This window comes from Arsukibacterium sp. (genome assembly GCF_018402695.1).
In the GTDB taxonomy this organism is placed as follows: domain Bacteria; phylum Pseudomonadota; class Gammaproteobacteria; order Enterobacterales; family Alteromonadaceae; genus Alishewanella.
Genome location: NZ_JAGYIM010000024.1, coordinates 57,672 through 115,342 on the forward strand (window position 1 = coordinate 57,672; position 57,671 = coordinate 115,342).

Below are 57,671 nucleotides of genomic sequence, written 5' to 3' on the forward strand. Positions count from 1 at the left end.
CAACAGGCTGAAATCAGGTTGGGTTTCTAATTTTGGCGGGTGGCGCCGGCGACTGAAGTCCTCAGCCAGGGTTGGGGCAATAGCAAAACGTTGCAGTACCTGCTGTATTTCGTCGGTGGTCGCATCATTCAGATTAAGCCAGACTCTGGCATCTGCACTAAGCTGGGACGGTAATCTGGCAAAAGTGATTTGCTGCCAGCTATTGGTTTCCGGTTCAAAATAATTGAGTAAAATCATATTGCTGTTCCAAGCTGGGCCTAATGACTACAGCATACCCAGCTTGGCGCCGTTTTGCGAAAAAATTGTGGCAGACAGTGCCGTTAAAAGAAATCGGTTAGCAGGCACCTCAGATTAATTTTGAGTGCCAAATTTCTGATGCTCGCCAAGGTCGGGTTTTTCTCCTTTAACCTTAGCCGTCATGGTTTTAATACTTTTCATCATTTTACTGCTGTCACTGTCCCAGTGTTCGCCTTTCTGAATTTTAATTTCCAGCATACCGACATTAGGGGCGTCTTTTCCTTCGGGAAACCAGGCGGCAACAAACGAATTCCAGTATTTTTCTACTAGCTTTTTATCATTGATCGCCCTGCCAACCCCGGTCAGTGAAACATAAGTCTGGTTGTCAGGGTCGGCAAAGCTCAGGCACACATCATGGTCTTTCTCGATTTCCAGTACTTTTTCAGACTCCAAATCAGTATAAAACCACAAGGTGCCATCGTATTCATCCTGCACCAATACCATAGGACGGGAGCGCAGTTCACTACCATGCAGCGTGGTTAACATACCGGTTTTAATGTTTTTAATCAGATTCCAGATTTTTTGCTTATGTTCAGGGCTCGACATTGTTCCTCCTGTAAAATCAGTCAGGCCTTGTTGGCCAGTTTGGCTTTCCTAAACCCTAGCACAAATATACTGACTTGGTGGTTTCTCAGCCTGGCGAGCTGCATAAACAAAGCATGAAACTATGCATGAGATAATGAAAAAGCCGGACATAGTGCCCGGCTTAGTGGTTAACCTGAAGATTAAGGTTTAGCGGCTGCGATATACTCGTCTACCAGCTGCTCCAGCACATCCAGTGGCACGGCGCCGTTACGCAGCACCACGTCATGGAAGTCGCGGATATCAAACTGCTCTCCCAGCGCGGTCTGGGCTTTTTCACGCAGTTCCAGCATTTTTATCATGCCAACTTTGTAAGCAGTCGCCTGGCCTGGCAGCACGATATAGCGTTCAATAGCCTTGGTGGCATCGGTAGCTGAATTAGGGGTATTTTCTACCAGATAATCGATAGCTTGTTCGCGGGTCCACTTTTTAGCGTGAATACCGGTATCTACCACCAGGCGACAGGCGCGCCACAGCTCCATTGCCAGCCGGCCAAAGTCGGAGTAGGGGTCCTGGTACAGGCCAATTTCTTTAGGTAGTACTTCACTGTACAAGCCCCAACCCTCAATGTAAGCGGTATAACCACCAAAGCGGCGGAACTTGGGCATGTCTTCCAGTTCCTGGGCAATAGCAAGCTGCATATGGTGGCCGGGAATGCCCTCGTGATAGGCCAGCGCTTCTAATTGATAGGTTGGCATGTCCTGCATTTGATACAGGTTGGCGTAGTAGACGCCAGGGCGACTGCCATCCATAGAGGGTCGTTGATAGAATGCTTTGCCGGCACTTTTCTCCCGGAAGGGCTCAACGGCTTTAACAATCATGTCGGCCTGAGGCTTCACCCGGAACAGCTCATCCAGCCGGCCTTTCATATCGTCAATAACCCGGGTAGCTTCCGCCAGATAGTCGGCACGGCCTTCATCACTGTCGGGGTAATAAAACTGTGAGTCTTCCCGCATAAACACAAAGAACTCTGCTAAGCTGCCATCAAACTCAACCTGTTGCATAATAGCGCGCATTTCATCATGAATGCGGGCCACTTCGTCCAGCCCAAGCTGATGAATTTTCTCAGCAGTTAAGTCGGTGGTGGTGATCCTCTCCAGCCGGTGCTGATAAAAGGCAGCACCGTCGTCAAAACGCCAGACGCCATCATCAGTGGTGGCCTGCTGCTGCAAATTCTGCAAATAGCTAATCAGGCTTTGGTAAGCCGGGCCGACACTGGTTAGCAGCGCAACGCTGGCTTCGTCTACCAGTAATTTCTCGTCAACCTCGTCCAGCTCAAGTGCTTGTACTTTCTTTTTAAAATCGGCCAACAGGGTGCTGTCATCACCGGGGTTAAAAGGTGCGCCACTAATTACATTCTGGCTGCTGCTAATAACGTGTTCAAATACAAATTCAGGAATGATAATGTTTTTTTCAGCGCGTTTTGTCAGTTGCTGTTGTAATTGACTGAACAATAGCGGCACATTATTTAAACGGCTGATGTAGGCTTTGGCATCGCTGACATCCTCTACTTTATGCTGATTGATCAGTAGTGACGGCACCAGCGAATGAATGCCGTACATCTGGTTTACCGGATAGCTGTATAAGCGCCATTTGCTATCTTCCAGACTGTTTTGCAGATCCTGGCGCATTAGTTGAAAACTGAGAGCCGTGTTAGGGTCCAGCTGACTTTGGTCGATTGCGCTTAGCATATCAAGGTGATTACGGGTCATGGTCAGTTCTGCATCATAGGCTGCATCACTTAAGTCCTGCCATTTGTCATAGTCGTCTTTTATACCCAGCCGGGTTTGCAGCACCGGATCAATACGGACCCGCTCCATATAAATTTGCTCAAACAACTGATTTGCCTGCTCATTAACGTCAAGCTGAACTGCCGCAGTTTGCTCACCGGTCAGCCCTGGCTGAGTAGTTTTCGGACCGCAGCCACCCGCTAATGCCAGGCTGATAGCCAGGGGGATTAAGGCGAGAGTGCGAAAAGTTGTCTTTTTCATAGTAGGTCCTGTATTGTCATTATTAGCCGTTGCCAGATGTTACTAATTTATGCCCGCCGGCTAAACTGTTAAAGCTAAACTAATCGATAAAAAGCGTAAGCAAGTCGTTCAGATAACGGGCACCGTTGTCAGTTATTTGCCAGTGTTGTCCCGTATCCAACAGCAGTTGCCGTGCTACTGCAGCGTTAATTGCGGGTGTTATCGCACTTACCGGCAAACCGGTGTATGCAGTAAAGTCCGCATGCGGGCAGGGTTCCAGTAAACGAAACCGGTTCATAAAAAATTCAAAGGGTCTGTCTTCTGCTGGCACCTGCTCTTTGCTGTCAAGATAACCGCGACCGATATCCATATAGCCTTTCGGGTGTTTAATTTTAACCGTGCGCAAAATGGTATTGCGGGTTGGCAAGGTTATTTTGCCATGGGCGCCGCAGCCAATCCCCAGGTAATCGCCGTAACGCCAGTAATTAAGATTGTGCCGGCATTGATGGCCGGCTTTGGCATAGGCTGAAATTTCATACTGCTGATAACCGTGTTGTTGCAACAGTGCCAGGCCCTGCTGCTGAATGTCCCACAATGTATCATCAGCGGGTAATACCGGCGGACGCGAGGCAAAAGCTGTGTTGGGCTCTATGGTTAGCTGATACCAGGATAAATGCGGTGGTGCCAGTTCGATAGCCTGGCGTAAATCAGCCAGGGCGCCGTTAATATCCTGCCCGGGCAAGCCGTGCATTAAATCGAGGTTATAGCTGGCGAGGGGCAGCTTGCTGGCCAGTTCAGCGGCCCGGATAGCTTCGGCACAATCGTGAATACGGCCCAGTGCTTTTAATTGCGCCGTCTGAAAGCTCTGTACGCCAATAGAAAAACGGGTTACCCCTGCGCTGACATAACCGGCAAACCGCTCTGCCTCAACCGTGCCCGGGTTGGCTTCCATGGTAACTTCGATATCCTCAGTGCAGTTTAAGCGCTGCTTAACTCCCTCGAGAATGCAGCTGATACCGGCTGCGGAAAACACACTGGGCGTGCCGCCGCCAATAAAGATGCTGCTGACCGGACGCTGGCCTGCCAGCGGCAGATCCTGGTCCAGATCGGCCAGCAAATGGGCAATATATTCCTGCTCGGGTATACCTTGTTTCACCGCATGTGAATTAAAATCGCAGTACGGGCACTTTTGGATACACCAGGGAATATGAATGTAAAGCGATAGCGGTGGTAATTGCAGGCTCACTTAACCTGCCTGCCGGGGTTGGAGAAGTGTTATCAGCTGGCGCAATGCCTGACCCCGGTGGCTGAGTGCAGCTTTCTGCGCTTTGCTTAGCTCGGCAGCACTGACTAAGTGGCCTGCCGGAATAAATACCGGGTCGTAACCAAAGCCACCATCACCCCGCACGGCCTCGCTTATTTTACCCTGCCAGATCCCGTGGCAGATCAGAGGAGTAGGGTCACTGGCATGGCGCAGATACACTAATACACAGTGAAACTGGGCACTACGCTCTGTTGCCGCTATGCCGTGCATCTCGTGTAATAATTTGCTGATATTATTGCTATCAGTTGCGGCTTCACCACTGTAGCGCGCCGAGTAAATGCCGGGCTCACCGCCGAGTGCGTCGACCGCCAGGCCCGAATCATCGGCGATGGCAGGTAAGCCCGTTACCAAGGCGGCGTGGCGGGCTTTAATAATAGCGTTTTCAATAAATGTCAGGCCGGTTTCATCCGCGTCTGACACCCCCAGCTCCTGCTGCGGCACGATTTGAAACTGATAAGGCGCCAGCAAATCACTAAGCTCCGCTATTTTGCCTTTGTTGGAGCTGGCGAGAACAAGTTTTTGCATTACGTCCGGACTTATAATTAAATGTAGGGTTGCTAATCAACAAAAAAAGTATGGCTGAATGTCAGCTGCTGTTGCTGATTACCCTGGCTTATATCGATAGTAAAATTATACAGCTGTTCGTTCTGATAAGGTACCGTGGCCAGATAATAAACGGCATCGCCTTCTTCAACCTGATTAAACGCTAATTTGCGCTGGCGGCCAAATAAGTCTTTTGCGATACCGTTAATGACTACCCGTTGTGCTTGCTGACTGGCGCTGTCCAGAACTGAGATATTGATCACACCATTAAACTTACTGCGTTGGATCTCATTTTCAACTGCTATTTCCGGCGTTAAAAAAGTGGCCGGGAAAGCAATATAATGCACATCCCAGTTTCCCAGTTTCTTCATCTGCTCTGCACAAAGTTGAAAGCTTGCCAGTAACATAATTAAACTGAATAGTAGTGCTGCATAGCCTGACGTTTTCATAACATTACTCCTGTCGCATGGCTGAGTTGCTTAACCGGATGGCGTTACAGACCGCGGAAAAGATCGCTTAGTAACAGATTTATAAACTGAACAGCAATAATCAGTACCAATACCGACAAATCCAGGCCGCCAAGTGGCGGAATAATCCGCCGTACCGGCCGCAACAACGGTTCAGTCAGCTGATGCATCACCAGTTCTATCGGGTTATGGCCCTGGCTGAACCAGCTTAGCAACGCTCTGATTATTAAAATCCAGAACAGCAGGTTCAGGGTTTCTTTTAATAACACCAGCAAGCCACTGATGAAGGTTGCCGGTATCTGAATGCTGCCAACAAGCACCAGCTGTAATACGATAAGTTTAGCTACCGCTACCAGATATGCCAGCACGACGGTGGCGGTATCCAATTTGCCGATGCTTGGGATCAACCGGCGCAGCGGCAAGACCGCCGGATTGGTAACTTTGACAATAAACTGGCTGAAAGGATTATAAAAATCCGCTCTGGCCAGTTGCAGCCATACCCGCAAAATAACCACCATCAGTAGTAAGTTAAAAGCAGTATTAATGATAAACAGCATAGCCTGCATTGTGGGCTCTCCGGCAACTTAAAGTTGTTGTGCCATTTCTTCAGCACGTTTAATAGCGGCATACATGGCGTCGGCAACCATTTTTTCCAAGCCCTGTTCGGCAAAGGTGGTCACCGCTTCATGGGTAGTACCGCCTTTAGAGGTGACGTTGGCCCGCAATTGCGCAAAGCTTTCCTCGCTTTGTAACGCCATCGTCGCCGCCCCAAGAGCTGTTTTAGCGACCATTGCTTTGGCCTGCTCTGGCGCAAACCCGAGTTTCTCAGCGACCTGTTGCATCGACTGCATAAAAAAGAAAAAGTAAGCCGGTGAACTGCCGGTAACCGCAATAATGTGGTTGATTTGCGCTTCCTGTTCCAGCCAAACGTTCATACCGGTGCCACTGAACATATGATCAACAAAGGCGCGCTCATAGTTAGAACAGCGGCTGGGAAACAGCCCGGTAACCCCCTGGCCGACTAGCGAAGGGGTGTTAGGCATGGCTCGGACTAATCTTACCTGCCCCAGCCATTGCTCATAGCGCTTAACTTCAATACCCGCGGCTATGGTTACAAACAGTTTCTCCTGAATTTCAGGCGCACTTTGCAGCAGTTTTTCACACAAATCCTGCATCATCTGCGGTTTTACCGCCAACACAATAATGTCGGCTTTGGTTACGGCTTCAATGTTATCCAGGGTGGTGTTGATACCATAGTCAGCGGCCAATGCCGTTAGCTTTGGCTGGCTACGGTTTGCGGCAATAATATTTGCTGCCGGATAGCCGGCACTGACCATGGCGGCAATAACGCAGCGTGCCATATTACCTGCGCCAATAAAGGCAACGGTGTTGTCATTCATTTCTTTCATAAGTCCTTGCGCCAAAAATTGCGGTGCCTAATCTTATCATAGTTGCACCATATTGCAGAGCCAGCGGCCAGTCATCTGACATACCCATTGATAGTTCGGTTGCGCCAGGGTGTTGTTGTTGCAGGTTTTTTGACAACTGTTGCATTGCGGCAAAGGCCCGCTCACTGTCGCCAGGGGCCGGTATGGCCATCAGTCCGCGCAACTGCAGTTGGGGTAAATTTGCTATTGCCGCTGCCAATGCTGGCAGCTCAGCGGCACTGACACCAGCTTTACTGGCTTCGTTGCTGATATTAATTTGCAGTAAAACCTGCAGTGGCCCCATGGCTTGCGGGCGCTGCGTGGCTAAACGCTCGGCTATTTTCAGGCGGTCGATACTGTGTACCCAACTGGCATGCTCGGCGACTAACCGGGTTTTATTTGATTGCAATGGCCCGATAAAGTGCCACTCCAGATCTGGCAGGGCAGTGAGTTGTTCAGCTTTACTCAGCAGTTCCTGCGGGTAGTTCTCGCCAAACTGGCGCTGACCTGCCTGATAGGCGGCAGTAATGGCGCTGGCCGGTTTGGTTTTACTGACGGCGATAAGCTGCACGCTTTGTGGATCGCGCTGCAGCTGGCGGCAATTTTCTGCGATGTTGTGATAGGCGGCGCTCAGTTGTTCTGCTATGTTATTCATATTTGTTGGCAAGTTGGAGTAGATATTGTCATGGATATTACCGAATTATTAGCCTTTAGTGTCGAACATAAAGCATCAGATTTACACCTTTCTGCTGGTGTGCCACCGCTTATCCGGGTGGATGGCGACGTTCGTAAACTTAATATACCGCCGCTGACGCATAAAGAAGTACATGCGCTGGTGTACGAGATTATGACTGATAAACAACGTAAAGAGTACGAAGAGAAACTCGAATCAGATTTTTCATTTGAAGTGCCTAATCTGGCCCGTTTCCGGGTTAATGCTTTTGTGCAGAACCGCGGCGCTTCAGCGGTATTCCGGACCATCCCCAGTGAAGTACTAACCTTAGATGATTTGGGCGCGCCGGATATTTTCAAGACCATTTCTGAAAACCCACGTGGCCTGGTGCTGGTAACCGGCCCAACCGGCTCGGGTAAAAGTACCACCCTGGCAGCAATGGTTGACTACATTAATACCATGCGCCATGACCATATTTTAACCATTGAAGACCCGATAGAATTTGTGCACAACAACAAACTATGTCTGGTAAATCAGCGGGAAGTGCATCGCGATACCCATAGTTTCAGTAATGCGCTGCGCTCTGCTTTGCGGGAAGATCCTGACGTTATTCTGGTAGGTGAATTACGGGATCTGGAAACTATCCGGCTGGCGATGACAGCTGCCGAAACCGGTCACCTGGTATTTGGCACCTTGCACACTACCTCCGCCCCAAAAACCATTGACCGGATTATCGACGTATTCCCCGGTGAAGAAAAAGATATGGTGCGCTCAATGTTGTCAGAGTCACTGCGGGCCGTTATTTCTCAAACCTTGTTGAAAAAAATTGGCGGTGGCCGGATAGCTGCCCATGAAATTATGGTTGGGGTGCCGGCTATCCGGAATTTAATTCGGGAAGACAAAATTGCCCAGATGTATTCTGTCATTCAGACCGGCGCCGCTCATGGTATGCAAACCATGGATCAGTGCCTGCTTAATCTGGTAAACCGTGGTTTAATTTCGCAAAAAGATGCACAAACCAAAGCCCAGGATAAAAACACCTTTGGCGCTATGGGTCGGATTTAAAGCCGTATCCTGGACATGACATAGTGGAATTGACGGAATGGAACTGACAGATTTTTTAACAAAAATGGTAAAAATGGGTGCCTCCGATATGTTTGTGACGGCCGGCATGCCGGTGGCTGCAAAGATAAATGGTGAAATGACGCCGATAGACGATACGCCTTTAACCGATGCGGCGTCGCTGGAGCTGGTGCTGGATGCGATGAATGAAAAGCAGCAGCACGAGTTTAACCACAGCAAAGAATGCAACTTTGCTATTGCCAACGATGCCGGCCGTTTCCGGATTTCGGCATTCTGGCAACGCGATCAGGCAGGCATGGTGGTGCGGCGCATTGTGACCACTATCCCCAATGCTGATGAGCTGGGGCTGCCGCCTATTTTAAAAGACATTATTATGTCTAAGCGGGGGCTGGTATTGTTTGTTGGTGGTACCGGTACCGGTAAATCAACGTCTCTGGCAGCCTTATTGGGTTACCGGAACAGAAACTCCAAAGGTCACATTCTTACTATTGAAGACCCGATTGAATTTGTGCACGAGCACCAGAAAAGCCTGGTAACCCAGCGCGAAGTCGGTATCGATACCGAATCATTTGAGGCCGCACTGAAAAGCTCATTGCGTCAGGCGCCTGATGTTATCCTGATCGGGGAAATCCGTAGTCAGGACACCATGGAATATGCCTTGTCGTTTGCGGAAACCGGCCATTTATGTATTGCCACCTTGCACGCCAACAACGCTAACCAGGCCATTGACCGGATCATGCATTTAGTCCCAAAAGAAATGCATGCTAAGTTACGTTTTGATTTATCGCTTAACTTACGGGCGATAGTGGCCCAGCAACTTATTCCAACTGCCGATGGCCAGGGCAGGACTGCGGCGATAGAAGTCTTGCTGAATTCGCCATTGGTTGCTGATTTAATTGCCCGGGGTGAAGTAGGTGAAATTAAAGCCGTGATGAGTAAATCGCGCGAGCTTGGCATGCAGACCTTTGATCAGGCACTGTATGATATGTATCAACGTGGTGATATCAGCTACGCCGACGCCATTCACCATGCTGACTCGCCAAATGATTTACGTCTGATGATCAAACTACGTAACAATGAAACCAAAGGTGCTGGTTTTCTGTCCGGCGTAACACTGGAAGGCTTTGAAAATAAGGACGATAAATAATAGTAGTAAAATACAAGCAGGCCGGAGAGGTCAGGCGGCCTGCTGATAGCGTTTTCGTAAAATCATTACCCGCTTAATATAGGCCTGCGTTTCAGCAAAGGGAGGCACCCCCTGATGTCGCCTGACATTCCCTGGCCCGGCATTATAAGCTGCCAGGCTAAGCGTTAAATCACCATTATATTGCTTCAGTAAGCTTGCCAGATACTTACTGCCACCCTGAATATTTTGCTCGGGTGACAAGGGATCGTTAATGCCAAGCATGGCCGCTGTCTGTGGCATTAACTGCATTAAACCAATAGCACCGCGTTTTGACAACGCTGAGGCCTGAAAGGCTGACTCGGCATGGATTACGGCCCGGATCAATGCTGGTTCAAGTTGCTGCTCGATTGCCACCCGATTAATGATCCGGTTATAAGGCCGGACAAACAGTGGCGTTTTATGCCAGTTAATACTGGAATTAGGATCGCAGGCAAAGCAATCAAAATACAGTTGCTGGTAGGGGCGGTTAACCGGTTTTCTGTCAGAAAACAGCACCGTGCCATCAGGTTGCTCCGATTTAAATACAGCAATACTGCTGGCCAGGGCAGGTTTTACCGCAGCAGCGGGTTGAGGCTGCGGCCGGGATTGCAGAGGATCGGGGCTTAGCTTTAACTGGCGCTTGGGTTCTTGCACGCTGTCTGTTGCTTGCTGCGTAGCGCTGAGCAGCAACGGGCACAGTATTACCGATAACCAGCAAAACGTTGCAGCTAAACGTAACAATTGCTTTTATCCATCTCAGACGCCACCTGCTGTTAGCTTGCCACTAAAACACTATACGGGTCAAATTTCAAGCCGGGCAAACCGCCAACAGTAAGTCTAGCTGGTTCTATCCTTTTTTAATTGTCTGCCCAGAAACATTAACAGTAATGCTACGGTCAGCAATACCATCGGCAAACTGATGCTGCGCCACAGGCTGACGTTAAGCTCCGGCAGCCAGAAAGCAGCGGCAACCACCGCTTTATCCGCCAGTTGTGCGGCGTAATAACTTATTGCAACAAATGACAAGCCTTCCACTACCTGTTGCAATTTCAGCTGCTGACGGGCCTTTTTATCCATGGACACCAGCAATTGCTGATTTTGTTGCTCGAGCTTTAGGTTTATCCTTGTACGCAGCAGCTCGGTTGAGCGGCCAAGCCGGGCACTGAGTGCTGTCTGACGGGTCTGGACTGATTCGCTAGTGCGAAAGGCCGGCGTCAGCCGGCGCTCGGTAAAATCCTGCAGCGAAATTAAGTCAGCAATCGGTGTTTCATCCAGTGCTTTCAGCCTGTCCTGCGTTAACTGGTAGTAGGCTGAGGTTGCTGACAGGCGTGAACTGGTCTCCGCTATTAAATGCTCGGTCTGAGCGGCCAACTGGCTAATCTGATTAAGCAACCGCTCATCGTTATCGCGCTCTTGCTCAATGCGCTGGGTGAGCCCGGATAATTGCTGCTCCAGATTATTTAGTTTGTGCAGGGCCTGGCGTGCCACCGGCCAGCCGAGCAGGGACAATTTGCGGTAATTGCCCAGGTCAAATAGCTGCTGCGCCAACCGCCCCAGTCTTGCAGGGCTTAAGCCATAGTCAACCAGCAGCAATCTGCCTGCGCCCTCAGCGTGTTTCTGAAAGTCGGTCCAGATCCTGGCTTTCTGGTTGGCCAGCATACTGCTGATACAGGTTTCATCGTTAAAGTAGCGACTTATTTCCCCCTCGGCAGGTAGGGCGTTGGCAGAAATAACCGTTAGTTGCACCACCCGAAATACCTGCCCTGGTAGTTGATCGAACCAGTCGCGACTGGGCAGAAAACTTAACGGGTCGTCAAACAACGTGGATCCGGTTCCTGGCAGAATAAAGGTATAGCTTGAGAACTCGCCGTGGCGCTCCCAGCGCAGGGTACCGGCAAACAGTGAGATATTCAGGTCCTGATCGGTTTCGGTTAAATGCGCTCCCTGCTGCTCTGCCTGTTGCTGCATCAGGCTGAATTCCAGCTGGCGCGACGCGCTGGCAACGGTAAAAGTAAAATGGCATAACCGGCACGGGGCATTTAAGGCAGGAAAAGTGCGTTGACGCAGCTCTTTATCTAATACATCGCGCAAAGGATGGTTTCGTAACGTCAGCTTACTCATAATCATGTCCTCAATCACAGAAAAACCGTAAAGGCAAAAGTCGGTTAGCTTAAAATAAGCAGGTCTTGTGCCAGTTGGCCCCTGGTGGTATTCCCGGTTGCAGTGTGGGCCTAACTCATTACATTGGTTTGAATTATCTGTGACGGTTTAACAGCCGTGACCTGACAGCACAGGGTGGGTGTTGAACTAAAACAAAGCACCCTGCTGCAAGATGGGGCAGGCTCAGGTATTATAGGTGCTCTGCTTTTTTAGTTTCGTCCGGACTGCTGCTATGGCGCATACCATTGATAAAACCTTACTGCTGGCAATTTGCAGCGTGCTGTTGGCAATGATCACCATTCAAAGTGGTGCCTCGCTGGCTAAGCAGCTTTTTCCATTAATCGGGCCGGATGGAACCACTGCGTTGCGCCTTGGCTTCTCTGCAGTTGTGCTATGGCTGGTGTTCCGCCCGTGGCGGGCACTGCCGCAGGGCCGCGACTGGCAGGCTATTATTGTCTATGGCCTGTGTTTAGGCGGCATGAATATTTTGTTTTATCTGGCGATAGCACGGATCCCATTAGGTATTGGGGTGGCACTGGAGTTTACCGGACCGTTGGCAGTAGCCTTACTGGCGTCGCGGCGAAAAAGAGATTTATTCTGGGTCGCTTGTGCTGTTGCCGGCATTTTATTGCTGTTGCCTGATATGCGTGGTGCCGATGCACTTGATCCTGTTGGCGTACTGCTGGCATTAGCAGCGGGTGCCTGTTGGGCCGGCTATATTTTATTTGGTAAGAAAACCGGCTCGCAGGCCTCAGGGGGTATTACGGTAGCACTGGGGATGACTGTTGCGGCGCTGGTACTGGTGCCGGTGGGCGCGGTGACGCAGGGTATGGCGTTGCTCAGCTGGCAGGTACTGCCGCTTGGTTTATTGGTTGGGATCTTATCCAGTGCCATCCCCTATTCCCTGGAAATGGTAGCGCTGCGCCATATGACATCGCAAAACTTCAGTGTATTTATGAGTATGGAACCGGCTATCGCGGCGTTGGCAGGCTTTCTTATTCTGGCAGAGTTACTAACGGTGTGGCAATGGCTGGCCATTTTACTGGTCATTGCTGCCTCGCTTGGCAGCTCGTTAACTGCCGGCAGGGCAAAACAAGCCCCACCGGTGATTTCGGACCATTAAGCAGTGCGAAGATGCACTGCCTGGCTAGTGCCAGTTACATTTTTGGCATTATTACGCTGTCCAGGACATGGATTACGCCATTACTGGTTTTAATATCGGTGGCGATAACTTCAGCACCGTTAACATAAACTTTGCCCATTTTTACTTCAATAGCAATATCCTGGCCCTGCACAGTAGTGGCAGAGTCCATTTTAACCACATCTGCTGCCATTACTTTACCGGCTACGACGTGGTAGGTTAATACATTGGTTAATGCTGCTTTGTCAGCAACTAAAGCATTTAGATCAGCCGCCGGAATTTTCGCAAAAGCCGCATCGTTAGGCGCAAATACAGTAAACGGACCTTCACCTTTTAACGTTTCGACCAAATCGGCCGCTTTTACCGCAGTAACTAAGGTAGTGAAATCGCCGGCAGCCACCGCTGTATCGACAATATCAGCAGATTTCTTGTGATTGTGCGCTTGCACAGTCAGCATTAACGAAGCGAGCAACAGCGAACCGGTAAGTAATTGTGAGACTTTCATGATGTTTCCTTCTGTTACATTGTCAGGACAAAGTTGTCGCAGCTATTAACGTCCCAACCAGTAAAAGCGATCAGTTTGCTTAAAAAAAAGCCCGTTATTTATAGTAACGGGCGGGACAGCAACGGGCCGCTTCAGTTTAGCTGGCCGTCAGTTACTGACAGGCTGGGCTGCACCGGAGTGCTCAGGTTGTAGCTGGTAGTCACGGGCCAGCAATACATACATGGCCGGCACAACATATAACGTAAACAGGGTTCCTATGGTCATGCCACTGGCAATCACCAGTCCCATCGCATAACGCGAGCCGGCCCCCGCGCCTGTTGCTATTAGTAATGGGATCATCGCCAGTACTGTTGCTGCGGTGGTCATTAAAATAGGCCGCAAGCGAATGGACGTGGCCTCTTCAATGGCGTCACGTTTACTGCGGCCGTCCAGTTGCAGCTGATTGGCGAATTCCACGATCAGAATGCCATGCTTGGCAATTAATCCAACCAGGGTTAGTAAGCCCACCTGCGTATAAATATTGATACTGGTTAGGCCTAAGCTGGTAAATATCAGCGCACCGCAGACACTCATTGGCACTGTGACCATAATGATAATGGCGTTTTTAAACGATTCAAACTGCGCTGCCAAAATAAGGAAAATGACTATCAACGCGAAAAAGAAGGTAACGACCAGTTGCTGGCCCTCGGCCTTAAACTGTCGTGACTGGCCGGCATAATCGACACTGAAGCCGGCTGGCATTACCTCGGCGGCTATCTGATCCAGCACGGCCAGCGCATCGCCCAGGGGCACACCAGGGCGGGGCACACCAGATATTTTTACTGCATTAAGCTGCTGAAAACCTTTCAGTGCTTGCGGCTGTACTGACTCGGTTAAACTAACCAGTGAGGATAGCGGCACCAGCTCACCGTCACGGTTGCGGGTATAAAAGTCTTTTAATTGTTCAGGGTTTAGCCGCTCACTGCGTGCCACCTGCGGAATGACCCGGTACGAGCGGTTATCAAGCGCAAAACGGCCGGCATCAGCGCCAGACATTAAACTGCCTAAGTCAGCGGCAATTTGCTGCATCGATACGCCCATCAGCGCCGCTTTTTCGCGATCAACCTCGACGGTTTGCCGCGGCCGGTTTATTTTTAAGTCACTGTCGACAAAAATAAAGCGACCCGACGCCATCGCCCGGCCGAGGATTTCCTGCACCACGTCTTGCAGGGCAGAAAACGGCTGGGTAGAACCGACAATAAATTCGACCGGGGTACCCCCACCTGGTGATGGCAGGGAAGGCGGCACCAGAGCAAAACTGTTGATGCCCGGCAGGTCTGCCATAAAGGGCTGAATATTTTGCTCCAGCACTGTGGCAGTGGTGCGTTCGCGCTGGTCCCACGGCGCCAATACAAAGCCTGCTATGGCATTATTGGTACTGCCAGTACCGTTAATAATAAAAATATTTTTAATCTCAGGTGCTACCGTGCTCAGTTTGTTCAGCTCGCTGGTATTTTTTTCCAGATAATCCAACGTAGCAAAACTGTCTGCTTCCAGAATAGAAAATACAAAGCCCTGATCCTCAGGTGGCTCCAGTTCTGACGGGCTGGTCGTGAACAGAAAATAACAAGATACCAGCACGATAGCGCCAAACGTCAGGACTACCGGCAAATAATTCAGGGTGTTATGAAGCTGGCGCTGATAACCGCTACGCAGTTTGTCAAAGCGCTGATCCAGCCAGTGTTCCAGCGACTTTTCATTCGGGTCGCCGCTCTGATGGGCTTTAAGAATATAGGCACACATTACTGGTGACAGCGTTAAGGCAACCACACCGGATAAAATAACCGAAGCAGCCAGGGTAAAAGCGAATTCGACAAATAATACCCCGGTTAGTCCACCCACAAAGCCGATAGGTAAAAACACCGCAACCAGAGTGGTCGACATAGTGATAATAGGCCAGGCCAGCTCGCGCGCCCCCAGAATTGCCGCTTCAGTTCGTGATTTACCTTCTTCAATGTGGCGGTGAATGTTCTCCAGCATAATAATGGCATCATCTACCACAATGCCGATTGCCAGCACCATTGCCAGCAGGGTTAACAGATTAATGGTGAAGCCGAGTAACCACATTAAAAAGAAAGTACCTATTAACGATACTGGTATCGCTACCGCAGGAATAATAACGCTGCGCATTGAGCCTAAAAAGGCATAAATGACCAGAATAACAATGACCAGTGCTAAGACGATAGAAATAACCACTTCGTCGATAGCGTTTTCAATATACTCGGTTGAGTCGTATGGAATATCGGCATCCAGCCCTTCTGGTAACTGCGGAATAATATCGCGGTCCCAGACTTTTCTTACCTCAGCGATGACGTCTAATGCATTGGCATCGGGAGAAATTTCAATGCCAATAAAGGTAGCGGCCAGGCCATTAAAGCTAACCGAGCTGTCGTAACTTTCCGCGCCCAGCTCGACAGTCGCCACATCTTTTAACCGCACCAGTGCCTCGCTGTCAGCGCTAATTACTAACTCGGCAAACTGTTCGGCGCTGCGTAAATCGGTGGCGGCATTTAAATCTACCGCCACCATCTGGCCTTTAGTGCGGCCCAGCGCTGCCAGGACATTGTTACTGCGTAGTGCGTTGCTGATATCAGATCCGGTAATACCAAAGGCGGCCATCTTGGCCGGGTCGAGCCAGATCCGCATGGCAAAAGTACGGGCGCCGAGAATTTCCGCCCGTTGTACGCCGGGGATGGTCGCCAGTTGGGGTTCAATGACCCGCACGATATAGTCAGTGATCTGATTGTTACCCAATACATCTGAATAAAACGACAGGTACATTGCAGCAGTGTCCTGGCCGACCTTCAGTGAAATAACCGGGTCTCGGGCGTTTTCTGGCAGTTCGGAGCGGACTTTGTTTACCTGAGCGGCGATTTGAGTCAGCGCTTCATTCGGGTCGTAATCCAGCCGCAGATAGGCTTCAACTGTGCTGGAACCGGCAACCGAAGTTGAGACCAGATAGTCGATACCCTCGGCCGACGCAATTTCGCGCTCCAGCGGGGTGGTGATAAATCCCTGAATAAGGTCGGCATCTGCACCAACATAAACAGTATTAACCGTTACTACCGCGTTCTGAATTTCCGGAAACTGCCTGACATTCATATCCATTATGGCTCGCAAACCAAGCAGGATAATAAATAAGCTGACTACCGAGGCCAAAATCGGTTTTTTTATAAATACATCAGTAAAGCGCATTGTGGTTTGTCCTTACTGGTTTGCCGGTGTTGGATCAGGTTCTGCAGTCGGGGTTGCCTGCTCATTGTCACTGATTTTGACTTCAGCGCCATTACGCAGCTTCAGTAAGCCTGAGGTCGCTACCCTGTCGCCAGGTTCAAGGCCATCGGTAATGGCAATAACATCGCCGCGGCTCTGGCCGGTACTGACAAAGCGCTGGTGGGCGGTAAGTTTGCCGTCGTTGTCGCGGATAATAAACACCGAATTACCGTAGGGATTAAACTGAACAGCTGTTTGCGGTACCAGCGTTACATCATTACGCTGCCCAGTGTCCATCTGCACCCGGGCAAACATACCGGGCCGTAATTTGTGATCCGGGTTAGCGAAGGTCGCCTGCACCTCAATGCTGCGGCTGGACTGCCGCACTGCTGGCGCAATTGCGGTAATTTCGCCACTAAACTGCTGGTCGGCCCAGGCATCGACACTAACTGTGAGTTGCTGGCCTTTGGTTATGCTGGCAAGTTGCTGTTCGGGTAAACTGAAATTCAGATAAATAGGATCAAGCGATTGTAGTGACACAACGTTGTCACCGGGCGCTACCAGCTGGCCCAGACTGACCTGCCGAATACCGGTAACGCCGTCAAAGGGCGCATGAATGGTCTTCTGAGCGATCCGTGCCTGTTGCGAGGCCACGGCTGCTTCAGCCTGCGCCGCTTCACTTTCCCGCCGCCGCACATCCAACTCTGACACACCTTTGTCACGCAGTAAGGTTTGCAACCGGTCCAGCTCAAGATCTGCCAGTTTTTGTGCTGCCGCCAGACGGGTTAGATCTGCTTGGTCGACACTGTCATCCAGCGTTAACAATAACTGGCCCTTACGCACTTCACTGGCATTATCAAACTGAATACTGGTAATAATGCCACCGGCTTCGGTAGAAAGCTCAGTACTGTTAACTGCGGCAAAACTGCCCACCGCGCTGACAAAAGGCTGCCACTGCGCAGTGGTAGCTGTTGTAGCCGTAATAGTGGCAACCGGCATCGGCATGGTGTCAAAATACTGGTTCATAAAATAATTGCCGACGGCCTTGTAACCGAAAATGCCGCCAAAAATCAGGCCAGCAATAATCAGCATTAGCAACATGCGCTTGAACATGGATTCTCCTTATCAAATAACAGGACTAAGTATAACTATTATTGCTGCCGCTATTTGTGAAATTTAGTAACACAATAGGTGTGGATTTTACTACCTTGATCAGCCGATTAAGTAATACTTGCCACTGCCCCAAATGGTTTAATGGGCTGCACGGTTATTTGGCCGGTTGCGTTAAAAAAATGGCATAACTAACATTAAATATGATCCAGCTTCAGGCAGGACGCTAAAATTTTAGTTATACCTGTTAGTCAGATGATGATGTTAACCCGACAAGGAGTAATTTTTATGACCATTACTACTGTAGCCGAACTAATGACCGCTGATCCTCTGTGTGTATTACGCAGTGATAGCTTAAAAGACGCACATGATCTAATGCGCGAAAAGAACGTGCGGCACATTCCGGTAATTGATGCTAATGGTGAGCTGACAGGTATGCTGACTCAGAGAATAATGATTGCTAAAGTCATGGGGTTAATGGCGCAGTATGGTGCCGTGGCGCTGGAACGTAAAGAAAAACAGCTGTTAGTCAGTGAATTAATGGCAACCGATTTTGCTGCTGTCACCGCTGAGCAATCGCTTGCCGAAGTTGCTGATTTTTTTGTGGCAAACCGTCATGGTTGCTTGCCGGTAGTGGACAGCGCGAATAAGATTATTGGTATTTTAACGTCATCTGACTTTGTTCGGTTGGCCGCTCGCTTGTTAAAACCCCAGGCTCAAGGTTGATACCAGCAAAACTGGTTTTTACCGCGGCTTTTCGCCTGATACATGGCGGCATCAGCCTGGCGCAGTAGTAAGTCAGCAGCAGTCTGTTCGCCACTAAACAGCACTAAGCCAATACTGCTGTTGCAACAGTGGCTTAGCTGGTGTTGCTCGTCAACAATCAGGGGTTCACTGATTGTGGCTGCAATTTTAGTTGCAACCTGTTCGGCACGTTGCCGGCATTGTGTTTTATTTGCGGCAATGTCATGTAACAGCACAATAAATTCATCACCGCCGAAACGACCAACAGTGTCTGCCTCTCGCACGACCTGACAAATACGATGTCCTACCTGACTAAGCACCTGATCGCCGGTTTTATGGCCATATAAGTCATTAACCGGTTTGAAGTTATCTAAATCAATAAACATCATTACACAGTAATGTTTACTGCGCTTGCTGTTTACAATGGCCTGTTGCAGCCGTTCTTCCAGTAAACGGCGGTTGGGCAGGCCGGTTAAGTCATCATAGAATGCCAAACGGCGAATTTTCTCTGCCGATAAGCTACGGTCAATTGCCAGTTCGGCCAGGTTGCTATAACTGGCAATTTGCTGCCGTTGGCTGGCAGTGGGCTGGCAAGGTTCGCTGTGATAAATACCGAAGGTCCCTAATACTTTGCCTTGAGCATTTTTGATGGGGTGTGACCAGCACGCCGCCAGATTAGCCGCCTGAGTTAACTCCAGAAAGGGCTGCCAGTAGGGGTGGCTGTTAATGTCCTCAACGATCACCGGCTCACCGGTATAGGCGGCTGTACCACAAGAGCCCTGGCCGATGCCAATCGGCAGATTATCGACAGCATGATTATAGAATTCGGGCAGGGAGGGGGCCGCACCATGTCGTAAATGCTGGCCTGATGGATCTAACAACAGCACTGAGCAGCGCATGCCCGGGTGCAATAGTTCAATTTGCCTGACCATACAGGTTAAAATGTCGGTTAGCCCCACACCCTGACTTATCTGGCTTAGAATCAGATTTTGCAGTTCCAGTTGCTGAGTACGTTCGGTAATTTGTTGCTCAACGCTACTAACGGTGCGGGCATAGCGTTGATTGGCCATGCTAAGCTCTGCAATTTGCTGTGCCAGTGAGGTCAGTAAATTTAGCAGTGCGGGTAGCTTTTCTTCGGCAACTATTGGCACTTCTGCTATCGCACTGAGGTAGTCCTGCTCACTGAAACCAAGCTCCTGAGCCTGAGAGGTAAAGAATGTTAAATTGGGTTCGGTCAGGAAGAATTGGCCAATAAATAAATTAGCGAGATGAACATCATTGATAATAAGTGGCGTTGAGCAGTCAGTTAAGCCATTGCGACATTTATACAGTGCATACTTACGATCTTGCTGCAACTGACTGGCTAAGTTGACGTCGCTTTCTACGCAGCGTTGGCGGCTGGTTTCATTTACCCGGTGAAACTGAATACAGGCGCGTTGCCATTTCGATGATGCGAGTATTTTGCCATCCAGCCCAATCAACGCAATGGTAATGCCCATGGCGTCCAGAAAGTGATCAAACAGGCTATTTAAACGGGAAAAATCTATTTCTGCCGCGAGATGGCAGGCGGCATTGTCGTGATCTGAACGCTGGGTCGTGTTCCAGTCAGCGGCCAGAGGATCAAGCATTTGAATTAAGCTGGACTCTTTAAGCAAATACTTACTGTGTTTAGCCATGGCCATATTACTTTAGCTGTAACTGTCTGACTTCACCAGTTTTCTGTAACTTTTGCTAAAAAAAACCTCTGCGTGGCAGAGGTTTTTCGGGGAGGGGCTGTTGCGGCCTAACCGCAACCTGGATTATTTCACGCCGATTTCCTGTAGTAACGCGGTTGCGTTATCCACCTGTTGCATTTGCCACAGCATAAAACGTAAATCTACCTGAATAGAGCGGGTATTCGCCGGATTATAATCCCAGTCTGAGATAATTGAATCTAGGGTTCCATCAAACGCCAGGCCAACAAATTCTCCTTTGCTGTTTAAAATGGCTGAACCTGAATTTCCGCCAGTAATATCCAGGGTTGCCAGGTAATTCACTGGCACTGAATTCAGGCCAGGTTCCAGATAAGGACCGTAGTTTTTAGCTTTAATTGCCGCAAGCTGCTCTGCTGGCGCATTAAACTCACCTTCACCCGTTGCTTTGGCAGTAATGCCGCGTAACGTGGTGAAAGGCGCCCAGGCATTACCGTCTTCATTGCCGTGTGCCCGGCCTTTGACATTACCGTAGGTCACCCGCAATGTACTGTTAGCATCAGGATAAACCGCTTGTCCCTGATCTTGCATAAAGGCCATTTTCGCCCGCATATAGCTGGCATAAGCTTGCTGGACTTTACCGCCAAGTTCTTCTTCTTCGGCTTCTTGTTGCAGATCAGATTTATACAGCGCAACTGCCGCCATCACAAAAGGATCAGCACTCTGACTAAACTCAGCAGGTGTACTATCGATCAATGCTGTCCGGTTGCTCAGCTCAGTTAAACTGGTGTTAGCATACCAGCTGTCAATAAGCGCACTCAGCTCATTGTTACTCATGTCGCTTTTAATACCTAAAACGCGATCAAAGTCAGCATTACGTTGTTTTTTCGGCAGAGCGACATATTTCGTCAGATTGTGTAAATCCAGCGCTTTTTCCACGCTGACATCGAAGTTACGCTCCATGCCGGTTACAAAGGCTTTAAAGCGAGGTACATCCCGTTGCTGGAAACCGGCTTTACGCTCAGTGTCAGGCTTAGTGCTCTCCTGCGCCAGGCGGTATACCGAGCGCGCTACCGTGAGTAAGCGTGGCGTCGCATTGTTAAGCACATAATCGGCGCGGGCTTTACGGTGCTGCTCGGCTAACAGTTTTTCAATGGTTGTCAGGTCTTTTGCGTAAGCCTTTTTATTGTCGCGGCTGCTGTTAACCCATGACGTCAGCGCCTGATGCTCAGCAGTTTTACGCTGTAAAAAATCACTCTCTGCAAAACTGTCCAGCATACCCTGACGGTTTTTCATATAGTTGTTCAGGCCGGCTACTCTGCTGGCATATTTTAGTTCGGCGTCTTTGTTGGTTGCGGTAACCCGGTCAATAATAGCCAGCGTGTCTTTAAACTGCTGCACGGTATTCGGGTAGCTCCACTCAAAGGTTTCACTCACTTCTGAGGGCAGCAAGTGCCGGTTGGTCCGGCCGGGGTAACCCAGCGCCATAACGAAGTCACCCTCGTCTAACCCTTCGGCTGCCAGCTTAAGGTAATGGTCTGGTTTATAGGGCACATTGTCTTCATGGTAATCTGCAGACTTGCCATCCGGGCTTACATAAGCCCGTAAAAAGCCATAGTCGCCGGTATGACGCGGCCACATCCAGTTGTCGGTGTCGCCACCGAATTTGCCTACGCCCTCTGCCGGGGCGTGAACCAGCCGCACGTCTTTAATTTCCAGCTGCTTAATCAGGTAGTATTCCAGGCTACCGTAGTACGCAGCAACCCGGCAACGATGGCCTTTGTCCTGTTCACACTCGGCTATCAATTTTTTCTGGTTGGCTTCTATCGCGTCAATCCGTTTTTTGCCGCTTAGTTTGGCGGTTGCGTCATCAATCACTTGTGCCGTGACGTTGTCAACCGCTTTGGTGACATATACCCGGCTTCCTGGTGCCGCCGGAACTTCGTCAGTCATTGTTGACGCCAGAAAGCCATTGGCAAGTAAATCATTCTCTGGTGTAGAGTTATGAGCGATGCTGTTATACACACAGTGATGATTCGTGACTACCAGGCCCTCAGGTGAGACAAAAGAGGCTGAACATCCGCCCAGGCTGACAATTGCCGCCATTGGGAATTCGGTAAGTTTAGTCAGGTTAGCCGGGTCCAGCTCCAGACCAGCGGCTTTCAGTTCGTCTGCTATTTCAGGCAGTTGCTGTGGCATCCACATGCCCTCATCGGCCATGGCAAAGCTGCTGGCCAGCGCCAGCACTATTAAAGATTTTTTCATAAACTCTCTTTTATTGTAGTTGTAGCGTATGATACGCGGGACACCACTATACTCAGCGTCAGGCTGCAGCTTGTCAAGGTGTCGACAAACCCTGTTACAGTTTAATCAGGTTAGAAAGACAGAACGCGCAAAACCTGATCGATTGATGTAAAAAATATTGATTAACCATTGCGCCATTTTTTAGGTTATAGCCTAAGCTTTGCTTGGTAATAATAAGAAAACCATTGGTTTTATTCCGGTAATTACTATATCGGTACAAGTTATTGTGAAGCACGGATGTTGAACAAGATTGTTAGATGTAGTTCAGCGAGGTAATAATGAAAAAAAATCTTTTAGCCATGTCCCTAGTCATTGCTCTAATCCCCGTCACTGCTAACTCAAGTACTACTATAAACGGCTTTGCTTCAATCAAAGCGGGTATAACTACCGGCAGCGATGAACAATTATACGGCTATGATGATACCCTTGATTTTAAGAATGAAAGCCTGATCGCGTTGCAGGTTAAATCAGATCTTGGCGAAAAATTATCGGTTACCGCCCAGTTACTTGGCCGGGGCCAGGATGACTTTGATGTGGGCTTTGAATGGGCGTTTATCAGTTATCAGCTTAGTGACAATATGACAATTAATGCCGGAAGATTGCGCACGCCTTTTTATAAATATTCTGATTTTAAGGACGTTGGCTACGCTTACGACTGGTTACGGGTACCACAAGGCGTTTATGGTCTGGGTTTTGATTCGATTGAAGGGCTAACGTTTTACCGCACAGCTCAGCTGGGTAATATCGATTCTACTCTGCAGCTTATTTTCGGGGGTTACGATGGTACCGCCAGCTTAAGTGGTACCCAGGTCAATGCCACAATTGATAACGTGGCGGGTATTACCTGGGAGCTAGCCAAAGATGCTTTTAGCGCCCGTTTTGCTTATCTTATTGGTAAGACCAGCATAGAAACAACGTCGGTTTCGCTGGCCCCGGACTTTACTGTTGGCAACTTATATCAGGCGCTGGCTGCCAATGGTTTGTCGCCCCTGGTAACGGCAATTGATATTGATGATGAAAGCTCTAACTTTACTGGTATCGGGTTAACTTACGACGATAGTGACTGGATTGCCGTGGCGGAATACACGCGGGTCGAAGTTGAAAATAGCTTTGTCGCCACCCAGAAAAACTGGTATGCCTCACTAGGTAAACGGTTTAATAGCTTTACCCCATATATTTCCTACGAGCGGGAAAATAATGACGCTGTCGTCAGTATTTATCAACCTTATACCGCCGTATTACCCCCCCAGTTGTTGGTGCCGGTGCAGGGCTTGGTAGCGAGTCAGGAACGCGATGCCAGCACCTGGAACATTGGCGTCCGATACGATTTCCATCCTTCAGCAGCGTTTAAAGCGCAGTTTAGTTCAGAAGATAATGACACCCTCGGCCAACGTAATGGTTTACTGGCATTCGGTGTTGATTTGGTTTTTTAAGGAGCCTTTATGTTAAGCAGAAACTTAGCCATTGTTTTACTCCTTGCTGCTTCTGGTACTGCGTTGCCGGTTGTCGCTGATATTGCCGTTATCGTCAACCCGGCTAACTCAACAAACCTGACGACGGATGAACTGACCCGACTGTATACCGGCCGGTCTTCCGCTCTTGCCGCGGTAAACATTGCCGAGAGTTCGCCACTACGCGGCCAGTTTGATGAAAAAGGTGTTGGCCGCTCATCTGCCCAGTTAAAAGCGCATTGGTCAAAACTGGTGTTTACCGGCAAGGGGACCCCGCCACTTGAATTAGCAACCGAAGCGGCGGTAATTGAACATGTCGCTCAAAACCCTAATGCTATAGGCTATGTTGATGCCTCCAGCGTAACAGATGCAGTAAAAGTTGTTCTTACCCTGAATTAACTGCATTTTTGCTGCCAGCCGGGTGGCTGGCATAAAAGAGTATTGTTATGAAAAATATGTCGATAGTGATGAAAATCTGGCTGGTTATCGGCCTGGCAGTAATTGCATTTTCTACGGTAGTGGCAGTGAGTGTGTTTTTTACGGCGAAAAACAATGCGACTACGCAGAGTATGCGGGACTATATGTATGAAACGTCAAAACTGGCGTCGCAGGTTCGGTCAGGTTTTACTTCTCTCGATGAGTTTTTTACCCAGGCAGTAACCTTGTCAGATCCTGACTTATTGGCGACGGCGCAACAACATAGTAATAAATTACAGCAAAACCTGGAGCGCCTGAAAACGCTCAACCCCGGCCAGCAGCAATTACTGAATGATTTGCAGCAAGATGCCGGAAATTATGCCAGCCTGGCTGGAGGAATTGCCCAGCAGTTTATTGATGGCGATGTTGATTTTGCTAAAATTCAGGCCAGTGTGGCGACGAAAACTGAGCAGTTTGAGAGTCTGGACAGCCGGTTTACCGGGTTTGAACAGCAGGCTGACGAGCGCTTTTCCCGGGCAATCGAAGATATGTCAGATAATATGGATTTGGCATTAGCCGTGATTCTGGGGCTGGGCAGTGTGCTGATCTTGTTAACGGCTGGACTTGGCCATTTTATCGCCAGCCGGATAAGTAACTCGGCCAGAACCCTCGGCGTATCGCTGGCAGAACTGGCCAGTGGCAAAGGTAATCTGGCCAGCCGGTTGCCGGTAACAGGAAATGATGAGCTGGGTGTGGTGGCAAAGCAGTTTAACCTGTTTATTCAAATGCTGCAGACCTCGTTCAACGATTTGGCTAAAACGATAGAGCCGCTAAACCGCAGTGCTAAAGATCTGGCTTCTGGCATGAATAACATGGAAAAAATGACGCTGGAGCAGTCTGATAATTCTGAAACCGTCAGCCATAGCATGGCGGAGATGCAACTATCAGTGCAGGACATTAGTCAATCAGCGAATGATGCGGCTACCGGTGCAGGTAAAGCAAATGAGTTAGCAAAGCTGGGTTTGGACAAAACCAGCCATGCCGTGAAATACTCGCAGGGCTTATCCGATGAAATAAAGCATGCTCAGGATGTTATTACAGAGCTGGCTGAGAAAACAAAGAATGTTACTGAAATTTTGAAAAGCATTAACGATATTGCTGATCAAACCAACTTGTTGGCATTAAATGCCGCGATAGAAGCGGCCAGAGCCGGTGAGCACGGCAGAGGGTTCTCAGTGGTTGCTGATGAAGTACGTAACTTATCGTCGAAAACGGCAAAATCGGTAACTATGGTGCAGGAAGTACTGCGGCAACTGAACGATAATGTTAGTGGTGCGGTCAGTATAATGAGTCAGGCGGTAAGCAATGCTGAGCATTCAGCCAGCCTGGCCGCCGATGCAGGTAGCTCGATTGAGCAAATTAATCAGGAAGTGCAGCAAATCAGCATGTTAAATGCACAGATTGCTACAGCCACTGAACAACAAACCATGGTTGCCGAGCAAATCGCCAGTAATACCGCTAAAATGATAGGATCATTTGCCCAAACCAAGAGCTTGCAGTTGAGTGTGCATGGTATATCAGACGATTTACGGGTACTGTCCGAATCACTGGTAACTGTCAGTTCAAAATTTGAGACCTGATTTTAACGCAACCCAGGTTGCAGTGAGGAAGCACCATGAGTTCATTAATGAGTTCGGTAGACCAAAGGACCAATATTGTTGGTCAGAATCGTCTGGAATTGCTGATTTTCCGTTTAACCGGGCAGCAACCTTATGGCATTAACGTGTTTAAAGTGCGTGAGGTTATTCAGTGCCCGCAATTAACCGATATGCCAGGTTCCAACGCCCATGTCAGAGGCATCGCCCATTTAAGGGGTACGCCGGTGACCGTCATCGATCTCAGTAAAGCGACCGGCGGCAAAGCTATCGAAGATTTAAGTAAGGCTTATATTCTGGTAACCGAGTATAACCGCACTACCCAGGGGTTTCTGGTCGGCGGCATTGACCGGATTGTAAATATTAACTGGGAACAAATCTTGCCACCGCCAAAAGGGGCTGGGCGCAGTCACTACCTGACGGCGGTGACTCAGCTGGATGATAAGTTGGTACAAATTCTCGATGTGGAAAAAGTATTTGCAGAAATATCGCCGCCAGATGAAGAAGTAAGTGAGCAGATTAAACAACGCACATCAGCGCGTGATTTATCAAAATTAACGGTACTGGTTGCAGATGACTCGGCCGTGGCCCGCAACCAGGTAAAGCGGGCATTAAGTTCAATTGGTATTAATGTTGAACTGGTTAATGATGGCCGCTTGGCGCTGGATTGGTTAACGGCGAAAGCGGAAGAGATGGGTGGAGATATTTCTGAGCAGGTGCCGTTACTGATTTCCGATATTGAAATGCCGGAAATGGACGGCTATACCCTGACTGCAGCGGTTAAAGCACATGAACATCTGAAAAATATCCATATTGTGCTGCATTCATCGCTTAGCGGCGTATTTAACGAGGCGATGGTAAAAAAAGTTGGCGCCGACCAGTTTATTGCTAAGTTTCATCCGGACGAACTGGCCTCAGCAGTACAGCACTGGATGGCAATAGATTAAATTTTACGATGAAAATAGCGCCGCACGGCGCTATTTTTTTGCCAATTTTTCAGCGTATCACTGCTAGTTATGGCGCTGTTGTAATACTTTAATCACATCGTTTAATTCCAATTGCTGGCTGCGCAGCAGCACCAGCAGGTGGAAAATTAAATCGGCTGCTTCATTGGCCAGTTCTTCTTTGTCACCGGCCATTGCCGCCAGGGCCGACTCAACCCCTTCTTCGCCTACTTTCTGGGCGATGCGTTTGACGCCTTTAGCAAACAAGCTGGCAGTGTAGCTGCTGGCCGGGTCGGCGCCTTCACGGCTTTGAATAACCTGTTCTAAATCGTATAAGAAACTGAGCTGAGGGCTATTGGCAGTATTGTCGTGCCAGCAGGTTTCAGTGCCGACATGGCAGGTTGGGCCCTGCGGCTTGGCCAGTACTAAAATGCTATCGCTATCGCAGTCGCTGGCAATGCTGACCAGCTGCAGCGTATTGCCAGAGCTTTCACCTTTGGTCCAAAGCCGCTGTTTGCTGCGACTGAAAAACGTCACCTGGCCACTTTGCAATGTGTGCTGCAACGCTGCCGGGTTCATATACCCCTGCATCAGTACTTTGCCGGAAATGGCATGCTGCACTATGGCCGGTAGTAACTGGCTTTCGGGCCAGCTAAGCTGGCTGATTTGTTCTTGGTTCATAGGTTTTCTCTAAGGCCGTATGCTGATTCCATCGGCAATCAATTTCGTTTTAAGCGCTGCAATTTCAATAATCGCTTTGTGAAACACACTGGCTGCCAACGCGCCATCGACATCGGCTTGCTGAAACACCTGAGTAAAATGTTCCATGCTGCCGGCGCCGCCACTGGCAATCAACGGCACTTTACAGACGTCGCGAATGCTTTTTAACTGGGCAATATCATAACCCTGGCGCACGCCGTCCTGATTCATGCAGTTAAGCACAATCTCGCCAGCACCACGCGCTTGCACTTCAGCCACCCAATCGCGGGTAAGCCAGCGGGTTTTCTGGGTGCGGCTTTCATCACCGGTAAACTGGTATACCTGATACTGGCCAGAGGCGACATCAAAGAAGCTGTCGATACCCACCACCACACACTGCTGACCGAACACATGATTAAGCTCACTAATTAGCTCAGGGCGCGCCAGGGCGGGGCTGTTAACTGAGACTTTATCAGCGCCCATTTCCAGAATTTTGCCGGCATCGACCACACTTTTAATGCCACCAGCGACACAAAATGGGATATCGATAACTTCGGCGATGCGCCGTACCCAGCTTTTGTCGACTACCCGGCCATCGCTCGAGGCAGTAATATCGTAAAATACCAGCTCATCGGCGCCGGCTTCAGCATAACGCTGCGCTAACGGCACAATATCGCCAATGATTTCATGGTTACGAAACTGCACGCCCTTAACGACCTTGCCATCACGCACATCTAAACAGGGAATTAACCGTTTTGCCAGCATGCAATGGCCTCCTTCAGGCTAAATTTACCTTCCAGCAACGAGCGGCCAAGGATCACGCCGGCCACGCCACTACCGGTTAAGGCTTTAATATCAGCCAACGAACCAATACCGCCGGATGCCTGCCACTGAATTTGCGGGTAATGGGCGGTCAGCTCGCGGTAAAGCGCGACATTTGAACCACTTAAAGTGCCATCGCGGCTGATATCGGTACATAGCACATGCTTGGCACCTGCAGCAATATAGTCATCCAGTACCTGCTCTAAGGTAATATTGGATTGTTCAATCCAGCCGTGCGACGGCAGAGTTTTCTCGCCTTTATCGTTAATAGCGACATCCAGTGCCAGCACAATATGCTCGCCACCGTATTTGCGGATCCAGCCCTGCACCAGTTCGGGGTCGCGAATGGCCAGGCTGCCAATCACTACCCGGCCGGCACCGGCATCAAGTAAATCAATAACATCCTGTTCACTACGCACACCACCGCCAACCTGAATATGCAACGGTGACGCTGTCATCAATTCAGTTAACAGCGCTAACTGGCGTTTACTGGCATCTTTAGCCCCGGACAAATCAACTATATGCAGCCAGTCGCAGCCATCCTGGGCATATTGGTTACGTAAGCTAATCGGGCTGAACTGATATTGGGTTGTGCTGTCGTAGCGGCCCTGATACAGGCGGACCACAGTACCGTCTATTAAGTCTATTGCCGGAATAATCACAATTGCCACTCCAAAAAATTCTGCAATAAGCGGGCGCCGGTTTTGCCAGAGCGTTCCGGGTGAAACTGGGCGCCTGCTACGTTATCTTTGCCAATTACTGCGGCGAAATCATTACCATAATTACACAGGGCCAATGAATGCTCACCGGGTGCTACCGCAAAACTATGGACAAAATACACATAGTCACTGCTGTTGAAACCTTTCAGTACCGGATGTCCGCCGATATTATGCAGGGTATTCCAGCCCATATGCGGTAAGCGAAGGCCGGCACTTTGCATCGGCAGTACCTCACCCGGTATCAGGTTTAAACAGGGCACGTCACCTTCCATACTGTGGCTGCTTAACATCTGCATGCCTAAGCAAATACCCAGCAAGGGTTGCTGCAGGCCTTGCAGCGTGTCGATAAGGTCACTGTGTTGCAGCTGAGCCATAGCGTTGTGCGCGGTGCCGACGCCCGGCAACACCACTTTGTCGGCAGCTTTAATTACCGCGGCCTCCCGGCTGATCGTGGCCTCAACCCCCAGTCGTTTGAAGGCAAAATATACCGAGCTGATATTGGCGCAACCGGTATCAACAATCACCAATTGCATTACAATACTCCCTTAGAGCTTGGCAGCGCTTCGCCGGATACCGTAATAGCCTGGCGCAAGGCGCGGCCAAAGGCTTTAAACAGGCCTTCTACCATATGGTGCTTATTGCCCGCGGTAATCGATAGATGCAGACTTATTAACATGGCATCACTGAGTGAGCGGAAAAAGTGCGGCACCATTTCCAGGTTTAAACCGCCGACACTGCCTTCGCCTAAATCAGCATCAAATTTAAACAGGGGCCGGCCGGATAAATCCAGTACGCACTCTGCCCGGCACTCATCCATGGGCAGTACAAAACCAAAGCGGTTTATACCACGCTTATTGCCGAGCGCCTGTTTCAATGCCTGGCCCAGTGCCAGGGCGGTGTCTTCGACACTGTGGTGATCATCGATATGGAGATCACCCTCGACCTTAACTTGCAGTGAAAAACCGCCGTGAGTAGCAATTTGCTCCAGCATATGGTCGAAAAAGCCGACCCCGGTATTAAAGCTGTTGTTACCACTACTATCCAGATCAACGCTGATTGCAATATCGGTTTCCCGGGTAGTGCGTCTTACTGTCGCCTGGCGGCCGCGGCTGAGCAGCCGTTTGGTGATCTCACTCCAGCCCAGGGTATCACGGTTATACTGAAATGACGGCAGCCCCATATTGTCGGCCAGTTGCACGTCGGTCAGGCGGTCGCCAATCACAAAAGAATTGGTAAAGTCGATTTTACCCTGTTGCAGGTAGTCTTTGACCAGCCCCAGTTTCGGCTTGCGGCAACTGCAGTTATCCTGTTCAAAATGCGGACAAATCAGCACATCAGCAAAGTTAATGCCTTGCGACGTTAATAGCTGCATCATTTTGTTGTGCGGCGCATCAAAGCTATCGCGCGGAAAGCTGTCCGTGCCCAGACCATCCTGGTTGGTTACCATCACCAGTTGGTAACCGGCGCCCTGCAGTTTCAGCAGAGCAGGCACCAAGCCGGGCTCGTAGGCGAGTTTTTCCAGGCTGTCGAGTTGCTTATCGATTGGTGGTTCTTCCACCATGGTGCCGTCGCGGTCAATAAATAAAATAGGCTGGCCACTCATGCGTGCTCTCTCTTTTCAGGAATTTCAGGATCAGGTTTTGGTTCAGAAAAATACTGTTGCATCGCTGTTGTCAGGCGCTGCATTTCGTCAGGGCTGCCAATCGACACCCGCACTACCTGCGATAACCCTAGCTGACTGGACTGATTACGGATTAAAATGTCGGCGTTAATCAGCTCAGCGACACAGTCTGCTGCATCGGCAACCTGCAATAATACGTAATTGGCATTACTGGGCCATACTCGTTGCACCCCCGGCAGTTGCTGCGCTGTGGCGATAAAATCGTTGCGTAACCGGTTAATGGTCGCCACGCTTTGCTGCATCTGAATAATGCCCTTTGCTGATAAAGCCTGAGCGGCAATTTGCGCTACCGGTTCAGCAATCGGGTAGGGGGCAATCATCTTTTTCAGGGCGCTGATTACCGCCGGTGCAGCCAGGGTAAAACCACAGCGCAACCCGGCCAGACCAAAAGCTTTGGACAGGGTGCGTAGCACCACTAAATGCGGATAGGTGCTTAGCAACGGCACTACCGACGCTTCGGGCGCAAATTCAATATAAGCCTCATCCACCACCACCAATGCTTTGTCTTTAAAATGCTCCAGCACGGCAATAATTTGCTGGCGTGGGATCAAATCACCAGTCGGATTATTCGGGCTGCAGATAAACACCAGTTTCGGTTCGGTAGCAAAAATACCGGCCAAATCGAGCTGTTCACTGTTTAACAGCAACACTTTATTGACCGCAGTCTGGTTACTTTCGGCACTAATCGCATACATGCCATAAGTTGGCGGGCAAAGGGTAATGCTATCTAGCTTAGGTTCACAGAAGCTGCGGATCAACAGCTCAATGCCTTCATCAGCACCCCGGCTAACCAGCACCTGCTCTGGCGCTACGCCGGCATAGGCCGCATAGGCATTGATTACCGCTTTTGGCTGACATGACGGATAGCGGTTAAAGGTGCCATCCAGCTGATAGGCCGGTGCCAGGGCATTTTCGTTGGCATTGAGCCACACCGCGCCGCCACTCATACTGCTGCGCGCCGAGGCGTAAGGTACGAGATCTTTTACCAACTGCCGGGCAAGGTTATTTATTTCAGGAACGCTCAGATCAGACATGTTTAGTCTCCGCCACTATTATCATTGTTGGCTGTTGAGCCATTAAGTGCTGCCAGGCGCAGCCGCACGGCGTTGGCGTGCGCGGTTAAACTCTCCGCTTCGGCCAGCGTTACAATAGCCGGGCCAATGTTGCGCATGCCGGTCGCTGATAATTTCTGCACAGTATAACGGCGATAGAAGTCAGTTAATGACAAACTGGATACCGTTTTGCTGTACCCGTAAGTCGGCAGCACATGATTGGTACCACTGGCATAGTCCCCTGCTGACTCCGGCGTCCACGGGCCGACAAAAATACTGGCTGCACTGCTGAACTGCGCCACCAGCTCATCATCCATTGCCGTTTGCACAATTAAATGCTCCGGGGCGTAAGCGTTGGTTACTGCGACAGCCTGCGTTAAGTCGGCTGTTAAAATATAACGGCTGTGACTCAGCGCTGCTTCGGCGATAGCTTTACGTGGTAATGCAGCCAGTTGTGTTGTTACTTCAGTTTGTACCCTGGCAATGAGCTCTGCACAGTCACTGACTAATACAACTTGTGAGTCGGGGCCGTGCTCGGCCTGTGATAACAAATCGGCAGCAACAAAAGCCGGGTTGGCAGTGTTATCAGCCAGTACCAATACCTCAGACGGGCCGGCTGGCATATCAATCATCGCACCTTTGACATCCTGACTCACTTGTTGTTTGGCCTCGGTAACATAACGGTTACCCGGGCCAAAAATCTTATCTACTTTGGCAATACTCTCCGTGCCATAGGCCAGGGCGGCAATGGCCTGGGCACCCCCTATGGTATAAATCTCAGTAATACCACACAGCTCAGCGGCATACAGAATTTCAGGTGCAATATCATCAGCGGCTGGCTTGCCAGGGGGGGTCACCAGCACGGACCTGGGGCATCCCGCTAACTGCGCCGGTACGCCCAGCATTAACACCGTTGATGGTAAGGGTGCACTGCCGCCCGGAATATACAACCCCACTGCGCCGATCGCCCGGCTTTTCAGCTGACACATGACGCCGCTGCTGGTTTCCACTTCAATATCCCGCGGCAGCTGGGCAGCATGAAATTTACGGATATTGTCATAAGCCAGCTCGATGGCAGCTTTGCGCTCCGGTAGCAAGTGGGCCAGGATCTGGCGTTTTTTGCTGTCACTCAGCCGCAGCGGGTTGTCTGTTAAACCATCAAACTGCTTGCTGTAGACGCGAAGTGCCTGGTCACCCTGCTGTTTTACCGTGGTAATAATGGTCCGTACCTGTTCTGATAAATCGGCGGAGTCCGCCATTTCAGGCCGGGCCAGCGCAGCTTGCTGTTGCTCAGTGGACAATTGCGGCCAGTTATACACGGCAGCCGAAGTAGTAGCCTTAGCGGTAACCATAGTTACTCCATCATTTTTTCAATCGGCAATACTAATATGGAGCTGGCACCCAGGGCTTTTAGTTGCTCCATGGTCTCCCAAAACAGGGTTTCACTGCTGACCACGTGAATAGCGACCATGCTGTCATTACCGGCCAGCGGCAGCATGGTTGGGTTTTCGGCGCCGGGTAGCAGGGCAATCACTTCATCCAGGCGGGCGCGTGGTGCATGCAACATAATATATTTGCTTTCATTGGCTTGCATTACGCCATTAATGCGCGGCATAAGTTTATTAATAAGTTTTAACTGCTTGCTGTCGGTTAAGTCTTTGCGCTGAATAAGCACTGCTTTGCTGCGGTAAATAACATCTACCTCTTTTAAGCCGTTGGCTTCCAGTGTCGCACCGGTTGACACTAAATCACATATTGCATCTGCTAAGCCTGCACGAGGAGCCACTTCGACCGAGCCTTTTAGATTGACTACCCGCGCATTAACACCCTGCTGTTTTAAATAACGGCCAAGTAATCTCGGGTAGGTGGTGGCAATGGTTTTGCCATCAAGCGAAGCTGGCCCCTGGTACTCATCCTCCTGTGGTACGGCAATGGATAAGCGGCAACCGCCAAAATCCAGCCGTTTAAGTACCGTGTAGTCAAAGCTATCGTTATCCAGCTGGCGCTGCAGCGATTCTTCTTCCAGCACGTTTTCGCCAACAATACCTAAGTCGCAAACCCCGTCCATCACCAGGCCGGGAATATCATCATCCCGCACCCGCAGGATATCGATATCCATATTCTCAACATGGGCTATCAGACGTTGCTCCCGTAAATTGATTTTTAAACCGCAACTGGTAAAAAGGGCTTGGGAATCAACCGATAAACGGCCAGACTTCTGCATTGCGATACGTAAGCGTTTACTTTCTGTTGCCGGACTCATAATAGTCTCCGTGACGATAACTTAAAAAGATTAATACAATAAACAAAAACCCCGGGCCTGGGCTCGGGGTTTTTGATACGTTACCACCGGAGCGCCAGACTTCAGCCCTCCGAAATATCGGACGGCTAGTGCCTGTGATGATGGTGCAAAGCAGTAACGTTTAGCATTTTCAGGTTCTTGCTGACTAAGATGTTATACAAGTTACCTGCGAAGCGGCCGAAGTGCAAGTGTGACATGCCAAATACAGATTTAACCACAGTCTGGTATTTTATTGAAAATTAAAAGCTTTAATTTTTTTAGCTTTAATTTCATCGGAATTTATTTTTTGAGGTTAAATCGTTTTATGAATTTAATGCTTAAAATGCGGTCAACTTGTATAGTCAATAAGCTGAATGCTCAAGGTTTTTGGTAACAGGCCGATAGTACAGGTAATGATTTTTTAGGGGACAGTTATGGACGCTTTTATGCCGTTTGTACAACGGGTGCCAGGCACACCGGTGGAACCTGATCCAAAGCAGGTAGTACCGGTATTTAAAGAGGCCAGATTAAGCCCGCTGAAACCGAATGAACAAAAATTCCTTATTATGCGCCAGCCATCGCCCAACCGCGGCAGGCGGGCCGAAGATTATCCGGAACCACCTTACACGACCCCGGAAGAAGAGCAACATGTCGATAAAGATGGTCATCTGGATATTTTTGTCTGAATTTTTCTGCTGATAAAGGCATAATAGCGCTCTTTTAAAAGAGCAGGTGCCGCAGTGACTAGTCCAACTTTCAGCCTTAACCAACAAGACCATGACGAGTAGTCTGGCCAGACAGGTGCTGGCTGCGTTTGCTGAAAAAGGCAAACTGGCTAGTAATATCTCAGGCTTTAACCCGCGTGCTGCGCAGCTGCAAATGGCTGAAGCGGTTGCCGAAGCTATTGCCGCTAACAGGGCATTGGTTGTTGAAGCCGGCACCGGTACCGGTAAAACTTATGCGTATCTGGTACCGGCGTTACTTGCTGGCAAAAAAGTTATTCTCTCTACCGGCACTAAAAACCTGCAGGAGCAATTGTTTCTGCGCGACTTGCCCAAAGTGCAGCAGGCACTGGCCAGTCCCATTCATACCGCCTTGTTAAAAGGCCGCGCCAATTACTTATGTTTGTTTCGGTTAGAGCAACATTACAACCATGTACCGGTGCAGGACGAGCAGCTAATTCAGGATTTAAGCCTGATTAAAAAGTGGTCGTCCGAAACCCAGTCGGGCGATATTGGTGAGCTGAGCTATATTGCCGAAGACTCAAAAGCTCTGCCGTACGTTACCAGCACCACCGACAACTGTCTTGGTAAGGACTGCCCGGTATATGAAGACTGCCACTTACTTAAAGCCCGTAAAAATGCGCAGGCAGCGGATTTAGTGGTAGTAAACCACCATTTGTTTTTCGCCGACTTAGCATTAAAAGACACTGGCTTTGGTGAACTGCTGCCACAAATGGATGTGATTATCTTCGACGAAGCACACCAACTGCCTGATATTGCCAGTGATTATTTTGGCGAGCAGGTTTCCAGCCGATTATTGCTGGATTTGTGCAAAGATTTAGAATTAGCCTGCAAAACAGAGCTGCGCGATCACCCGCAGTTAGTAAAAGTGGCAGAGAAGCTGGCCAGTTTAGTACGGGACTGGCGGCTGCAGTTTGCTGCTGACCCCAGTCGTGGTAACTGGCGTGATTTAGCGCAGCAAACGCCAATGCAAACTGCACTGACCCGGGTAAATGATGCCATCGACATGTTGTATCAGGTATTAAAAAGCAGCCTGGGCCGCAGTGATACTGTGGATAATGTGTTTGAGCGGCTGGCTCAGCTAAAAAATCGTTTACTGAAAATGCAGGATTTAAGCCAGACCGGGGTAAGTTTATGGTACGAAACCAGCCGGTTGCATGTCAGTTTGCATTTAACCCCGCTAAGTATCGCCGAGCGTTTTAAAGCAATAGTGGCGGCTGAGCAGCGCAGCTGGATTTTCACTTCTGCCACCTTGTCAGTTAACGAAGGCTTTAACCATTACACCGCGCAGATGGGGCTGGATGACGCCCAGACCTTACTGCTGGAAAGCCCGTTTGACTATGCTCGTCAGGCGATGTTGTGCCTGCCGCGATATTTACCCGAGCCGCATCAGCAGCAAATGGGCCCGGCATTACTTGAATTGGCGGTAAAGCTGATTAAAGCCAATAATGGTCGCTGTTTCTTTCTATTTACCAGCCATCGTATGTTGCAGTGGATGGCCAACGCACTACCCGAACACATCAGCCAGCCGGTGTTGGTGCAGGGCAGTACCGGTAAGCGTTTGTTGCTGGAGCAGTTTGTTACCCTGGACAATGCGGTGCTGCTGGGTACCGGCAGCTTCTGGGAAGGGGTAGATGTGCGCGGCGATACCCTAAGTTGCGTTATTATCGATAAGTTGCCGTTTGCATCACCCGATGACCCGTTGTTACAGGCGCGCAGCGAAGATTGTCAGCGCCGGGGCCTGGACCCGTTCAGCACGGTGCAATTGCCGCAGGCGGTTATTACCCTGAAACAGGGGGTTGGCCGGCTTATCCGAGATGTCACCGACCGTGGCGTGCTGGTTATTTGCGACAACCGTCTGGTAACCCGGCCCTATGGTGGTGTATTTCTGAAAAGTTTGCCGCCAATGCGCCGCACCCGTTCGCTGGATGATGCTGCCGCATTTTTACAACAGACAAGACAGGAAAATTAAAGTGAAGTTACTGGCACTGGATACCTCAACTGAAGCATGTTCAGTGGCCCTGTTACAGCAGGGCCATATTATTGCGCTGGACGAAGTATGTCCGCAGCAGCACAGCAAAAGAGTGCTGCCAATGATTGATGGCTTACTGGCCGAAGCAGGGCTGAGCTTAAATGGCTTAGATGGCATCGTTTTTGGCCGTGGTCCGGGCAGTTTCACCGGGGTACGGATTGGGGTCTCGGTAGCCCAGGGCCTGGCGTTTGGTGCTGACTTACCGGTGTTTGGTGTTTCGACCCTGGCCGCAATGGCACAGGCCGCGGTGCGGCTACACCAGGCTACTCAGGTCGTGGCAGCAATAGATGCCAGAATGGCAGAAGTGTATCTGGCCAGCTTTAGCTGCGACAGCAATGGCGAGTTGCAACAATTAACTGCGGAACAGGCCATTAAACCGCAATTGCTGGCCCCACTTGGCTTAAGTGGCAAAGTAATAGCCGTTGGCACGGGCTGGCAAACTTATGCCACTGAGTTAATGCGGGCGCAGCCAGCCGATATTGCCGGTGATATTTTGTATCCCTCTGCCCGCGATATGCTAACCCTGGCACAGCCGGCTTTTAATCAGGGGCGTTTTGTCAGTGCCGAACGGGCTGAGCCAGTCTATGTGCGCGATGAAGTCAGCTGGAAAAAATTACCCGGCAGATAAAACACTTGGTTAAATTGGCAAACTGGTTATAATTAAGCCAGTTTGCTTACTATGAAGATGTTATGAGCCTGACTGTAAATCAAAGCCTGAATGCCCCCGCTAATGTTGCCAGCGTATTTGCCGGGACAGAGCAGCGTCGTGCACCTTTACAGGATGACAGTCGGTTAACGGGGTCGACAAATACCAATGCGGGCAGCGGTATCCGGGCCAGTCAGCAGGTAATTAATCAGCTGGATAACGAGCGCAACCAACAAAGCAACTTTCAAAACAGCAATAGCAGCCGCGGTCAGCAAGCGGTTGCCGCCTATCAGAGCCAACAGAACGAGCAGCGTCGGGCTGAAGTTCAGTCATTATTGGGCGTTGATCTTTACGCCTGAACCAATCCAGCCTTAGTGTCACTGCGTATCATCCAGCTAATAGTATCGATATAAACTGCCAGGCAGTTTCGTTATAAGGATATATCATGGCTAAAATTTGTCTGATCACCGGTGCCAGCTCTGGCATGGGCAAAGCAACAGCACTGCATTACGCCAGCAAAGGTTGGCTGGTTTATGCTGTCGCCCGTTCAACCGACAAACTGGCTGAGCTGGCCGCACAGAATGACAACATAAAACCGGTAAGTTTAGATGTGACCGACAGTGTCGCGTTGGCAAGCTGGACAGCAGCCTTACCCGCTGGTCAGAAAATCGATGTGGCAATACTCAATGCCGGAACCTGTGAGTATGTCGAGGTCAACGATCTTGATCTGGCTGCATTTGAACGCACCTTCGCAGTCAATGTTCAGGGGGTCGTGTGCTGCACCCGGTACCTGCTGCCACTGCTGAACACCGGCAATACTCCCACTCTGGCTATTGTCAGTTCCATGTCTCATTTTTTCCCATTTACCCGCGCCGAGGCTTACGGTGCCAGTAAGGCGGCGGTTGCCTATTTTGCCGACAGCTTGCGGGTTGATTTAGCCGACACTGATATTAATGTTTGTTTAATTGAACCTGGTTTTATTGATACCCCTCTTACCCGCAGAAACGATTTTGAGATGCCATTTTTGATGGAACCTGAAAAAGCAGCCAGCCGGATTTTTGATGGTATTAACGCCAGCAAAAGCCGCTTACGCTTCCCACGGCGGCTCAGTTTTCTGTTAAAAGCGCTGGGTTTACTGCCGTATGGGCTGCGGAATAAACTGGCCAAAAAGATGAAACAACAATGAGTAATGTGAGTTCAGTAGCAGCAGCGGATTACTTAATTCCGCACAAGGGTATTCATTGGCGTTCGATTATCGGCTTTGAACTGGCTTGGTTGGCGCTGGTGTATTTTCAAACGCTGGCGATAGTGCCGGCCATGGGCTACTTGTTATACGGGGTGTATCTGCTGCCTACCCGGGCCCGATGGGCAGTATTACTGATAACACTGGCAGGTCTTGGTTTAGATGCAATACTTGTCTCTTTGCAGGTTATTTCGTTCAGCGGAAGTAGCTTACTGCCTGGTTGGTTTTTACTGATATGGGCGTTGTTTGCGCTGGCGGCAGTAGAAACCATGGCCGGATTTTTACGGCCATGGTGGTTGGGTTTTCTGCTGGGAGCCAGTGGTGGTCCCTTATCTTATCTGGGCGGTGCTGCGCTGAGCGGTGGCGTGCTGCAGTTTCCGTTAGCGGGATGGTCGTTTGTGGTTCTGGTTGTGATATGGGGTGCTATCGGCGTGATTTTGGGGTATAGCAGGAGGTTTTATGCACAAACTGTTAATTAGTATTGCGGCATTGAGTTTTGCCGGCATGCTGGCGGCAAAACCTGATCTGACCACTGTAGGAGAGGGCAGTTATCGTTATCTTTTCTGGCAGCTGTACGATGCCAGACTGGCCAGTACAGATGGCACCTTTGATGACTATCAGCAAAGTAGTCCGCTGTTACTGGAATTGACTTATAAGCGTGATATCAGCAAAGACCAGTTTATTGAGGCGACGGTAGAGCAATGGCAAAAGCTTGGTAAAACCAGCGAGCAGCAACATAAAGAATGGGCGGCAAGTCTTGATAAGCTGTGGCGAGATGTAAAAGAAGGTGACCGCTTAGCGGCGCTGTATACCGAGCAGGGCCAGGTACAGTTTTATTTCAATGACAGCGATATTGGAGTGGTGGAAGATAAAGACTTTGCGCCGGCTTTTTTTGATATCTGGCTGCACCCTGATACCACAGCACCGAAATTACGGCGCCAGTTGATAGCAGAGGAGTAGGGCCAGGTTAACAAGGCGAATCTATTTGCTCTGCGCTAACAGAGCAAATTTCTTTACTTAGTCTGCTGAATATACTGAATCAGCTTTTTGGCAATGTCGGTATTATCCATAAAGCCGTTAAATTCACCGGCATGTTTACCATAAGCCATCACCGGTACATCCGCTGCGGTATGGCCGCCACTGGTCCAGCCGGTTAGTGAGGCATCACTAATAAACCGTAATATCTGGTTGCGACCCACTTTTTCATCGTCGTCGGCAAGCGCCGTTAGTAGCATTTGCAGCTGTGCTTTATCGAGGCTGATTCCCGTCAGTTCGGTGTAACGCCGGCTGATGTCTTGCTGGTTTTCCAACTGGCGCAGCTGCTTGGCTATTTCCCGACCTGTTGCTTTTACCTGTTTAATCACCTCGGTGCGCCATTGATAAACACCATTGGCGCCTAATGATAAGCCGCCGGTTTCATGATCGGCGGTAACAATTAACAAAGTATCCGGGTTAGCATCGACATAGGCTTTTGCCACTTCAATCGCTTTGGCAAAGTCATGCATTTCTGCCATGGCGCAGGCAATGTCATTATCGTGGCCACACCAGTCAATCTGGCTGCCTTCTACCATCAGCACAAAGCCTTTATCTGCCTCAGATAGCAATTGCAGCGCTTTATCTGTCAGGGGCGCTAACATGCTGCCGTAATCGCTGTTAAGAACTGCAGGTAATGCGTCCTCAGTAAGTAAAGCGATTGCCGGTAAACGGGTCAGACTGTCCAGTTGACGATAATCGTCAGTATATTGGTAGCCAAGTTCGGTAAAGCCGTCAATAAGATTACGATCTTGCCGGACAAAGTATTTAGTGCCACCGCCGATAATTAAGTCGGCTACCGGTTTACCGTCAATCCGGTAATCCAGATACATATCGGCAATCTCGTTCATATTACGCCGGCTTTTATTGTGCGCCAGAAATGACGCCGGCGTGGCATGGTTAACCTGCGAGCTGGCAACAATCCCGTTTGCTTTGCCCAGGCGTTTGGCCAACTGCATCATGGTACCAATAGGGATGTGTTGCTGATTAACGGCAATAGCGCCGTTAAAGCTTTTAACACCGGTAGCCAGGGCTGTGGCACCAGCTGCAGAGTCGGTTACCAGAGTATCGTCATCTGGGTAGGTACTGGCCATGCCGGTCAGCAATTCGTCATACACGGTATTGGCTACCTCGGCTGCGGCCGGGTCTCGTTGATAATAGCGATAAGCTGCAACGTAGGATGGCCCCATGCCATCACCAATCATATAAATAATATTCTTTGGGGCGGCCTCAGTGCTAAAAGGCAATAAACTTGCTAGTGCCAGACATAAGAAAGTTGGGCGCATCGGTTAACCTGTATTTTTTCAACGTTAACTGAAGTGTACGTTAACTCACCATGCCAACCAAGTGTCATGCGACAAGCTGTCGCTATTTTCATTTAAGAATTACAGTTCAGACTATCAATTGAGTGTTTTGCTGGACAATTTTTAGCAGTGCAGGCTATCTTAGAACGAATGCGTTGTACTGTGGTCATACAAGTATGATGTTTAATAAGCTAATGAGTAGTACAAGGGAAGCTATGAAAAATATAATAACAAACATAGTACTTACATTAAGCCTTAGTCTGGCTTGGCAAACACTGGCGGCAGAGGCGGATCCACGACAGAAACTAAGCGAGTTAGCACTTAGCAGTGAACGAAGTGCCGAACACATTGCCCGTAACCAGTATCGAAATCCCGCAGATACGCTGCACTTTTTCGGTATAAAGCCCGATATGGCAGTACTTGAAGTATGGCCTGGCCGTGGATGGTATACCGAAATTCTGGCGCCCTATTTAAAAGAGCAAGGCCATTTTACTATTGCCCAGTTCCAGCACGACGATGGTACATTAAAAGGTGAGAGGGCGAAGTTCTGGGCCCGTTTAAGCGCGAAACTATCAGAGCGAATCAGTGAACGGGAAGCCCATTTTGGTACCGTTCATCAGGTCGAACTTGACCCCCCTTATTTCCAGCCTGCGTTAGCTGTCGAACAGTTTGATATGGTGCTGTCATTTCGTAACGCCCACATCTGGGATGAAAGCGGCCATTTATCTGCGACCTTGCAAACTTTGTATGATGTGATTAAACCCGGTGGCGTGCTGGGCTTAGTGGAGCACCGAGCCGCACATTTGTCAGATACCACCAGTGTGGCCGTTGAAGGATACCTTGATGAGGCCTATGTCATTGCTGCAGCAGAGCAAGTCGGCTTTCAGCTCGCTGCGCGCAGTGAAATTAACGCTAATTTGCTTGATAGTAAAGATCACCCGAAAGGGGTTTACACCTTGCCTCCCACGCTGGCCCTGGGTAACTATAACCGGGAAATGTATCTGGACATTGGGGAAAGTGACCGGATGACGCTGAAATTTATTAAACCCGCTGCTAACGCTGATTAACCACATATGCGGCAAGCTAATTGTGCATGGCGAGCAATTGTGGGATGATTAGCGCTAGAGTAAATACTCAATATTCGGTTTATTGCCCGACAGTAAAGCACAATCATTTATTGCAGGCAGCCATATTTAAAACTATAAAATAATAACCTTAATAGAAAGGAGAGGACGGTGGATAAAGTTTGGTTAAAGCGTTACCCGTCAGGTGTGCCCGCAGAAATTGATGCTGATCATTACCCTTCCCTGCTCGATATTTTTACCCAGAGCATTAGTCAGTTTGCTGATAGAACAGCCTTTATCAATATGGGTAAAAGCATCAGTTATCGTGAACTGGATAAATTAAGTAAAGCTTTTGCGGCTTATTTACAAAAAGATCTTGGCCTGAACAAAGGTGATGCCGTCGCCATTATGATGCCGAATTTACTGCAATATCCGGTAGTGTTAATGGGTGTGTTACGTGCAGGCTGCACTGTCGTTAATGTTAACCCGCTTTATACCCCGCGCGAACTGCAACACCAGTTATCTGATTCCAAAGCCAAAGCCATTGTCATTGTTGAAAACTTTGCCCATACCCTGGCAGCGGTAGAAAAACAACTTAACCTGGAACATGTCATTCTGACTAAAATGGGGGACATGCTCGGTCTGGTAAAAGGTAGTATCGTTAATCTGGTGGTTAAACACGTTAAAAAGCTGGTTCCGGCATACTCGTTAAGTAAGTTTGTCAGCTTTAATGCGGTGCTGGAAAAAGGCCAGCATTTAAAATATCAGAAACCAGATGTCAGTGGTGAAGATATTGCTTTCTTGCAATACACCGGCGGTACGACCGGGGTGTCAAAAGGTGCCATGTTAACCCATCGTAATATGGTCGCAAATCTGGAACAGTGCAGTGGTTTTCTTGACAGTTTTCTGGATAAAGGCAAAGAGCATGTGGTTACAGCACTACCGCTTTATCATATCTTTGCTTTAACGGCGAATTTCTTCACTTTCTTTAAATATGGCGGTACCAATTTACTTATTACCAACCCGCGTGATATGCCGGCTTTTGTCAAAGAGCTGTCCAAGTTTCCTTTTACCGCTATTACCGGTGTCAATACATTGTTTAATGGCTTACTGAACACTCCCGGTTTTGCCGAATTGGATTTCAGCCGTTTAAAGCTGTCGTTAGGCGGTGGCATGGCGGTGCAGCGACCTGTTGCAGAACGCTGGAAAAAAGTAACAAAAACCCGTTTGCTCGAGGGCTATGGCTTAACCGAATGCTGTCCGCTGGTTACTTTAAGTCCGTTTGATTTGGATGATTTTAACGGTAGTATTGGTTTACCTGCACCCTCAACGTTAATTCGTTTGATAGACGAAGAGGGTAACGATGTCGCGGTGGGTGATCCAGGAGAAATGTTAGTACAGGGACCGCAGGTAATGCTAGGCTATTTGAACCGGCCGGAGGAAACTGCCAAAACCATTAAAGATGGCTGGCTGTATACCGGTGATATTGCGACGATGGATGCCGAAGGCTTCTTTTATATTGTTGATCGCAAAAAAGACATGATTATTGTCTCAGGCTTCAATGTGTTTCCGAATGAAATTGAAGAAGTTGTGGCAATGGACGAAAGAGTTCTGGAAGTCGCCGCTGTTGGCGTGGCCAACGATACGTCTGGTGAAATAGTCAAAGTGGTTATTGTTAAAAAAGACCCATCACTGACTGAAGCAGACGTAATTGGCCACTGCAAACAACATTTAACGGGCTACAAGGTACCAAAACTGGTAGAATTCAGGAACGAATTACCGAAAACTAATGTGGGTAAAATTCTGCGGCGCGAGTTGCGGGATTGATCCAAAGCCGGCGTTAGCCGGCTTTGTTTTTATGAGAAGTGTGCATGAGTTATGTTTTAACCGATAACCGCAGCCTGGCAGAGTATTGTCAGACTGCAGCTGGCCAGAGTGTGCTGGCAGTGGACTCTGAGTTTATCCGCCAGAGTACCTTGTATCCAAAGCTGGGCTTAGTACAGTTGTTTGATGGCAAACAGCTGGCATTGGTTGACCCACTGACTATTACTGACTGGCGACCGCTGGCACAGTTGTTTGCCGATGAAACCATCGTTAAAACTTTGCATTCCTGTACAGAAGATCTTGAAGCGCTGGCGACTATTGGTATTAATCATATCCAGCCATTATTTGATACTCAACTGGCAGCAGAATTACTGGGGTGGGGCAGCAGTATCGGTTATGCCAAGCTGGTAGAGCGGGCCACCGGCGAAGTATTGGATAAAAGTGAATCACGCACCGACTGGTTAGCCCGGCCACTGGCAGCAAGGCAGCTGGAGTATGCGGCTAATGATGTGACTTACTTGCTGCCGCTGTATCACCACTTGCTGGCCCAGTTTACTAACCCGGTTTTATTGCCATTGCTACTGGCCGAAGGCCAGCAACTGCAACAGCGGCGGGCAAGTCCATTGCCACCCCGGCTTAAGTATCTGGAAGTTAAAAATGGTTCACTGTTACGCAGCCGTGAGCTGGCGGTGTTGCGCGAACTAGTTGCCTGGCGTCTGGAATATGCGGCCAGTCGTGATTTAGCGCTCGGCCTGGTTATTAAAGATTTTCAAATGCTGGAACTGGCAAAGCGCAAGCCGGGCTCGGTTGAAAGTTTACTTAATATTCCGGGAATGACTGGCCGGGATTTGCGCCGGCATGCCAAAACGTTAATCGAATTAATAGAGCTGGCAAAGCAACTACCGCAAGAAGCCTGTCCGCAGGCATATTATCATCTGGAGCATTTCCCCGGCGAAAAAGTGGCGTTGGCAGAGCTGAGCCAGGCTGTTAAAGCAACAGCAGCTGACACTGAGATCCCAGCGGCATTTATATCGGTTCGGCGTCAGCTTCATGAATATTTTAACTGGTGTTGGCGGGTGACCGATCAGGAGAGAACGTTACTGCCGCTGCCGGAATATTTAACAGGCTGGCGGCAGCAATTGCTATTACCTAATTTACCAGTTCCGGCGCATGTGGCAAATTTGATCAAAAATCTATAATTAACGTTGTTATCAGTTAATCAGATCAATAGAAAAATTTGGTTAATTTGTGCAAAAATCTGCAATAAAAAAAGCTGATCTCTTTCAGTTAAGTGTGACGTAAACATTACGCAACTAATAACTGAAGGGTAATAACCATGAAAGGAATACTAAAATTTGCCGTTCCGGCAGTTTTAACTTTATCACTTACCGGTTGTTTTGATAGTGATTCAGATTTACCAACTCCAACTCCACCACCACCGCCACCACCACCGGTAGTTGACGCTACCTTGCGGGTAGTGCATGCATCCTTTGACGCACCAGACGTTAATGTCAGTGTTAATGGTGATGTCGTTATCGAAGGTTTAGCCTATGGCAGCAGTTCTGAAAGCTTTAGCTTACCGCCGGCTGATTATGCGGTAGCCGTAGATGCTATTTTGCCCGGAGAAGATAATACCGCAACAGTAATCGATGTTCCCGAATTGGCCCTGGCCGAAGCAACTAACTATAAAGTATTTGCCGTGGGACTGGTAGCTGATGAAACCCTGGCACCTTTAGTTGTAACGTCTGATGTCGCTGATTTAGCAGAAGGTAATGTCCGGCTGCAAGTCGTGCATGCGGCTTCGGCAGCCCCTGCAGTCGATGTGCATGTTACTGCACCCGATGAAGAGCTGGGTGCACCGCTTACTACCCTGGCGTTCACTGAATTTACCGACGCGCTGGATGTACCAGCCGGCGATTACCGGGTACGGATCACCCTGCCGGGTACCGACACCGTGGTATTTGACAGCAACACGCTGGAACTGGCCGGAGGTATGGATTTAGTTGTTGCTGCTATTAACAGCGAATACTCCGGTGAATCGCCGGTATCATTGATTGCAGTCACCCCGGAAGGCGAAGTGCTGCCGATTCTGGATGATGGTACAACCTCGTCGCTGCGGGTTGTGCATAATGTCTCAGACGCACCGGCGGTCGATATCGTGGTTAACGATAATTTTGCCGAGCCATTGGTATCAGACTTAGCTTTCCCGGATTTCACCGGCTATGTTACGCCAGCGCCGGGTGACTACAACGTAAAAGTTGCCGTAGCAAACACTGAAACGGCAGTAATTGACGCAGACGTAACCCTGGAAGATGGCGTATTCTACACTGTGCTGGCCGTTGGCTCGCTAAGTGATGCTGATGATTTCGCCATTGAGCCGCTGATCCTGATGGACGACACCCGTACTGTCGCGACTGAAGCCCGGGTACGCATCGTGCACGGCTCAACCCTGGCCGGTAATGTTGATATTTACGTAACAGCTGACGGTGATATCAGTGAAGCAATGCCAGCGTTCAGCGACGTGCCGTTTAAAGCAGAAACCGGCTATGTGCCGCTGGCCGCAGGTGAGTACTTCGTTACAGTAACCCCAACTGGTACTAAAACAGCTGCTATAGAAACCGGTGCTTTAACGCTGGAAGCCAATAAGATATACACCGCTATTGCCCGCGATGGTGCAGGCTTAATGGGGGTAGGTTTAACCGTAATGGACGGCTTTGTCGCCGAGGAATAAGCCACTTTAACGGTTCTGTAAAAGTCGCTTAGAAACGCCCGCATTTGCGGGCGTTTTACGTTTAAATCGGCGCATTGTGATCATCACATTTTCACGATGACTCTGCCTTGAACCTTACCTGCCAGTAACGCTGAGGCGGTATCAATTACTTCATCTAACGAAATAACCTGGCTTATGGCGTTAAAATCTTCCGGGCTGAGTATTTCACTTAAATGCTGCCAGGCCTGCACGCGATCAGCGAGCGGGCGCATTACGCTATCAATACCGTATAAGGTTACCCCGCGCAGAATAAAGGGCGCAACGGATGAAGGGAAGTCCATGCCCTGTGCCAAACCACAGGCCGCAACGGCGCCGCCATAGCGGGTACTGGCACAGGCATTGGCCAGGGTATGACTTCCCACACAATCTACGACACCGGCCCAGCGCTCTTTTTGTAGCGGTTTACCCGGTGCATTTAGCTGCTCACGGTTAATGATCTCTGTAGCGCCCAGTTGTTTCAGATAGTCGCTTTCGTCTGGTCGCCCTGTTGCCGCGACTACCTGATAACCCAATTTACTTAATAAACGCACCGCATAGCTGCCTACGCCGCCATTGGCACCGGTCACCAGCACCTCACCGTGTTTTGGCGTGATACCATGCTTTTGCAATGCTAAGACACACAACATGGCCGTGTAGCCAGCGGTGCCCACCGCCATCGCATGTTCAGGGGTTAAACTCTCTGGCAGGGAAATCAGCCAGCTACTGTCGAGGCGGGCTTTTTGCGCCAGACCACCCCAGTGCCCCTCACCAACCCCAAAACCATTAAGTAAAACCTTGTCTCCCGCTACAAATCGGGCAGAGTCGGATTGGATAACCTCTCCAACCAAATCAATACCCGGCACCATAGGAAAACTGCGCACCACCGGCGCTTTACCGGTAATGGCCAGGGCATCTTTATAATTGATGGTACTGGCGATTACTTTGACGGTAACATCGCCTACAGGTAGCTGTTGTTCGTCCACCTCGCTTACAGCTGAGTGATATCCCTCATTGTCTTTATTAATTAAAATGGCTTTAAACATGCATTGCTCCATTAAAATTTATCAATTGTCAGGTCTAAAATGGGCGATGTGCAGTCACTTTGCAAGTAATTGCTTACTGATGCTGATGTGTTGCAGGACTAAATAAAAAGCCCGCTACTAAGCGGGCTGATAATTGATGTAACCGTTAAAAACTTAGCGCTTATCATCCGGGAAGGTGACGTTTAGTTCCAGTACCGAGATCTGGTCGCCGCGCTGCTCCAGCGATACGGCAATTTGATCAGCCGGAATATCCACGTATTTGCGGATAACTTCCAGAATATCGCGTTCTAATTGCGGCAGATAATCCGGGCCGTTGCGGCGTTTGCGCTCGTGCGCGACAATAATCTGCAGCCGCTCTTTGGCGGTGCTGGCGGTATTTTTCTTACTTGAGCGAAAATAATCCAGTAATGACATCGGTTAACCTCCAAAAATCCTTTTAATAAAGCCCTTTTTCTCCACGTTCAGAAAACGAAATGGCACTTGCTCGCCCAGTAAGCGCTTTATGGTATCCAGGTAAGCCTGGCCGGCGTCGCTGTCTTTATCCAGAATAACCGGCTGGCCCGAGTTAGAGGCATTCAATACCGCTTGTGATTCCGGAATAACGCCAACTAATTCAATCGCCAGAATTTCTTTCACGTCCTCAACACTGAGCATTTCGCCTTTTTCTACCCGCTCCGGGTTATAGCGGGTTAGCAACAAATGCTCTTTAATGCCTTCCAGACCTTGCTCGGCGCGGCGTGATTTGCTGGATAACATGCCCAGAATGCGATCGGAATCTCGTACCGACGAGACTTCAGGGTTGGTTACCACTACCGCTTCATCGGCAAAATACAGCGCCATCATGGCGCCGGATTCAATACCGGCCGGTGAGTCACAGATAATAAAGTCGAAGTCTTTAGCCAGCTCGTTTAATACTTTTTCGACGCCTTCGCGGGTCAGCGCGTCTTTGTCACGGGTTTGAGACGCGGGCAGAATAAACAGGTTGTCGGTGCGCTTATCTTTAATCAGGGTTTGTTTTAAATTCGCTTCGCCATTAATTACATTAACAAAGTCGTACACCACCCGGCGTTCGCAACCCATGATTAAGTCGAGGTTACGTAGGCCGATATCAAAATCGACGATAACGGTTTTATGGCCGGCCAGCGCCAGGCCGGTACCGATAGCGGCACTGGATGTGGTTTTGCCAACACCGCCTTTACCCGATGTCACCACAATAATTTTTGCCATATTGAGTATCCTTACACTAATTCAGAGATGACTAAGCTATCGTCCTGCATCTTAATGCAGGCTGATTTGCCCCAAAATTTGCCCTGCAAACTATCACTAAGCCAGTAATTGCCGGCAATAGACACCAGTTCAGCCTGCAGGTTATAACAATAAATACGCTTGCTGGTATCGCCACTGGCACCGGCAATCGCCTTGCCTCGCAGCGAGCCGTAGATATGAATATTGCCATCGGCAATCACTTCTGCCCCGGCGCCCACCGCACCTTTAACAATTAAGTCGGTACCTTTGGCATAAATTTGCTGGCCCGAACGCACTGTTTGCTCGACCACTTTGCTATCCATTGTTGTTGCTGCAGCAACAGCGGAGGTAGGAGCAGCCCCGTTAGCCGGGCCATTCGCTGGCGGCTGAGCGACTGTTTGCTCTTTGGCTTTTACGCTGGCTTTACCCGCTTGCAATACGGCCAGGCCGGCGGCATGGGCAGCAGCTTTTTGCTCAGGGGTTGCGGCGGTTACGCCAACCAGTACCAGTTTCAGCTCGATAAACAGCTTCTTTAACGAGACAAAGTCGGGTGTTTGGCTAACATCGCTAAGGTTGAGAACGATAGGAGCCTGCAGAAAAAATGCAGGGGCTTGCGCCAGTTTGGCGCTTAATAATTTTTGCAGGGTTGCCACGCTTACATCAGCACAATGCAACACTGACATAGGGAATAAACTCCCTTTCAGTTCTAACGAATTATCGGACATAAAACTATCGGCGCACGCGTTATTTTTGTCACTGCGATAAGCAGTATTATTTATGCACCTGACGTACTGGTCAGTGCGCATTACCTGTGCTTCATGTTATAGTTTCGCCCTCTGTTAGGCAAGGTAGCGAAGACGTTTTATTGATGTTATGTGTTGTTTATAAAAGCCCGCGCAAAGAGGGCACTTACCTGTATGTTGAACGGCGCGACGATTTCAGTCCGGTGCCCGCTGCTTTAATGACCACTTTTGGTAAGCCGCAGCTGGTTACAGTAATTAATCTGGCGAAGCGGGAACATTTAGCCCAGGTTGATATTCATAAGTTACGTTCTGCTCTCAGTTCACAGGGGTTTTATCTGCAGTTACCACCCCCACCCGAAAACCTGCTGGCTCAGCATAAAGCCAGTATCCAGACAGAAAAAGGTTAGTATGAAATTAAAATTAGCGCTGAAAAACCTTGGCTTGCCAGCATTGTTGGCAAGCAGTTTAATTTATCCTGCTGGCATTATTGCTGCAACCAGCCAGACCAGCAACGAGCCTGAAGCCGCATCTGCTGAGCAACCGGCTAAACCCAGCTTTGAACAGTATACCGCGGCACTGCGTCAGGAAGCTGAGCAAAAAGGCTATGATCAAGCGTTGCTGGATGAAGTGTTCAGCTCGTTAACTTTTCACGAGCGGGTGGTTAAAGCGGATCAAAGCCAGCCTGAAGTCGTCGAAACCCTCAGTACCTATTTGCCGAAGCGGGTCAGTGACATCCGTATCACCATGGCCCGGGGCTTTTATAAGCAGTATTTGCCAGAGCTGGAAAAAATAGGCGAAAAATATGGCGTGCAACCCCGCTTTATTATCGCGCTGTGGGGGCTGGAAAGTAGCTTTGGCCGCTTTATGGGTAATTATTCCATTCCTTCTGCGTTAGCTACGCTGGCCTATGACGGCCGGCGCGAAACCTTTTTTCGCCAGGAGTTCTTTAATGCGCTGGATATTCTGGCTGAGGGCCACATCAGCTTCGCCGACATGAAAGGCTCCTGGGCCGGGGCCATGGGCCAGAGCCAGTTTATGCCAAGCTCGTTTTTAGCCTACGCTCAGGATGGTGACGGCGATGGTAAAAAAGATATCTGGACCAATCAGCTGGATGTGTTTGCGTCTATTGCCAACTACCTGAAACAGCAGGACTGGGATAACAGTATCACCTGGGGCCGCGAAGTTTTGCTGCCGGAAGGGTTTGACGCTGCTTTAGCCATTCAGCGTGGTAGCCTGGCACGGAAAGCCTGGTTAGGGCGCTGGAACGACTCTGCCCGCAGTCTGGCCAAATGGAATGAGCTGGGAGTGCGGCGCTTAAACGGTACCGATTTACCCAGCCGCGATCTGCAAGCTGCTTTAATTCTGCCCGACGGCGAGGGCGGCCGGGCTTTCCTGGGGTACGACAACTATAAAAGCCTGATGCACTGGAACCGCTCTTATTACTTTGTTACCAGCGTTGGCTATCTGGCCGATCTGATTATTGCTGAGTAAACTATGATTTATTTACACCAGCACATTGACGGCAGCCATATTGGCTTGCCAGTGGGTAAAGTGGTTTGTATTGGTCAGAACTACCAGGACCATATTGCTGAAATGCAAAGTAAAACGGCGGCAGAGCCACTATTTTTCATTAAACCCGCAACTGCATTGTGCGCTTTGGCGCCGGCTTTTGCCATTCCGGCTGGCCGTGGCGCGGTGCACAACGAGCTGGAGCTGGCCGTTTTAATTAGTCAGCCGTTAACTCAGGCCTCAGCAGAGCAGGTGGCCAATGCGATATGGGGTTATAGTCTGGCACTTGATTTAACCCTGCGCGATGTGCAGGCTAATTTAAAGCAATTGGGCCGGCCATGGGAAATAGCCAAGGGCTTTGATGGCGCCTGCCCGGTAGCCGGGTTTGTGCCGGCAAGCGATATTGCTCATCCGCAACAACTTGATTTCAGCTTGTCAGTTAACGGTGTAGAGCGGCAGCATGGCAACAGCGCTAACATGATCCGCGGCATAAGTCAGTTAATCAGCGAAATGTCGCAGCACTTTACCCTGTTGCCCGGTGATATGGTGCTTACCGGCACGCCGGCTGGCGTAGGGCCTTTACAAGCTGGCGATCAGCTGCGGCTGCAACTGGCCGACTATTTAACCGTAAATACAAAGGTAAGTTAACAATGGCATTAGCAGAGCGCTACTGGGAAACGAAAACCCTTGATGAAATGAACACCGAGGAGTGGGAAGCGCTGTGCGATGGCTGTGCAAAATGCTGTCTGAATAAATTTATTGAAGATGACGAAGCGCAGGGGCCTACAGACGTATTACACGCTGATGAGCAGGTACACTACACTAATATTGGTTGTCGTTATCTGAATAGCCATAAATGTGAATGCACTGAATATACTCAGCGCACTGTGCTGGTGCCAGACTGTATTCAGTTAACCAAAGCCAATTTAAAAGACATTTTTTTTATGCCAACCAGCTGCGCTTACCGCCGTTTGCATGAAGGCCGGGGCCTGCCCAGCTGGCATCCGCTTTTGAACAACGGCAAAAAAAGCCTGATGCACAAAAAGCAAATGTCGGTGCGTAATAAAACCCTCTGTGAAACCCAGGTAGATATGGATAATTTTGAAGATTTTATTGTCCGCTGGCCATTAAACGATCTGGACTAAGGCGCAGGGGTAATTCGCTTGTCATTTTCTGAATATAGCCATCAGCTACTGCAACACTTCAGTCCGGTTACCCTACAGCTGATCATCAGCCTGTGTGTTGTCGTGCTGTACTTTATTGTCAGTCGTCGGGTTATGCCGATGCTGTATAAACTCATTGCCAGCAGTCAGTTAAAAGCCGACTTAAATAAACGGGCGGCAGTGGTGTTTCATATTCTGCTTGTGCTGGTAATGATAGTGGTGCTCAGTATAGTGTGGGGTGTCGACATCCGCGGCTTACTGGTGTTGGCATCGTCAATGATCGCGGTAATTGGTGTAGCATTGTTTGCTGCCTGGAGTTTACTTAGCAATATCACCGCGTTTTTTATTCTATTGGGACAAAAAGCCTTTGCAGAAGGCATGGAAGTGCGGGTGGTTGATGGCGCCAATTTTCTGGAAGGTCGTATTGTAGAGATTAATTTGTTCAGTACCGTGCTGCTGACTAAAGACAACGAGCAAGTGGTGTATCCCAACAATCTGCTTATTTCACGGCCCGTGGTGGTATCTGCCAAAAAAAACAAGCCACCGGTTAAAAGTAGTGCAGCGGAAAAAGCCCAGCGCTCGCGTCACAGACGGTGGAGCGGGAAAGAAGCCGATTGATTTTTCCGTGACAGCAGATTTGGCTGCTGCTACATTCAGCAAAAAACGCATTCTAACAACAATAATAATGCCGGGCACCAATGCGCTTAAAACACATTAAACTGGCGGGCTTTAAGTCCTTCGTTGACCCAACTCAGGTACCATTTCCTGAACAAATGACGGCCGTAGTCGGCCCGAACGGCTGCGGTAAATCTAATGTCATTGATGCGGTGCGCTGGGTGTTGGGTGAGAGCTCAGCGAAAAACCTGCGTGGCGACGCTATGACCGATGTTATTTTTAATGGCTCAGGTCAGCGTAAGCCGGTATCCCAGGCATCGGTTGAGCTGGTTTTTGAAAACACCGAGGGCCGGCTTAGTGGCAATATGGCCGACCGCAGTGAAATATCCATTAAACGGCTGGTGACCCGCGAAGCGCAGTCTACTTATTTTCTGAATGGCAGCAAATGCCGTCGGCGTGATATTACCGATATTTTTCTGGGTACTGGCCTGGGGCCACGCAGTTACGCCATTATCGAGCAGGGCATGATCTCGCGGCTGATAGAATCCAAGCCGCAGGAACTACGGGTATTTATTGAAGAAGCTGCCGGCATTTCCAAATACAAAGAGCGGCGGCGCGAGACCGAAAACCGGATTAAACATACCCGGGAGAACCTGGAGCGGCTGGCCGATGTGCGTGAAGAGCTGGCGAAAAATATCGACAAATTAAAACGCCAGGCGAGCACTGCCCAGCGTTATAAAGAATTAAAAGCGCAGGAGCGCAAACTTAAAGCCGAGCTCACCACTTTAAAATGGCTGCGCTTTAATAACCAGTTAACAGAACTGGAGCAGCAGTTAGCGCAGCAGGAAACTGAGCTGGAGAAATACCAGGCCGGGATGCAGGGCGAGCAGCGCATACTTGTTGAATTAAAAGAGCAAATTACAGATGCCCGCCAGCAAGCTGAGCAGCAGCAAAGCCGTTTTTATCAGCTGGGCAATACCATCAGCCGGCTGGAGCAACAAATTTTGCATCAGCGTCAGCAGCAACAGATCCTTAGCAGCCAGTTGCAGCAAAAACAACACGCGTTGGCAGACAGCGAGCACTTTATCAGTAGCGAGCAGCAGCAACTGGCAGAGCTGATTAGCGAGCAACAAAAGCACAGCCCCGAATTAGCGCTTAGCGAAGAGCAGCTGGCCGAGCTTGAGCAACAATTAGAGCAGGCGCAGGCTTATCTGACTGAACAACAGCAGCAGTGGCAACAGTGGCAACAACAACATTTTAACTTGTGCCAACAGCAGCAGCAGGCACAGTTAGCGTGGCAAAACGCCAGTAATCAGGCCAGCCAGTATCAACGCCAGTTAACGCAGCGCCGGCAACAATCAGAGCAGTTGCAACAGCAGCAACCCGAGCAAAATGTTGAGGCTATTACCGCCCGGCAGCAGCAATTGACAGCTGCCAGCGAGGCCGCTATGCAGGAGGTTGAGCGGGCCAGGTTAGCGGCAGAGCAAAGGGCAAGCCAGAGCGCTGCACTAAAGCAGCAGTTGGCGGCCATCGCAACCCGGCAACAGATTTTAACCCAGGAACAACAGCGGTTGGCGGCACTTGATGCCCGCCAGCAGCAAAATCAGCAGGCGTTACTGACACAGTTAGTGGTGCAGCCAGGTTGGGCTGGTGCAGTAGCTGCTGCGCTGGGTGCCGCAGCATGTCGCCAGCAGCACTGCAGGCTATCGGTGCTGATGCTGCAAAGAACGGAAAGCTTTTGCTATGTCAGGGCACCACATTTACAAACAGAAAGCTCATTGAAAACACCCCGCAAGCAGAAAGCCTGCCAGCACAGCCAGGTACCCTGGCCCAGTGTGATTAGCGACGGCTGTTACCCTGACTATTTTCAGACAATTCAGCTCGCCGACAATCTGGCCATGGCACTCGATATTGCCGCTAAGCTTAGCCCAGGCCAATCGGTGATCACCGCTGAGGGCCATTGGCTGGGCCAGAACTGGGGCCATAGCAGCAACTCAGACAGCACCGACTCCAGCCTGCTGCGCCGTGAGCGGTTAACTGCGATTACCACTGAACAAACTGAATTGACCAATGAGCATGATTTATTAAGTGAGCAGTCAGCCGCAGCAGAGCAAGCTGACAGTGAAGCGCGTCAGGCATATACAGAGCAACAGCAGATACTTGCTGAGTTACGCCAACAGTTGCAACAGACCGATACCGAACGTCAACTACAAGCCCAGGCTGCAAAAATGGCGCAGCAGCAACAATTGCAGCTGGCCGCAGAGTGTCAGCAGCTTAACAACCGTCTTGTAGAACTGGAAACCGAACTGGCCGTGTTAGACGAGCGTCAGCTGCACGCTGAAGATTTACTGGCTGCGCATGCAGATGCAGAACAGGCATTGCAACAAGCCCAGCAGCAGGCGCAACTGGCGCTGCAGCAAAGTCGTCAGCGTTTTGAACAGCAGAAAGAGCATTGCCGGCAATTACAGACCCAGTTGACTCTGGCTGAGCGGCAACAGCAAAGCCTGAGCCAGAACCTGAGCCGGGCGCAGCTGCAATTAACCCAGCTACGAGAGCAAATAATAGGCTTAGAGCAGCAGCTTGCTGACAATAATGAGCCGGAAATACTATTACATGAACAGTTGCAGGAAACACTGTTAAACCGCGAGGATGCCGAGCAGGCGATGGTGGCCGCTACCGATTTACTGGCAGGTTTAGAGCAGCAGATGCGCGAGCTGGAGCAAGGCCAGCAGGGTATTATGCAACAGCTTAACCAGAAACGACAACAGATTGAGTCGCTGCGCCTGGATGCTGAAGGTTGTCGGATCCGGGCTAACAATATGCTGGAACTGTTGCGTGAACAGCAGGTCAATATAAAAGATGTGATACCGCAACTGGTGGCCGATGCTGATGAAAACCAGTGGCAGCAACAACTGGATAAAACCGTCGATGCAGTAAGCCGCTTAGGCGCAATAAACCTGGCGGCAATTGATGAATATGAGCAGCAGGCAGAGCGTAAGCGCTATCTGGACAGCCAGCACGATGATTTAACCTCGGCGCTGGAGACCCTGGAAAATGCGATGCGCAAAATTGATAAAGAAACCCGGCAGAAGTTTAAAGATACCTTTGAACAGGTAAACGAAGGGCTGAAAGGGCTCTTCCCCAAGGTGTTTGGCGGCGGCAGTGCTTATCTGGATCTTACCGAAGATGATTTACTGGAAACCGGTGTTACTATAATGGCCAGACCACCGGGCAAAAAAAACAGCACAATTCATTTATTATCGGGTGGTGAAAAAGCGCTAACGGCCTTATCATTGGTGTTTTCAATATTCAGACTGAATCCAGCGCCGTTTTGTATGCTGGATGAAGTTGATGCGCCGCTGGACGATGCCAACGTGGGCCGGTTTTGTAACCTGGTACGGGAAATGTCGGCAACGGTGCAGTTTATATATATTAGCCACAATAAAATTGCCATGGAGATGGCAGCACAGCTAATGGGCGTGACCATGCAAGAGCCTGGGGTATCGCGGGTAGTGGCTGTGGATGTGGATGATGCTGTCAAGCTGGCAGTAGCCTGATAACATAATAAGGTACAACAATGGCTAGTGAGTTGAGATTAGTATTAATTATATTAGGGGCGCTGGTGTTAGGCGGCCTGTTTATTCATGGGCTGTGGACGGTTCGAAAAAATAACCGTGAGGCCGGCCATCGTTATCATCCCGATACTTCGCCAACAGCAGAGCCAGAGCGTAGCGAAGGGTTTGATGATTTAGGCGTAGGTCCGGTGCGGGTGGTGAAATCGCGCAGCGGTAATATTGGTGGTAGCGCAGGCACTGAGCGGACAGAGCCGAAAATTAACCCGGCTTCAGCCCATTCTCAAACGGTAGCTCAACCGAAAAATAGCCGTCCGGCCAATGATCTGGTGCGGCAACAGCCAGAATTCGATTTTGACGGCCCGGCAGAAAAAACTGAACCGGCAATCAACTTCAGTGCGCTGGCTGACGATGAGAGCCCGCGCAGCCCGCAGCTTGATAACGAGTATTCGTCTGAGCCGGCAACGTCAGAGCAAAAGCCGGCACATCAGCCATCTGAAGTACTTATTTTGTATGTGTTGTTACCGGAAGGTCGCGATATCAAAGGTCCCGATTTATTGTCGGCCTTGTTACCGCTGGGCTTCAAATATGGCGACATGGATATTTTTCACCGCCATCTCGACAGCGCCGGTGGTGGTGAAGTGTTATTCAGCCTGGCCAATATGTTTAACCCTGGTACTTTTGATTTAGAGCAGATAGATAAAATCAGCACCCGTGGCTTAAGTTTGTTTATGACCCTACCCGGTCCGGGTGAGCCACTGCAGAATTTTAATTTGATGCACAATGCGGCAAAGAAACTGGCGGAAGAATTTGGTGGCCAGGTGCTGGATGGCCAGCGCAGTGTGTTAACGGTGCAAACCGTTCGCCACTACGTGGATAAAATTCGGGAATTCCAGCGCCAGCAGCTGATCCATGGCTAGCAAGCCTGTTTAATCCTATACGGCAGGGTTTCCCCTGCCGTTTTTCATTCGGTAGTAAAAGCAAA

Annotated in this window: 56 protein-coding genes (2 of these 56 cut by a window edge); 27 read left to right on the forward strand and 29 right to left on the reverse strand. The window is 49.7% G+C overall.

All coding sequences use genetic code 11. From position 1 onward, the window contains the following. The 9 genes from KG631_RS16125 to KG631_RS16165 all read right to left on the reverse strand — a co-directional run. Positions 1-237 carry the start of a magnesium transporter CorA family protein gene (locus KG631_RS16125; protein ID WP_214000681.1) on the reverse strand. The gene continues 726 nt to the left of window position 1, outside the view, so only the first 237 of its 963 coding nucleotides appear in the window; the start codon lies at positions 235-237; the stop codon falls past the left edge of the window. Positions 238-351: 114 nt separating this feature from the next. Then, complete coding sequence (locus tag KG631_RS16130) at positions 352-843, reverse strand: pyridoxamine 5'-phosphate oxidase family protein (protein ID WP_214000682.1); 492 nt, start codon at positions 841-843, stop codon at positions 352-354. Positions 844-1,022: 179 nt separating this feature from the next. After that, on the reverse strand, positions 1,023-2,870 hold the full coding sequence (locus tag KG631_RS16135; protein WP_214000683.1) for a DUF885 domain-containing protein: 1,848 nt from the start codon (positions 2,868-2,870) through the stop codon (positions 1,023-1,025). Positions 2,871-2,949: 79 nt separating this feature from the next. Further along, positions 2,950-4,095 (reverse strand): radical SAM family heme chaperone HemW, encoded by a 1,146-nt coding sequence (hemW, locus tag KG631_RS16140; RefSeq protein ID WP_214000684.1) that lies wholly within the window; start codon positions 4,093-4,095, stop codon positions 2,950-2,952. Continuing rightward, on the reverse strand, positions 4,096-4,698 hold the full coding sequence (gene rdgB / locus KG631_RS16145) for an RdgB/HAM1 family non-canonical purine NTP pyrophosphatase (RefSeq protein WP_214000685.1): 603 nt from the start codon (positions 4,696-4,698) through the stop codon (positions 4,096-4,098). Between the two features lie 32 nt (positions 4,699-4,730). Then, positions 4,731-5,165: a DUF4426 domain-containing protein gene (locus KG631_RS16150; RefSeq protein WP_214000686.1), complete on the reverse strand. Its 435-nt coding sequence runs from the start codon at positions 5,163-5,165 to the stop codon at positions 4,731-4,733. 44 nt (positions 5,166-5,209) lie between these two features. After that, positions 5,210-5,749, reverse strand: coding sequence for a YggT family protein (locus KG631_RS16155; RefSeq protein WP_214000687.1), 540 nt, complete (start codon positions 5,747-5,749; stop codon positions 5,210-5,212). Between the two features lie 18 nt (positions 5,750-5,767). After that, the gene (proC, locus tag KG631_RS16160) at positions 5,768-6,592 is read right to left on the reverse strand and encodes a pyrroline-5-carboxylate reductase (RefSeq protein ID WP_214000688.1); all 825 of its coding nucleotides are present in this window, start codon (positions 6,590-6,592) and stop codon (positions 5,768-5,770) included. Then, the gene (locus KG631_RS16165; protein ID WP_214000689.1) at positions 6,576-7,265 is read right to left on the reverse strand and encodes a YggS family pyridoxal phosphate-dependent enzyme; all 690 of its coding nucleotides are present in this window, start codon (positions 7,263-7,265) and stop codon (positions 6,576-6,578) included. Before KG631_RS16165 ends, proC begins: the two co-directional genes overlap by 17 nt. A gap of 30 nt (positions 7,266-7,295) precedes the next feature. On the opposite strand from KG631_RS16165, the gene KG631_RS16170 reads away from it, so the two are divergent. Then, a complete protein-coding gene (locus KG631_RS16170) occupies positions 7,296-8,348 on the forward strand; it encodes a type IV pilus twitching motility protein PilT (RefSeq protein ID WP_214000690.1) in 1,053 nt (350 codons plus the stop codon). A 37-nt stretch (positions 8,349-8,385) separates the two neighbouring features. Further along, on the forward strand, positions 8,386-9,513 hold the full coding sequence (locus KG631_RS16175) for a PilT/PilU family type 4a pilus ATPase (protein ID WP_214000691.1): 1,128 nt from the start codon (positions 8,386-8,388) through the stop codon (positions 9,511-9,513). 30 nt (positions 9,514-9,543) lie between these two features. Here KG631_RS16175 and KG631_RS16180 read toward each other — a convergent pair whose 3' ends face one another. Together KG631_RS16180 and KG631_RS16185 are read right to left on the reverse strand one after the other, a co-directional pair. Then, positions 9,544-10,272 (reverse strand): lytic transglycosylase domain-containing protein, encoded by a 729-nt coding sequence (locus KG631_RS16180; protein WP_214000692.1) that lies wholly within the window; start codon positions 10,270-10,272, stop codon positions 9,544-9,546. Positions 10,273-10,368: 96 nt separating this feature from the next. Further along, complete coding sequence (locus tag KG631_RS16185; protein WP_214000693.1) at positions 10,369-11,652, reverse strand: DUF3422 domain-containing protein; 1,284 nt, start codon at positions 11,650-11,652, stop codon at positions 10,369-10,371. 271 nt (positions 11,653-11,923) lie between these two features. Here KG631_RS16185 and KG631_RS16190 point away from each other — a divergent pair, with 271 nt between their 5' ends. Next, positions 11,924-12,814 (forward strand): DMT family transporter, encoded by an 891-nt coding sequence (locus KG631_RS16190; RefSeq protein WP_214000694.1) that lies wholly within the window; start codon positions 11,924-11,926, stop codon positions 12,812-12,814. Positions 12,815-12,848: 34 nt separating this feature from the next. Here KG631_RS16190 and KG631_RS16195 read toward each other — a convergent pair whose 3' ends face one another. The 3 genes from KG631_RS16195 to KG631_RS16205 all read right to left on the reverse strand — a co-directional run bounded on the left by KG631_RS16195 (position 12,849) and on the right by KG631_RS16205 (position 17,702). Continuing rightward, on the reverse strand, positions 12,849-13,337 hold the full coding sequence (locus KG631_RS16195) for a fasciclin domain-containing protein (protein ID WP_214000695.1): 489 nt from the start codon (positions 13,335-13,337) through the stop codon (positions 12,849-12,851). Positions 13,338-13,484: 147 nt separating this feature from the next. Next, a complete protein-coding gene (locus KG631_RS16200) occupies positions 13,485-16,571 on the reverse strand; it encodes an efflux RND transporter permease subunit (RefSeq protein ID WP_214000696.1) in 3,087 nt (1,028 codons plus the stop codon). 12 nt (positions 16,572-16,583) lie between these two features. After that, positions 16,584-17,702, reverse strand: a complete 1,119-nt coding sequence (locus tag KG631_RS16205; protein WP_214000697.1) for an efflux RND transporter periplasmic adaptor subunit — start codon at positions 17,700-17,702, stop codon at positions 16,584-16,586. Between the two features lie 285 nt (positions 17,703-17,987). On the opposite strand from KG631_RS16205, the gene KG631_RS16210 reads away from it, so the two are divergent. Beyond that, on the forward strand, positions 17,988-18,425 hold the full coding sequence (locus KG631_RS16210) for a CBS domain-containing protein (RefSeq protein WP_214000698.1): 438 nt from the start codon (positions 17,988-17,990) through the stop codon (positions 18,423-18,425). Here the strand turns inward: KG631_RS16210 and KG631_RS16215 are convergent. Both KG631_RS16215 and KG631_RS16220 read right to left on the reverse strand, forming a co-directional pair. Then, positions 18,416-20,119, reverse strand: a complete 1,704-nt coding sequence (locus KG631_RS16215) for a diguanylate cyclase (protein WP_214000699.1) — start codon at positions 20,117-20,119, stop codon at positions 18,416-18,418. The two genes, KG631_RS16210 and KG631_RS16215, sit on opposite strands and share 10 nt — an antisense overlap. Before the next feature lie 123 nt (positions 20,120-20,242). Continuing rightward, positions 20,243-22,399, reverse strand: coding sequence for a S46 family peptidase (locus KG631_RS16220; protein ID WP_214000700.1), 2,157 nt, complete (start codon positions 22,397-22,399; stop codon positions 20,243-20,245). A 317-nt stretch (positions 22,400-22,716) separates the two neighbouring features. On the opposite strand from KG631_RS16220, the gene KG631_RS16225 reads away from it, so the two are divergent. Genes KG631_RS16225 through KG631_RS16240 form a run of 4 tightly spaced genes read left to right on the forward strand, consistent with a single transcriptional unit; the run spans position 22,717 to position 26,908 of the window. Beyond that, a complete protein-coding gene (locus tag KG631_RS16225) occupies positions 22,717-23,871 on the forward strand; it encodes a porin (RefSeq protein ID WP_301003934.1) in 1,155 nt (384 codons plus the stop codon). Between the two features lie 9 nt (positions 23,872-23,880). After that, positions 23,881-24,288, forward strand: coding sequence for a phosphate ABC transporter substrate-binding protein (locus tag KG631_RS16230; RefSeq protein ID WP_214000701.1), 408 nt, complete (start codon positions 23,881-23,883; stop codon positions 24,286-24,288). A gap of 47 nt (positions 24,289-24,335) precedes the next feature. Beyond that, positions 24,336-25,946, forward strand: coding sequence for a methyl-accepting chemotaxis protein (locus tag KG631_RS16235; RefSeq protein ID WP_214000702.1), 1,611 nt, complete (start codon positions 24,336-24,338; stop codon positions 25,944-25,946). Between the two features lie 35 nt (positions 25,947-25,981). Then, positions 25,982-26,908 (forward strand): chemotaxis protein, encoded by a 927-nt coding sequence (locus KG631_RS16240; protein ID WP_214000703.1) that lies wholly within the window; start codon positions 25,982-25,984, stop codon positions 26,906-26,908. Between the two features lie 63 nt (positions 26,909-26,971). Here the strand turns inward: KG631_RS16240 and hisIE are convergent, their stop codons facing one another. The 8 genes from hisIE to hisG are packed head-to-tail and all read right to left on the reverse strand — an operon-like array spanning position 26,972 to position 34,141. Next, on the reverse strand, positions 26,972-27,586 hold the full coding sequence (gene hisIE, locus KG631_RS16245) for a bifunctional phosphoribosyl-AMP cyclohydrolase/phosphoribosyl-ATP diphosphatase HisIE (protein WP_214000704.1): 615 nt from the start codon (positions 27,584-27,586) through the stop codon (positions 26,972-26,974). 9 nt (positions 27,587-27,595) lie between these two features. After that, positions 27,596-28,369 (reverse strand): imidazole glycerol phosphate synthase subunit HisF, encoded by a 774-nt coding sequence (gene hisF, locus KG631_RS16250; RefSeq protein ID WP_214000705.1) that lies wholly within the window; start codon positions 28,367-28,369, stop codon positions 27,596-27,598. Continuing rightward, on the reverse strand, positions 28,351-29,097 hold the full coding sequence (gene hisA, locus KG631_RS16255) for a 1-(5-phosphoribosyl)-5-[(5-phosphoribosylamino)methylideneamino]imidazole-4-carboxamide isomerase (protein WP_365869276.1): 747 nt from the start codon (positions 29,095-29,097) through the stop codon (positions 28,351-28,353). The genes hisF and hisA overlap by 19 nt, the downstream gene beginning before the upstream one ends. Then, complete coding sequence (hisH, locus tag KG631_RS16260; RefSeq protein WP_214000706.1) at positions 29,085-29,678, reverse strand: imidazole glycerol phosphate synthase subunit HisH; 594 nt, start codon at positions 29,676-29,678, stop codon at positions 29,085-29,087. The genes hisA and hisH overlap by 13 nt, the downstream gene beginning before the upstream one ends. Further along, on the reverse strand, positions 29,678-30,748 hold the full coding sequence (gene hisB, locus KG631_RS16265) for a bifunctional histidinol-phosphatase/imidazoleglycerol-phosphate dehydratase HisB (RefSeq protein WP_214000707.1): 1,071 nt from the start codon (positions 30,746-30,748) through the stop codon (positions 29,678-29,680). The genes hisH and hisB overlap by 1 nt, the downstream gene beginning before the upstream one ends. Further along, positions 30,745-31,860: a histidinol-phosphate transaminase gene (gene hisC / locus KG631_RS16270; protein WP_214000708.1), complete on the reverse strand. Its 1,116-nt coding sequence runs from the start codon at positions 31,858-31,860 to the stop codon at positions 30,745-30,747. Before hisC ends, hisB begins: the two co-directional genes overlap by 4 nt. 2 nt (positions 31,861-31,862) lie before the next feature. Then, positions 31,863-33,230 (reverse strand): histidinol dehydrogenase, encoded by a 1,368-nt coding sequence (hisD, locus tag KG631_RS16275; RefSeq protein WP_214000709.1) that lies wholly within the window; start codon positions 33,228-33,230, stop codon positions 31,863-31,865. Positions 33,231-33,232: 2 nt separating this feature from the next. Then, positions 33,233-34,141, reverse strand: a complete 909-nt coding sequence (gene hisG / locus KG631_RS16280) for an ATP phosphoribosyltransferase (RefSeq protein WP_214000710.1) — start codon at positions 34,139-34,141, stop codon at positions 33,233-33,235. 464 nt (positions 34,142-34,605) lie between these two features. On the opposite strand from hisG, the gene KG631_RS16285 reads away from it, so the two are divergent. From KG631_RS16285 to KG631_RS16315, 7 genes are all read left to right on the forward strand, one after another. Further along, on the forward strand, positions 34,606-34,845 hold the full coding sequence (locus KG631_RS16285; RefSeq protein ID WP_301003935.1) for a hypothetical protein: 240 nt from the start codon (positions 34,606-34,608) through the stop codon (positions 34,843-34,845). A gap of 91 nt (positions 34,846-34,936) precedes the next feature. After that, on the forward strand, positions 34,937-36,874 hold the full coding sequence (locus KG631_RS16290; protein WP_214000712.1) for an ATP-dependent DNA helicase: 1,938 nt from the start codon (positions 34,937-34,939) through the stop codon (positions 36,872-36,874). 1 nt (position 36,875) lies between these two features. Further along, positions 36,876-37,562, forward strand: coding sequence for a tRNA (adenosine(37)-N6)-threonylcarbamoyltransferase complex dimerization subunit type 1 TsaB (gene tsaB / locus KG631_RS16295; protein ID WP_214000713.1), 687 nt, complete (start codon positions 36,876-36,878; stop codon positions 37,560-37,562). A 62-nt stretch (positions 37,563-37,624) separates the two neighbouring features. Then, a complete protein-coding gene (locus tag KG631_RS16300) occupies positions 37,625-37,939 on the forward strand; it encodes a hypothetical protein (protein WP_214000714.1) in 315 nt (104 codons plus the stop codon). Between the two features lie 86 nt (positions 37,940-38,025). Beyond that, complete coding sequence (locus KG631_RS16305) at positions 38,026-38,766, forward strand: SDR family NAD(P)-dependent oxidoreductase (protein ID WP_214000715.1); 741 nt, start codon at positions 38,026-38,028, stop codon at positions 38,764-38,766. Next, complete coding sequence (locus KG631_RS16310; protein WP_214000716.1) at positions 38,763-39,302, forward strand: DUF2878 domain-containing protein; 540 nt, start codon at positions 38,763-38,765, stop codon at positions 39,300-39,302. The genes KG631_RS16305 and KG631_RS16310 overlap by 4 nt, the downstream gene beginning before the upstream one ends. Continuing rightward, on the forward strand, positions 39,283-39,783 hold the full coding sequence (locus KG631_RS16315; RefSeq protein ID WP_301003937.1) for a chalcone isomerase family protein: 501 nt from the start codon (positions 39,283-39,285) through the stop codon (positions 39,781-39,783). Before KG631_RS16310 ends, KG631_RS16315 begins: the two co-directional genes overlap by 20 nt. A 53-nt stretch (positions 39,784-39,836) precedes the next feature. Here KG631_RS16315 and KG631_RS16320 read toward each other — a convergent pair whose 3' ends face one another. Next, on the reverse strand, positions 39,837-41,141 hold the full coding sequence (locus KG631_RS16320; RefSeq protein WP_214000717.1) for an alkaline phosphatase: 1,305 nt from the start codon (positions 41,139-41,141) through the stop codon (positions 39,837-39,839). Positions 41,142-41,374: 233 nt separating this feature from the next. Between KG631_RS16320 and KG631_RS16325 the strand changes: the two genes are divergently transcribed. The 4 genes from KG631_RS16325 (at position 41,375) to KG631_RS16340 (ending at position 46,778) form a co-directional block, all read left to right on the forward strand. Beyond that, positions 41,375-42,226: a methyltransferase gene (locus tag KG631_RS16325; protein ID WP_214000718.1), complete on the forward strand. Its 852-nt coding sequence runs from the start codon at positions 41,375-41,377 to the stop codon at positions 42,224-42,226. A gap of 168 nt (positions 42,227-42,394) precedes the next feature. Further along, positions 42,395-44,050, forward strand: a complete 1,656-nt coding sequence (gene fadD / locus KG631_RS16330) for a long-chain-fatty-acid--CoA ligase FadD (protein ID WP_214000719.1) — start codon at positions 42,395-42,397, stop codon at positions 44,048-44,050. Positions 44,051-44,094: 44 nt separating this feature from the next. After that, a complete protein-coding gene (rnd, locus tag KG631_RS16335) occupies positions 44,095-45,246 on the forward strand; it encodes a ribonuclease D (RefSeq protein ID WP_214000720.1) in 1,152 nt (383 codons plus the stop codon). A gap of 137 nt (positions 45,247-45,383) precedes the next feature. Beyond that, positions 45,384-46,778, forward strand: a complete 1,395-nt coding sequence (locus tag KG631_RS16340; protein ID WP_214000721.1) for a DUF4397 domain-containing protein — start codon at positions 45,384-45,386, stop codon at positions 46,776-46,778. 83 nt (positions 46,779-46,861) lie between these two features. On the opposite strand, the gene KG631_RS16345 is transcribed toward KG631_RS16340, so the two are convergent. From KG631_RS16345 to minC, 4 genes are all read right to left on the reverse strand, one after another. After that, entirely contained in the window at positions 46,862-47,839 is a 978-nt protein-coding gene (locus tag KG631_RS16345; protein ID WP_214000722.1) for an MDR family oxidoreductase, read from the reverse strand. Between the two features lie 153 nt (positions 47,840-47,992). Beyond that, positions 47,993-48,253 carry a cell division topological specificity factor MinE gene (minE, locus tag KG631_RS16350; RefSeq protein WP_214000723.1) on the reverse strand — a complete coding sequence of 87 codons (261 nt, stop codon included), beginning with the start codon at positions 48,251-48,253 and terminating at the stop codon, positions 47,993-47,995. A 3-nt stretch (positions 48,254-48,256) separates the two neighbouring features. Further along, complete coding sequence (minD, locus tag KG631_RS16355) at positions 48,257-49,066, reverse strand: septum site-determining protein MinD (protein WP_214000724.1); 810 nt, start codon at positions 49,064-49,066, stop codon at positions 48,257-48,259. Positions 49,067-49,077: 11 nt separating this feature from the next. Beyond that, a complete protein-coding gene (gene minC, locus KG631_RS16360) occupies positions 49,078-49,809 on the reverse strand; it encodes a septum site-determining protein MinC (RefSeq protein WP_214000725.1) in 732 nt (243 codons plus the stop codon). Between the two features lie 143 nt (positions 49,810-49,952). Here minC and KG631_RS16365 point away from each other — a divergent pair, with 143 nt between their 5' ends. From KG631_RS16365 to ligA, 8 genes are all read left to right on the forward strand, one after another. Next, positions 49,953-50,234 (forward strand): YcgL domain-containing protein, encoded by a 282-nt coding sequence (locus KG631_RS16365; protein WP_214001016.1) that lies wholly within the window; start codon positions 49,953-49,955, stop codon positions 50,232-50,234. A 1-nt stretch (position 50,235) separates the two neighbouring features. Beyond that, the gene (locus tag KG631_RS16370) at positions 50,236-51,318 is read left to right on the forward strand and encodes a lytic murein transglycosylase (RefSeq protein WP_214000726.1); all 1,083 of its coding nucleotides are present in this window, start codon (positions 50,236-50,238) and stop codon (positions 51,316-51,318) included. Between the two features lie 3 nt (positions 51,319-51,321). Further along, complete coding sequence (locus tag KG631_RS16375; protein ID WP_214000727.1) at positions 51,322-51,984, forward strand: fumarylacetoacetate hydrolase family protein; 663 nt, start codon at positions 51,322-51,324, stop codon at positions 51,982-51,984. A gap of 2 nt (positions 51,985-51,986) precedes the next feature. Then, the gene (locus KG631_RS16380; RefSeq protein ID WP_214000728.1) at positions 51,987-52,481 is read left to right on the forward strand and encodes a YcgN family cysteine cluster protein; all 495 of its coding nucleotides are present in this window, start codon (positions 51,987-51,989) and stop codon (positions 52,479-52,481) included. Positions 52,482-52,499: 18 nt separating this feature from the next. Next, the gene (locus tag KG631_RS16385) at positions 52,500-53,117 is read left to right on the forward strand and encodes a mechanosensitive ion channel domain-containing protein (RefSeq protein ID WP_214000729.1); all 618 of its coding nucleotides are present in this window, start codon (positions 52,500-52,502) and stop codon (positions 53,115-53,117) included. A gap of 80 nt (positions 53,118-53,197) precedes the next feature. Beyond that, complete coding sequence (gene smc, locus KG631_RS16390) at positions 53,198-56,671, forward strand: chromosome segregation protein SMC (RefSeq protein WP_214000730.1); 3,474 nt, start codon at positions 53,198-53,200, stop codon at positions 56,669-56,671. A 20-nt stretch (positions 56,672-56,691) separates the two neighbouring features. Next, complete coding sequence (zipA, locus tag KG631_RS16395; RefSeq protein ID WP_214000731.1) at positions 56,692-57,606, forward strand: cell division protein ZipA; 915 nt, start codon at positions 56,692-56,694, stop codon at positions 57,604-57,606. Positions 57,607-57,670: 64 nt separating this feature from the next. Next, position 57,671: a 1-nt sliver of an NAD-dependent DNA ligase LigA gene (ligA, locus tag KG631_RS16400; RefSeq protein ID WP_214000732.1), read on the forward strand. The gene runs 2,033 nt beyond the window's last position; only 1 of the gene's 2,034 nt is visible here; the start codon is cut by the window's right edge — 1 of its three bases falls inside, at position 57,671; the stop codon falls past the right edge of the window.

Bases quoted from the DNA above. Each gene is read 5' to 3' on its own strand.
- zipA (WP_214000731.1), top strand. From the start codon at position 56,692: ATGGCTAGTGAGTTGAGATTAGTATTAATTATATTAGGGGCGCTGGTG.
- KG631_RS16150 (WP_214000686.1), bottom strand. From the start codon at position 5,165: ATGAAAACGTCAGGCTATGCAGCACTACTATTCAGTTTAATTATGTTA.
- KG631_RS16240 (WP_214000703.1), top strand. From the start codon at position 25,982: ATGAGTTCATTAATGAGTTCGGTAGACCAAAGGACCAATATTGTTGGT.
- KG631_RS16215 (WP_214000699.1), bottom strand. From the start codon at position 20,119: ATGGCTAAACACAGTAAGTATTTGCTTAAAGAGTCCAGCTTAATTCAA.
- rdgB (WP_214000685.1), bottom strand. From the start codon at position 4,698: ATGCAAAAACTTGTTCTCGCCAGCTCCAACAAAGGCAAAATAGCGGAG.
- KG631_RS16310 (WP_214000716.1), top strand. From the start codon at position 38,763: ATGAGTAATGTGAGTTCAGTAGCAGCAGCGGATTACTTAATTCCGCAC.
- hisH (WP_214000706.1), bottom strand. From the start codon at position 29,678: ATGCAATTGGTGATTGTTGATACCGGTTGCGCCAATATCAGCTCGGTA.
- KG631_RS16365 (WP_214001016.1), top strand. From the start codon at position 49,953: ATGTTATGTGTTGTTTATAAAAGCCCGCGCAAAGAGGGCACTTACCTG.
- KG631_RS16205 (WP_214000697.1), bottom strand. From the start codon at position 17,702: ATGTTCAAGCGCATGTTGCTAATGCTGATTATTGCTGGCCTGATTTTT.
- hisD (WP_214000709.1), bottom strand. From the start codon at position 33,230: ATGGTTACCGCTAAGGCTACTACTTCGGCTGCCGTGTATAACTGGCCG.
- hisC (WP_214000708.1), bottom strand. From the start codon at position 31,860: ATGTCTGATCTGAGCGTTCCTGAAATAAATAACCTTGCCCGGCAGTTG.
- KG631_RS16165 (WP_214000689.1), bottom strand. From the start codon at position 7,265: ATGAATAACATAGCAGAACAACTGAGCGCCGCCTATCACAACATCGCA.
- minE (WP_214000723.1), bottom strand. From the start codon at position 48,253: ATGTCATTACTGGATTATTTTCGCTCAAGTAAGAAAAATACCGCCAGC.
- KG631_RS16200 (WP_214000696.1), bottom strand. From the start codon at position 16,571: ATGCGCTTTACTGATGTATTTATAAAAAAACCGATTTTGGCCTCGGTA.
- KG631_RS16185 (WP_214000693.1), bottom strand. From the start codon at position 11,652: ATGAGTAAGCTGACGTTACGAAACCATCCTTTGCGCGATGTATTAGAT.
- KG631_RS16290 (WP_214000712.1), top strand. From the start codon at position 34,937: ATGACGAGTAGTCTGGCCAGACAGGTGCTGGCTGCGTTTGCTGAAAAA.
- KG631_RS16285 (WP_301003935.1), top strand. From the start codon at position 34,606: ATGCCGTTTGTACAACGGGTGCCAGGCACACCGGTGGAACCTGATCCA.
- minD (WP_214000724.1), bottom strand. From the start codon at position 49,066: ATGGCAAAAATTATTGTGGTGACATCGGGTAAAGGCGGTGTTGGCAAA.
- hisG (WP_214000710.1), bottom strand. From the start codon at position 34,141: ATGAGTCCGGCAACAGAAAGTAAACGCTTACGTATCGCAATGCAGAAG.
- KG631_RS16375 (WP_214000727.1), top strand. From the start codon at position 51,322: ATGATTTATTTACACCAGCACATTGACGGCAGCCATATTGGCTTGCCA.
- KG631_RS16170 (WP_214000690.1), top strand. From the start codon at position 7,296: ATGGATATTACCGAATTATTAGCCTTTAGTGTCGAACATAAAGCATCA.
- KG631_RS16340 (WP_214000721.1), top strand. From the start codon at position 45,384: ATGAAAGGAATACTAAAATTTGCCGTTCCGGCAGTTTTAACTTTATCA.
- hisIE (WP_214000704.1), bottom strand. From the start codon at position 27,586: ATGAACCAAGAACAAATCAGCCAGCTTAGCTGGCCCGAAAGCCAGTTA.
- KG631_RS16230 (WP_214000701.1), top strand. From the start codon at position 23,881: ATGTTAAGCAGAAACTTAGCCATTGTTTTACTCCTTGCTGCTTCTGGT.
- KG631_RS16305 (WP_214000715.1), top strand. From the start codon at position 38,026: ATGGCTAAAATTTGTCTGATCACCGGTGCCAGCTCTGGCATGGGCAAA.
- KG631_RS16300 (WP_214000714.1), top strand. From the start codon at position 37,625: ATGAGCCTGACTGTAAATCAAAGCCTGAATGCCCCCGCTAATGTTGCC.
- KG631_RS16320 (WP_214000717.1), bottom strand. From the start codon at position 41,141: ATGCGCCCAACTTTCTTATGTCTGGCACTAGCAAGTTTATTGCCTTTT.
- KG631_RS16175 (WP_214000691.1), top strand. From the start codon at position 8,386: ATGGAACTGACAGATTTTTTAACAAAAATGGTAAAAATGGGTGCCTCC.
- smc (WP_214000730.1), top strand. From the start codon at position 53,198: ATGCGCTTAAAACACATTAAACTGGCGGGCTTTAAGTCCTTCGTTGAC.
- KG631_RS16370 (WP_214000726.1), top strand. From the start codon at position 50,236: ATGAAATTAAAATTAGCGCTGAAAAACCTTGGCTTGCCAGCATTGTTG.
- KG631_RS16235 (WP_214000702.1), top strand. From the start codon at position 24,336: ATGAAAAATATGTCGATAGTGATGAAAATCTGGCTGGTTATCGGCCTG.
- KG631_RS16155 (WP_214000687.1), bottom strand. From the start codon at position 5,749: ATGCAGGCTATGCTGTTTATCATTAATACTGCTTTTAACTTACTACTG.
- KG631_RS16135 (WP_214000683.1), bottom strand. From the start codon at position 2,870: ATGAAAAAGACAACTTTTCGCACTCTCGCCTTAATCCCCCTGGCTATC.
- KG631_RS16225 (WP_301003934.1), top strand. From the start codon at position 22,717: ATGAAAAAAAATCTTTTAGCCATGTCCCTAGTCATTGCTCTAATCCCC.
- rnd (WP_214000720.1), top strand. From the start codon at position 44,095: ATGAGTTATGTTTTAACCGATAACCGCAGCCTGGCAGAGTATTGTCAG.
- KG631_RS16220 (WP_214000700.1), bottom strand. From the start codon at position 22,399: ATGAAAAAATCTTTAATAGTGCTGGCGCTGGCCAGCAGCTTTGCCATG.
- KG631_RS16190 (WP_214000694.1), top strand. From the start codon at position 11,924: ATGGCGCATACCATTGATAAAACCTTACTGCTGGCAATTTGCAGCGTG.
- KG631_RS16380 (WP_214000728.1), top strand. From the start codon at position 51,987: ATGGCATTAGCAGAGCGCTACTGGGAAACGAAAACCCTTGATGAAATG.
- KG631_RS16210 (WP_214000698.1), top strand. From the start codon at position 17,988: ATGACCATTACTACTGTAGCCGAACTAATGACCGCTGATCCTCTGTGT.
- hisF (WP_214000705.1), bottom strand. From the start codon at position 28,369: ATGCTGGCAAAACGGTTAATTCCCTGTTTAGATGTGCGTGATGGCAAG.
- proC (WP_214000688.1), bottom strand. From the start codon at position 6,592: ATGAAAGAAATGAATGACAACACCGTTGCCTTTATTGGCGCAGGTAAT.
- KG631_RS16345 (WP_214000722.1), bottom strand. From the start codon at position 47,839: ATGTTTAAAGCCATTTTAATTAATAAAGACAATGAGGGATATCACTCA.
- hisB (WP_214000707.1), bottom strand. From the start codon at position 30,748: ATGAGTGGCCAGCCTATTTTATTTATTGACCGCGACGGCACCATGGTG.
- KG631_RS16325 (WP_214000718.1), top strand. From the start codon at position 41,375: ATGAAAAATATAATAACAAACATAGTACTTACATTAAGCCTTAGTCTG.
- KG631_RS16315 (WP_301003937.1), top strand. From the start codon at position 39,283: ATGCACAAACTGTTAATTAGTATTGCGGCATTGAGTTTTGCCGGCATG.
- KG631_RS16130 (WP_214000682.1), bottom strand. From the start codon at position 843: ATGTCGAGCCCTGAACATAAGCAAAAAATCTGGAATCTGATTAAAAAC.
- minC (WP_214000725.1), bottom strand. From the start codon at position 49,809: ATGTCCGATAATTCGTTAGAACTGAAAGGGAGTTTATTCCCTATGTCA.
- KG631_RS16195 (WP_214000695.1), bottom strand. From the start codon at position 13,337: ATGAAAGTCTCACAATTACTTACCGGTTCGCTGTTGCTCGCTTCGTTA.